This is a genomic window from Nocardiopsis synnemataformans (genome assembly GCF_965343085.1).
In the GTDB taxonomy this organism is placed as follows: domain Bacteria; phylum Actinomycetota; class Actinomycetes; order Streptosporangiales; family Streptosporangiaceae; genus Nocardiopsis; species Nocardiopsis alborubida.
Window position 1 is genome coordinate 1 of record NZ_CBDRFA010000010.1, and the last position, 56,136, is coordinate 56,136.

Consider the following 56,136-nt stretch of genomic DNA (forward strand, 5'->3'; position numbering starts at 1 on the left):
CGCACCGACCCCCGTGACGGGGGTCGGCGCGATTCCTGTGTGACGTGTGGTCCCGTGTGACCTGTGGCAACAGACCCGACCTGGATGGAGTAAGTGCGATGGCCGAGCGGCGACCCGTGGCGAAGCGGCTCCCGACCTTCCCGTGGGACCGGCTGGCGCCGTACAAGCACGGGGCCGCCGAGCACCCCGACGGTATCGTCGACCTGTCCGTCGGCACCCCCGTCGACCCGGTGCCCGCCCTCCTGCGCAAGGCCCTCGCCGACGCCGCCGACGCGCCCGGCTACCCCCAGACCTGGGGCACGCCCGCGCTGCGCGCCTCCGTCGCGGGCTGGCTGGAGCGCCGTCACGGCGTGCGCGTGGCGGAGGGCGCGGTCCTGCCCACCGTGGGCTCCAAGGAACTCGTGGCCTGGCTGCCCACGCTCCTGGGCCTGGGTGCGGGCGACACGGTCGTCCACCCCGAACTGGCCTACCCCACCTACGACATCGGCGCGCGCGTGGCCGGGGCCACCCCGGTGGCCTCCGACGGCCTGACCTCGCTCGGCCCCGCCCCCGTCGGACTGGTGTGGGTGAACTCGCCGAGCAACCCGACCGGCCGGGTCCTGGGCACCGCGCACCTGCGCAAGGTGGTGGAGTGGGCCCGCGAGCGCGGCGCGATCGTGGCCTCCGACGAGTGCTACCTCGACCTGGGCTGGGACGGCGCCGAACCGGTGTCCATCCTGCACCCGGACGTGTGCGGCGGCTCCCACGACAACCTGCTGGCCGTGCACTCGCTGTCCAAGCGCTCCAACCTGGCCGGGTACCGCGCGGCCTTCGTCACCGGGGACCCCGCGCTGGTCGAGGAGCTGCTGGCGGTGCGCAAGCACGCCGGGATGATCGTCCCCGCGCCCGTCCAGGCGGCCATGCGCGCCGCCCTGGACGACGACGCGCACGCCGCCGAGCAGAAGGAGCGCTACCGCTCCCGCCGCGCCAGGCTGCGCGAGGCCCTGGAGGGCGCGGGCTGGCGCATCGAGCACTCCGACGCCGGGCTGTACCTGTGGGCCAGCCACCCCGACCACGACGCCTGGGGCGCGGTGGCCCACCTCGCCGAGCGCGGTGTGCTGGTCGCCCCCGGGGACTTCTACGGCCAGGCGGGCGCCGGGCACGTGCGCGTGGCGTTCACCGCCACCGACGAGCGGGTCGAGGCCGCGGCCAAGCGCCTGGCCTGAGGCGGGGGCCGCCGTCCGGGCGGCCCCTCCGCCGGTCGTCCACAGGCGGACGGAGGCGGTGGCCGCCGAGTGCCGGAGCGTGGTCCCCTTGTCGTATCGGGGGCCCACCTCCCCTGGTGCCATGTGGCGTGCCCGCCCGTCCGGGAGCACGGGACCACCGGCGTGGGGCCGGTTCCCGAGCCGGTCAGCGAACCGGTACGGAAGCGGACCCGCGAACCGGTCCGGGCCACCGGATCACTCCAGTGCCCGGGCCGCTCCAAAGCCCGGGTCATTCCAGGACCAGGCCGCCCCCGGTGTCGCCCCCGCCGGCCGCCGCCCATTCCTCGGCGTCGTCCGTGCCGTCCGAGGCCCGCCACCGCTGGCCGTCGTAGGACACCGACGTCAGCCCGTACTCCTCGGCGTGGGCCACCGCCCACAGGGCCATCGACCAGCCCAGGTCGCCGGTCCGCGGCTCCTCGTCCCCGTCCAGCGGCAGGTCCGCCGGGTCGGTGCCGAACACCCGCTCCATCTCCTCCAGGGCGGCGTCGGTGTCCGCGTCCCCGGACCGCAGGTCCTCCAGGCCCTCGGCGCCGTACCAGCACGTCAGCGCGGCCCCCTGCGTGCCGGTGAAGACCTCGGCCATCCGCGTGGACAGGCGCTCGTGCTGGTCGTAGGCGTAGCCGTCGGCGCTGCGCTGCACCGCCTGGGCCGCCTCGTAGACCGGGATGGACCTCCAGCCCTCCACCTCCACCAGCTCCTCGTAGAACGAGCTGCTGGCGTACACCGGGTCGAGGATCTGCTCCGGGTCGCCCCACTCCTGCGAGGGCCGTTGCTGGAACAGCCCCAGGGAGTCCCGGTCGCCGTACTCCACGTTGTGGAACGCCGACTCCTGCCACACCGTCGCGAAGGCGATCGTCACGGCCTCCGGGGGCAGGTCCCGGCCGAACGCCACGCCTCCCACGGTGGCCGCGCTCGCGGCCTGCGCGCCCTCCATCGAGTACCGGCCGTCGGACAGCGTCAGGCGGCAGCCGGGCTCGGGCGGGGGAGTGGTGTCGATCGGCTCGAACGTGGTCAGCACGTAGTAGGCCCCGGCGACGAGCGTGCCGCAGACGAGGACCAGGGAGAGCAGGATCTTGACGAAGGCGGAGAGCCTCCGGCGCTTACTGGGCACGGGCGAACCAAGGGTCGGCGACAGGTGGGCGCGCCGCACCGGGAGGGGGCGTCGCGCGGGGGCGCACGCGGCGCCACGGCCGCATTGTAGCCGCCGCCACGGCGGGGGGCGGGCCGTGCGCGGAGGTGACGGCCGCCTCGGGGAGGGGGTGCCCCCGCACCCGGCGCGAGCGGCTAACGTGTGTGCACATGACCAGCTCGTACTCCAGCCCGCTGCCCGACCGGATCGACGAACTCTGGGAGAGCCGCGCCGAGCTCACGCCCGGCCACACCGAGGCCCGTGAGACCATCATCGGCGCGATCGACCAGATCGACGAGGGCAAGGCCCGCGTGGCCTTCGTCGACCCCTCCACCGACGAGGTCGTGGTCGACGAGCGCGCCAAGCGCTCCATCCTCCTCGGCTTCAAGGTCCTGGAGATGAAGGAGTCGCACGTCGGCGACTTCTACCACCACGACCGCATGCCGCTCAAGACCCGCTTCGACGGCGTCCGCGTCGTCGCCGGGGCGATCGCCCGCTGGGGCTCCTACCTCGCCCCCGGCGTCGTCCTGATGCCGTCCTTCACCAACATCGGCGCCCACGTCGGCTCCGGCACCATGGTCGACACCTGGGCCACGGTCGGCTCCTGCGCCCAGGTCGGCGAGAACGTCCACCTGTCCGGCGGCGTCGGCGTCGGCGGCGTCCTCGAACCGCCGCAGGCCTCCCCGGTGGTCATCGAGGACGACGCCTTCCTCGGCTCCCGCAGCATGGTCGTCGAGGGCGCACGCGTGCGCAAGGGCGCCAAGCTCGGCGCGGGCACCATCCTCACCTCCTCCACCCGCGTGTTCGACGCCGAGACCGGCGAGGAGCTCCCGCGCGGCGAGGCCCCGGCCTGGTCGGTGTGCGTCACCGCCAACCGCGCCAAGAGCTTCCCCGGCGGCGACTTCGGCATGCCGGTGCTGCTCGTGCTCAAGCGCCTGAAGGAGGGGCAGGAGCACGACAAGCTCGCGCTCAACGACCTGCTCCGCGAGCACGGCGTCAACGCCTGACCCGTCCGCACCTCCTCCGGGGCGTCCTTCCGCGCAGGGAGGGCGCCCCGGCCGTGTTCCCGGGGCGAGTTCGGGTTGAGCCCCCGGCTGCTCCAGACTGGGGGCGGCAGCTACCCCAGACCGGGGGCGCTGCTATGTCGGAGCGGGGATGCGGATCCCCCCGGCTCAACGGCTACCCAATCTCACCGAAACGGGGCGACACATGCTGGACCTGACCTCGGACGCCGCGGCCCTGACCGCAGCCCTCGTGGACATCCGATCCGAGAGCGGCGACGAGAAGGTCCTCGCCGACGCCGTCGAGGGCGCCCTGTCGGCCCTGCCCCACCTGCGCGTCAGCCGCGACGGCGACGCCGTCGTCGCCCGCACGGACCTGGGCCGTCCCCGCCGCGTCGTCATCGCCGGACACATCGACACCGTCCCCATCGTCGACAACGTGCCCTCCCGCGTCGTCGGCGACCGCCTCTACGGGTGCGGCACCTCGGACATGAAGGCCGGTGTCGCCGTCCAGCTCAAGCTGGCGGCCCTGGTCACCGAGCCTGTGCACGACGTCACCTACGTCTTCTACGACAACGAGGAGGTCGACGCCTCCCGCAACGGCCTGCTCCGCGTGGCCCGCGACCACCCCGAGTGGCTGGCGGGGGACTTCGCGGTCCTCATGGAGCCCACCGACGGCGTCATCGAGGGCGGCTGCCAGGGCACCATGCGCGTGGAGGTCACCACCCGGGGCAAGCGCGCCCACAGTGCCCGCTCGTGGATGGGTGTGAACGCCATCCACGGCGCCGGAGCCGTCCTGGACGTCCTGCGCGCCTACACCCCGCGCGAACCCGAGGTGGAGGGGCTGCGCTTCCACGAGGGCCTCAACGCCGTGGCCATCGAGGGCGGGGTCGCGGGCAACGTCATCCCCGACGCGTGCGTGGTCAGGGTCAACTACCGCTTCGCCCCCGACCTGTCCGTCGCCGACGCCGAGGCGCACCTGCGCGAGGTCTTCGACGGGTTCGAGGTCGCGGTGGTCGACGCCGCGGCCCCCGCCCGGCCCGGGTTGGACGAGCCCTCGGCCGCGGCGTTCGTCACCGCGGTGGGGGAGGGCAGCGCCCGCGCCAAGCTCGGCTGGACCGACGTCTCCCGCTTCTCCGAGCTGGGCGTGCCCGCCGTCAACTACGGCCCCGGCGACCCGACGCTCGCCCACACCAAGGACGAGTACGCCGAGATCCCCCGGATCCACGAGGCCAAGGAGCGCATGGTCGCCTGGTTGTCGGGCACCCGCTGAACCCCGCCGCGCCCCGGTCGGCGGGTCCGTGACCAGCCCGGACACCGGCCGGGGCGGCGAAAAGGCCGTTTGTGGCCACCCCGGTGAAACGTGTGATTCACGTGTGAGCCGGTCCCACGCGGATAGCTTTACGTCATGACGGAAGAAGAAGAGACCGTACGACGCGCAGGGCCCCTCACCTACCGGGGCGACTCCATCCCCAACACCACCACCGACCAGCGCCTCCTCGACCAGCGGGGCCCCACGGACTGGGTGCACACCGACCCGTGGCGGGTGCTGCGCATCCAGTCGGAGTTCGTGGAGGGCTTCGGCCTGCTCTCGGAGCTGCCCTCGGCGGTGAGCGTGTTCGGATCGGCCCGCCTGCGGCCCGGGAACCGCTACTACGACATCGGCGTCCAGATGGGCGCCAAGCTGGCGGAGGCCGGGTACGCCACCATCACCGGTGGCGGGCCGGGGATGATGGAGGCGGTCAACAAGGGCGCCCAGCAGGCGGGCGGGCTGTCCGTCGGGCTCGGCATCGAGCTGCCGTTCGAGCAGACGCTCAACGACTACGTCGACATCGGGGTGACCTTCCGGTACTTCTTCGTCCGCAAGACGATGTTCGTGAAGTACTCCCAGGCGTTCGTGGTCCTGCCCGGGGGCTTCGGCACCCTGGACGAGCTGTTCGAGGCGGCCACCCTCGTGCAGACCAACAAGGTCACCCGTTTCCCGATCGTGCTGGTCGGCACCGAGTTCTGGGGCGGGATGCGGGACTGGATCCGTTCCAGCCTCATGGAGAACCAGCTCATCAAGTCGCACGACATGGAGCTGGTCCAGGTGACCGACGACCTCGACGAGGTGGTCGACATCATCCGCAAGTCCCACCTGGACATCACCCGTCAGCACGAGCAGTCGGAGGAGCACCCCGGCCCGGAACAGTAGGGGCCCGCGGCCGGTGGACGGCAGCGGCGAACGGCAGGGGCGGTGGGGGAGCGGCGTGTGGCACGATCGTGTCCGTGCCTGTTCTCATCATGGTCCTCGTCGCCGCCGCCGCGCTCGCCGTCCTCGTGGGCGTCGTCTACATCGTGCTGGGCAAGGGTGGCCAGCTCGCCCGCTTCGAGGCCGACCACCCCCCGCTCGCCCTGCCCGAAGACCGGCCCGTCAAGGCGTTCGACCTGGGCCGCCTGATGCTGCCCCTGGCCATGTGGGGCTACCACGTGCGCGCCGTGGACGAGTTGCTGCTGCGCCTCACCGCCACGCTGCGCGAGCGCGAGGAGCACATCCAGGACCTGGAGTGGCGCCTGTCGCGCCTGGACCCCTCCTACGTTCCGGAGGGCACCGGACCGATCCCCGGGGCGCACCTGCCCGGTGACGCCTACGCCCCCGAGCAGAGCGCGCGCGGCCCCGCCGGGGCCGGGAGCACCGCGGTCGGGGGTTTCGGGAGCGGTGCCTTCCGGCCCGGGGCCGTGGCCGGACCGGCGGGCTCCACCGCCTGGAGTCCCGCACCCGCCGGGGCCACGGGGACCACCGCGCCCACCGAGGTCATCGAGGGCTCCGAGGTCGCGGAGAAGCCGGAGACCGAGGAGAAGCCGGAGAACGCGGAGAACGCCGCGCGTTCGGAGGGCTCCGGGAGCCCTGAGCCCGCCCGGAACCCCGAGCCCGACCGGAGTTCGGAGTCCACCCGGAGTTGCGAGCCCGACCGGAGTTCCGGGGGAGCGGAGGGTTCCGACGGGACCGGGACACCCGGGGACCCGACGGCCACCGGGGCCGGGCAGCGCCCCGAGGCGGCGGGAGGCTCCGGGGCCGCGGACGTCTCCGGCGGCTCCCCGTCCCCCGGTGACGAACACTGACCCCGCACCCAAACCTGTGACGCGGGCCACGTCCGGCGGTGCCTTCCTGACCTGGTGTTCGCCCTTCCCTATGCCGTGCATCACAGCCCCCGCGCGGTTATCGGGCGAAACCCGCGGGTTCCGGTGCTCTATCCTCGGTCGCTGTATCCGCGTTCCCCCCGCTCCGCCGGAGCGGGTGCATCACCGTTGAGGATGGCGAGGATGGACACAGCAGCCGAACTGGAGTCGGGAGCCGACGACCGGCGCGAAGGGCCCGCTTCCTCCGTGACAGCCGCCTCCCCCGTGCAACAGCTGTCCCTGTGGCCGCCGCCCAGGTCGACCCGGCACAGCGGCAGGCGCCGCCGCCAGTTCACCGTTCTGGGCGCGGTCGCGCTGGCCGTCCTCCTGGTCGGCGGAGGGGCCACGGCGTGGGCCCTGCTGGCCGACGGCGAGGAGGCACCGCAGGAGGCCGCGGCCCCGGCGGAGGAGTTCGTCGGCGCCTGGGCGGGCGAGATGGTCCAGGTGAACACCGAGGGCCAGCACGTCGCCGACTGGCACGCCGAGGTGCGGATCGAGGAGGGCGCCGAGCGCGGCAGCACCGCCTGGACGACCTTCACCTGCTCGGGGACGCTCGTGCTGTCCGCGGGTGACAACGACCGGCGCGTCTACGCCTACACCGAGACCGCCGACCCCGAGGACCGCTGCGTCGACGAGGCCGAGCTGACCCTGTCGCCCGTCGCGGACGGCGGACTGAGGGCGGAGTGGTCCTCGATCACCGACGAGGGCACCCGGATGACATCGACGGGTCCTCTGAGCTGATCCGGTCGTCCGGATCACCGTCCGATCCGGGCGCTGGTCCGACCGCCGGGAGGCGCTACCGTCCCGGAGTCGTCCGACCGCGGCCTCCGGGGAGGCGGGTTCCTGTTGGGGGCGAAACCCCAGTTCGGAGTTGTTGTTCAGGTGTCGCCGGACTTTCGGGTCCGGCCCGCCGCCCCGGGTGCGGGCCCGCGCGGAGCCCTGTGCGCTCACCAGGTTTCGGCCAGTACCGATATAACCTTACTGACCGACGTTTCCTCGTTGGTGGAAACCGCCGGAGGCGGTCCGGCCGCTGTCTGGCGCACACACGGGGGCCAACCTCCGAGATAATGGTCGAAGAGTGATTCACGTCCCCTAAGCCACACGGGCGCGAGTCACGCGGAACCGGCCCACGGCTCCGGAGCCGAGACGACCCAAGCGGATCGGCGCCGGTGCTGTGGGTCGGCCCCGGTCACCCGCGAGGAACACCTAGAAAGGGGAATGGCATGGCGGCGATGAAGCCGAGGACCAGCGACGGGCCGATGGAGGTCACCAAGGAGGGTCGCGGCATCATCATGCGGGTCCCGTTGGAGGGGGGCGGACGCCTGGTCGTCGAGCTGACGCCGGCCGAGGCGACCGAACTCCGGGACGCGCTCAAGGGTGTCGTCGGCTAGGTCCGACACCACGTTCTTCCCTCCCCCACCCGGGCAGGAACGCCCGACGACCCCCCGAGGTCGTAGACCCCCATGACAGCGAACGATTGTGAGCGGCCTGTGCCATTCGCCACGGAGATCCAGCCCCGTTCGGGGAGCCTCGCCGAATCCACCGCGGACCTGCTGGTCCTTCCCGTCCTCTCGGGAGACGGCGGACCCGCGGAGGTCGAAGGGGTCGCCGAGGGCGGCCTGACACAGGTGCTTCCGGCTCCGCTCACCGATCTGTTCGCGCACTACTCGCTCGCCGGGAAACCCGGTGAGCTGGCCCAGTTCCCGGTGCCCCGGGACCAGGGGCTGGTACGGCTGGCCCTTCTGGGGGTCGGTTCGGGTTCCCCCGACGACCTCCGGAAGGCCGGCGCAGCCCTGTCCCGGGCCGCCCGGGGAAGAGAACGGGTCGCCCTGGCCTGGCCGGGGGGCGGCGGCGACGCCGCCACCGCCTTCGCCGAGGGCGCCCTCCTGGCCTCCTACACCTTCAGCCTCAAGACCGCCGAACCCCCGGCGGACAGGTGCCCCGCCCCGGTGATCGAGGTGGTGGACCCGGGCGCCGGGGACCTCGCCGACGCACTGGAGCGCGGTACCCGGCTGGCCGCGGCCACCGCCCTGGCCCGCGACCTCATCAACACCCCGTCCCTGACCAAGGACCCCGAGTGGATGGCCGCCCGCGCGCGCGAGGTCGCCGCCGACTCCGGCCTCCAGGTGCGGGTCTGGGACGAGCGGGAGTTGGAGGACGGGGGCTTCGGAGCCATCCTCGGCGTCGGCCGGGGCTCCTCGCGCCCCCCGCGGCTGGTCCAGCTCTCCTACACCCCCGACGACCCCGCCGCGCACGTGGTGCTGGTCGGCAAGGGCATCACCTTCGACACCGGCGGCCTCTCGCTCAAGCCCAACGACAACATGTCGCTGATGAAGACCGACATGAGCGGTTCGGCGGTCGTGCTCGCCGTGCTGTCCGCCCTGTCGGCCGTGGGCGCCTCGGTGCGGGTGACCGGCCTGCTGGCGCTGGCCGAGAACGCCTTCGGCGGCGACGCCACCCGCATCGGCGACGTGCTCACCACCTACGGCGGCACGACCGTCGAGGTGCTCAACTCCGACGCCGAGGGCCGCCTGGTCCTGGCCGACGCCATGGGCTACGCGGTCGCCGAGCTGGCCCCGGACGTGCTCGTGGACGTGGCCACCCTCACCGGCGCGGCCAAGGTCGCGCTCGGTACGGGCATGGGCGCCCTGTACAGCACCGACGACGCGCTGGCCGCCGAGATCGAGACCGCCGGTCAGGCCTCCGGCGAGCCGCTGTGGCGCATGCCGCTGACCGAGGAGTACGTCGAGACCACCAAGTCCCGGGTGGCGGACCTGGCCAACATCGGGACCCGCCGCGACTTCGGCCCGGCGGGCGCCACCGACGCCGCGCTGTTCCTGCGCGAGTTCACCGGCGGCCTGCCCTGGGCCCACCTGGACATCGCGGGCCCCGGCCGGTCGACCAAGGAGAGCGGCCTGCTCAGCAAGGGCGGCACCGCCTTCGCCACGCGCACCCTGCTGCGCTGGCTCGCCGAGCGGTAGTCGAGCCGAGGAGACCCCGGCCGCACGGACGCGGCCGGGGTCGGCGTTCATACGGGCACTCCTTCGCTGCCGGTCCCTCCGGCTCGGCTGAGCGCGCTCGCGACGACCAGGGCCGCCAACCCCGCACCGGCGGCGAGCGCGAAGACACCCGGATACCCCGCCAACAGTTCCGCGGAGAGCACGGCCCCGGCGACGCCGAGCAGGGCGGACGTGCTCAGCGAGTCGAAGACCTGGAGCGCCGAGCTGTTGCCACCCTGCTCGTCGGGGGCGGACAGGGACAGCACCGTCGACGAGATCCGCGGGTACGCGATTCCCATGCCCGTCCCCATCAGGACGCACCCGAGGGCGACGCCCGCGAGGGGAAGCACCCCCCCGACGAGTCCCAGCACCGCGACCGGTCCACACAGGACGAGCACGGCCGCGGGCCACAGGGGGAACGGCCGGTCGCTCGCGCCCTTGTCGCGCCGCCCCTGCACCCAGGCCCCCAACGCCCAACCGAAGGCACCGACCGCCACGATGAGTCCGGAGAGGGTGGGCGAGTGGCCGAGGCCGTGCTGGAGGTGGAGGGCGAGGTAGACGTCGGTGACCGTGACGGTTCCGCCCAGGAGGCCGCGCAGGGCGACCCACCGGGGGATGCCCGCTCGCGCGCGGAGCGTGCCCCTCGGTGCCAGGCGGGCCGCCGCCACCACCAGCACGACCACGCTGAGTGCGGTGCCCACCAGGAGTTCCGGCAGTGGCCACTGCCCGGCGACGTGCAGTCCCACCACGGACGCCATGGCGGCGACGGACCAGAGCGCACGTCGGTCCAGAAGGCGTCCGGGGGCGGGGTCGGACGGGAGCCGCCGCGCGGGTCCGGCCAGCATGAGCAGGGACGCGGCCGCCCCCGCCAGGACCAGGGCGAACACCGCACGCCAGTGCAGCGCCTCGACCAGGACCCCGGTGAGCAGTGGCCCGGCGACCGAGGGCAGCAGCCACGCGGCGGTGAGCAGGCCGAACACGCGAGGCCGCAGCTCCTCGGGGACGCCGCGCGCGATGATCACGTACAGGACCACGGAGTCGATCCCCCCGCCGACGCCCTGGAGCATGCGGCCGAGCACGAAGACCCCGATGTCGGGGGCCGCGACGCACAGCCCGATGCCGACCAGGAAGGCCAGTCCCCCGAAGAACAGGGGCTGTGCGGGCCCGCGCCGGTCCGCCCAGCCTCCGCCGACGGTCATGCCGATCAGCCCGGTGGTCAGGGTGGCGGCGAAGGCCAGGGCGTACCACCGGTCGGCGGACAGGTCCCGGACGACCACGGGCAGGGCGGTGGTGACGGCGAAGGACTCGAAGGCGATACAGGTCATCAGCCCCAGCACACCGACCAGTAGGGACCGGGTCCCCGGTGCCCACAGGCGGACCCGGGAAGGCGACGGACGTGTCCCGGTCATGTGAGCGTCGCCTCGTCCCCGACCACCAGGGCGATCTTGCCCCGGCCGTGTCCGGTCTCCACGTCCCGGTGCGCGTCCGCCGCCCCGGAGAGGGGAAGCGTGCGGCGGACGGTGACGTGGAGCCTTCCCCCGGCGCACAGGTCGAGGAGCTCCCGCAGGCGCGCCGCCGACCGGTCGCTCCGGATCCACCGGCAGCCCAGGTCCTGGACGAGGCCCATGTCGACGATCGTGCCGACCCTGTCACGGTCGGAGACCAGGCGTACGGCGGTCCGGAGGTTGTCGTGGCCGGCGGTGTCGAAGGCCGCGTCGACGCCCTCGGGGGCGGCCTCCCGAACGCGGTCGAGTTGGCCGTCGCCGTACTCGACGGCGACGGCGCCCAGGGAGCGCACGTACTCCAGGTTGGCCGCGCTCGCGGTGCCGACCACCCGTGCGCCGCGCTCGACCGCCAGCTGGACGGCCATCGAACCCACCCCGCCCGCCGCGCCGTGGACCAGCAGGGTCTCCCCGCGCGCCACACGCAGGAGTTCGAGCGCGGTGTGCGCGGTCTGCCCCGAGGCGGACAGGGCACCGGCGACCGGCCAGGGGACCCCCGCGGGCTTGTGCGCGATCTGGTCCGCGGGCACGGCGACGTACTCGGCGTAGCAGCCGAGGACCCGGAACCCCGCCACCTCGTCGCCGGGGGCGAAGCCGTCAGCATCGGGGCCCACCTCCTCGACCACGCCCGCGAACTCGTTGCCGAGGATCTGGGGGAACCCGATCACGGCGCCCGGGGGTACCCACCCGCCCCGGATCGCGGCGTCGGTGGGCTGCACGCCCGCCGCACGGACGCGCACCAGCACCTCGCCGGGTCCCGCGGCCGGGCGGGGGAGGTCCCGCTCGGTGAGCAGGTCCGCGGGTCCGAAGCGGTCGATCGCGGCGGCTCTCATCGTGGTCATCGGATGGCCTCCCCGGCGCCCAGGAACGCTCCCTCCGGACCCGCGGGTTCCAACAGGAAGCTCCGGTGCTCCACCACGGCCTTCCGACCGAGGCGGTTCAGCGCGGACCGGAGCCGCCGGTGTCCCATCCAGCGCCACGGGCACCGGATATCCGCCCACACGGTGATCGTCGTCGTCACGTTCGCTCGCTCTCTCTTGCGCGATCGGTACGGCGCCCAGCAGGCTTCATCAAGTGGACTTGATGTCAAGTCGTCGACGGAGAGGTGGGGTGGGCGCCACAACTGGACCCCGATCTGCTGTGGCTCAAACCGGGCCAGGTCGCGGAGCGGGCGGGGGTCGCCGTGTCGGCGCTGCACTACTACGAGAGCCTCGGACTGATCCGCAGTCGGCGCACGGCCGGGAACCGCCGCGAGTACCGGCGGGACACGCTGCGGACCATCGCGTTCATCCGCACGGCCCAACGACTCGGCGTCTCGCTGAGCCGGATCAGGGAGGCCCTGGACCAGCTCCCGGAGGAAGGGCTGCCGACCAAGCGGGACTGGGCCCGGATCTCGCGGCAGTGGTACGACGAACTGACCGAGCGGATCGAGGAGCTCACCGCCCTGCGAGACCGGTTCTCCAACTGCATCGGCTGCGGATGCCTGTCGCTGACCGCGTGTCCCTACTCGAACCCGGACGACGTCCTGGGCCGGGAGGGGGCGGGCGCACGCCGCTTCCCGTGACGGTCAGGGAGCCGCCTCGGCGAGGAGGGGCCTCACCCCGGCAGGACGCGCTGGAACTCGTGGAGGCGCTCCACCGGGCGAAAGCCCAGGCGCAGGTTGACCCCGCGCATGGGGGCGTTCTCCGGGGCGTTCCAGGTGCGGACCTGGACCCGCTCGGGGAACTCCGCGGCCAGCACCTCCAGGTTGCGCAGCTTCAGCGCCGAGCCCAGGCGGTTGCCCCGGTGCTCGGGCGCCACCAGGGTGTCCTCCTGGTAGGCGGCGCCCTCCCCCTCGGGCAGGGCGATCTCGCTGTACCCGGCCAGGCCGCCGGTGGAGGCCCGGGCCGCGCAGACGAGCGTGCGGTACCGCTGGGCGCGGCGGCGGTCCTCCTGGTCACGGACGCGCGCGGGGTCCCAGAGCCCGCGCTCGAAGGCCATCTCCCCGAGCGGGACGTCGGCCTGCATCCGCGTGCGCAGCCGCGCGTAGTCGGCCAGCAGCTCCTCGGGGCACGCGTCCGTCCAGGTCAGCAGCTCGTAGCGGGATCCGAGGGAGAGCACGTCGGCGCCGACCTCCTCCCGGACCCGCGCGGACAACGGGAGTTCCAGGACGTAGTAGTCCTCCTCGTGGACCGTCCCGAATCCGCGCGCGAGCGCGAAGCGGACGCCGGGCCAGTCCTCGAAGGAGCGGTCCGGGGGCAGCTGGACCTCGCCCAGCACGGTCGTGCGCCCCTCGTCGGTCAGGACGCGCTCCGCGTGCTCCAGGAGGCGGCTCCCGTGGCCCCGGCGCCGCACCCCGACGGGCACGTTGACGTCCGCCTCGGCCAGGTGCAGGTTGTCCCGGTCGCCGAACTCCAGCAGGAGCGCGCCCACGACCCCGCCGTCCTCCCCGTGGGCCGCGTAGGCCAGGGCCCGCCGTTCGCCCCCGTGTCCGCAGAGCACCGCGCGCAGGGAGTCCGGGTGCGGGAGTGGGACCACTCCGGGGTCACGGTCGGCGAGCGCGGCCGCGCGCACGGCCGCGTACCAGGCGTCGAAGGCGGCGGGGTCCGTGCTGTCGATGCGGCTGATCACCGTCGGTCGGGTCCTTTCCGTGGAGGGCGCCCTACCGGATGGCGGCCAGCAGCCCCTCGCCCACCGGCATCAGCATGGGGATGAACTCCTCCCCCTCCCGCACCCGGCGGATCACCTCGCGCACGGCGGTCTCGCGGGGGTCGGGCACGCGCAGCGGGCCGTCCGGCTCGCTGGAGGCCACCATGGCGCCGTTGAACACCACCATCCCGCCCCGGCGCAGCAGGCGCAGCGCCTCGTCCATGTACAGGGGGTAGGACACCGTGTCGGCGTCCACGAACACCAGGTCGTACCCGCCGTCGGTCAGCCTCGGCAGTACCTCCAGGGCCGTCCCGCGGATCAGGCGGGCCCGGCCGGGGCCGAAACCCGCGCGGGAGTACGCCGAGCGCGCGTAGTCCTGGTAGGCGGCGTTGGTGTCCACCGTGGTCAGGATCCCGTCCGGGGTCATCCCCCGCAGCAGCCAGATTCCCGACACCCCGCACCCGGTGCCGATCTCCACCACGGAGCGGGCGCCGATGGAGGCGGCCAGGAAGCGCAGGGCCGTACCCGTCGCCGCGTCCACCGGCGGGGCCGACGACCGACCCCCCGCCTCGTAGGCGTCCGCCAGCGGCTCGTCCTCCATGGCGTCCTGCTCGAACCGGGACTGCTCGGCGCGGACCCAGGTGATCCGGGCCGCGGTCTCCTCCGGGCTGGCGATAACGGCCTCCCACAGCGTTCACGTGTCTGGTGGGGCTCTGACCAGGAGATGGTCACCCAACGTAGAATGTCGGTCGCGGCCAGGTCATGTCCCTGGCAAAAGACTAGCCTGAACCGGACCGAACTCCGAGCGTTGCGGCGGGAACTTAATCCACGTCTCCCGGCGTTGAAACGGGATGAACGTACGTTGATCGCCACGAAGCAAACTCCCCCCGACCAACCTGGCGGCGAATCGACGGGATGAAGGGAGCAGCGGTGCCAGAGTCCGGCCCTGCCGTGGAATTCGAGGCATGGGAACCCCCGAGCTGGGACGAGGTCGTGCGGACCCACTCTCCGCGCGTGTACCGGCTCGCCTACCGGCTGACCGGCAACAAGCACGACGCCGAGGACCTCACGCAGGAGGTCTTCATCCGGGTCTTCCGCTCGCTGGCCAACTACACGCCCGGCACCTTCGAGGGGTGGCTGCACCGCATCACCACCAACCTCTTCCTCGACATGGCCCGGCGCCGGGCCCGCATCCGCTTCGAGGGCCTGGCCGAGAACGCCGACGAGCGCCTGGAGGGCCGTGAGCCCTCTCCCGCGCAGCGCTACGACGACCGGCACTTCGACGCCGACATCCAGTCCGCCCTGGACGCGCTGCCCGCCGAGTTCCGCGCCCCGGTCGTCCTGTGCGACATCGAAGGACTCTCCTACGAGGAGATCGCGGCGACGCTCGACGTCAAGCTCGGCACCGTCCGCAGCCGGATCCACCGGGGCCGCGCCCAGCTGCGCCGGGCCCTGGAGCACCGGCGGTCCCTGGCCGCCGACAACGAGGCGCGCAGCGGCGGAAACGTCATCAACGGGGAGGCGGAGTGAGTATGAACCACCTCGGAGAGCGGCTCTCCGCGCTCATCGACGGCGAGCTCGGCCCGGTCGACCACGAGAGCGCCCTCATCCACCTGGCCAAGTGCGAGTCGTGCCGCTTCGAGGCCGACATGATGCGCCGCCTCAAGCGCCGCCTGCACGGCCTGTGCGAGCCCGAGCCCGACATGGACTTCATGGGGCGGCTCACCAGCCTGTCCCGCGACCACGGGCCCTCGGACCGGGGGCCCTCCGGGCCCTCCGTCGGCGGGAACGGCTTCGGCAGCAGCCCGCCCCTGGGCTCCTCCCGTCCCCTGGGGGGCTTCCCCGGCGGCGCCCTGGCCACCGCGCCCCCGGTCCCGGGGGGCACACCGCCCGCCACGGGCACCGGGGCACCCGCCACGGGCGGCCCGGACGCCTCCCGGCCGGAGCGCGCCGCGGGGTCCGAGCGCCGACGCCGCGGTGACCGCCTCGCGGACCTGTTCCCGACCTTTCCCGGCGGCCGCTACGCCGTCGCGGGCTTCGCCGTGGCCACGGCCCTGCTCGGCAGCGCGTTCGTGGCCGGGGGCGACACCGAGGAGACGCCCGTGGTCGAGCCCCGCCTGGCCGACTACGCGGTCGAGCACGCGCTGACCAGCCGCAACATCCCGGTGGTCGACGCACGGCCCACCGCCGCCGAAGCCCCCCACGGCCCCACCGAAACCACCCGGTGAGCGCGGAGGAACCCTCCTCCGCGAACTCCGCCCCGGTCACGATCCTCGTCGTGGCACTGCTGTGCGCCCTGCTGCTCACGGCCGCCGCGCACCCCCATCCCACCGCGGTCCCGGCCGAGGGAGGCGACGACGGGATGTCGGTGCTGCACCGCGCCGCCGCCGCGGAGGACGAGGTCGCCTACTCGGCCGTGCGCGAGATCACCGGACCGGAGGACGCCGAGGGCACGGAAGGCACGCAGGGAACGCAGGCCGCGGAGGGCCGTGCGCTGCGCGTGCGCGTGGTGAGCAGGCCCGGCGACGGCATCGCCCTGGCCCCCGTCGGCGACGAGGAGTCCGCCCTCGTGGTGGACGCCTCCTCGGCCCTGGAGTCGCTGGACGACCGCCTGCTCAGCATGCTCGGCGACACCTACGCCGTCTCGGACGCGGGCCCCACCCGCCTGGACGGCCGGGAGGCCCGCCTGGTGGAGGCCAGACGCGCCGACGACACCGTCGCCGGGCGGTTCTGGGTGGACACCGCCACCGGCCTGCTCCTGGGCAGGACCGTCTACGGGACCGACGGCGAGCAGGCGCTCGGCTTCCGTCTCACCGGGCTCGAACTGGGGGAGGAGGACTGGCCGGAGGAGGCGCTCGGCGACTCCCCCTGGAGCGACACCCTCACCGGGACCGAGCGCGCCGACCTGCGCGCGAAGGAGTGGCCCCTCCCTGAGTACCTGGCCTGGAACCTGCGGCTGGTCGACGCCCGGTCCACCGAGCACGGCGGGCACCGCGTCGTACACGCCGTCTACTCGGACGGTCTGTCCCAGGTGTCGGTTTTCACCCAACGTGGGAAGCTGGACAGCAAGCATTCCCCCACAGACCCGACCGGATACGCCGGAACCGGGACGGGGGGAAGCGGCGTCACACCACAACACGGCACGATCTTCGGCGGAGACGCGGGTCAGTACCAGAGCATGTGGCAGGCGAACGGCTTCGTCTACACGGTGCTCGCGGACGCCCCCGCGGGGCTGGCCTCGTCCGCCGTGACCGCGCTGCCCGGGCCGGGTTCGGGTTTCTGGGCCCGGGTGCACCGCGGTCTGTCCCGGCTGGGGTTCCTCTAGGACCCCGGCCGGTCCCGTGCCGTCCCACAGCCGAGCGACTTACGGAGCAGGTCTTGAGCGAGGAAAACGGCCGCCCGGAACACGGGGGAGAGCCCGGCCGGGCGACCCCGCCGCGCGGTGGAACACCCCCTGAGCGCGCCGCGCCCGGTCCGGCGAGCGCGCCGGACGGGGCACCCGCGGAGCGCCCCCGGTGGCCCGCCCGGGCCGCCGGAACGCCGCTGACACCCTCCAGGAACACCTCTGCGGACCAGGGGGGCGACCCCGCGCCCCCGCGTCACCCCGGGCCGGTTCCGCAGTCCGGACAGGGAGTCCCCGGCGCGCAGGCCGCCACCATCCAGCCTCCCGGTAGTGGAGACCCCATGAACCCCACCCCTGACCCCGGACCGGGCGAGCAGCCCGGCACCCCCCGACCCGACCGTGTGAGCGGAGGCTTCTCCGGTCCCGGCAATCCCTCCGGTCCCACCGCCTACACCAACTCCGGCAACCCCGCTGGCTCCGGTGATCCCTCTGGCCCCACCACCTACGGTAGTTCCGCCGCCCACCCCGGTTCCGGTGACCCCTCGGGCCCCACCACCTACACCAACTTCGCCAATCCCTCCGGTCCCGCCTACTCCGGTCCCGGCAGCCCCTCCGGTTACGCCGCCCCCTCGGGCCCCGGCAACCCCATGAACCCCGGTGCCTCCTCGGTTCCCGGACAGCACACCGGCCCCACAGGCCAGTCGGCCGCCCACGGTGGCTACGCGGCGGCATTCCAGGCGGGGCACGCCGCCCCCGCGAACCAGCCCGGCGCCCCCGGCCCGGGCTCCCCGGCGCCCGGTGTCACCGGGCCCCACGCGACCGGCCCCTACGCCGCCCCGCAACCCCCCGCGCCCAGGCGGCCACGGCGCGGCGTCCCGGTGTGGATGGTGCTGTCGGGCATGCTCGTCGTCGCGCTCATCGCCGGAGGCGCCGGCGGTGTCGCGGGCACCCTCCTCGGCGGCTCCTCCGGTGACGAGGCGGCGCAGGAGGAGGGCCCGGTCATGAACGAGCCGCCGCCCGAGGCCCCCCAGCGCGACCCCGACACCATCGCCGGTGTGGCCCAGCGGGTCAGCCCGAGCGTGGTGTTCATCCGCAGCGCCGACCCCAGCGTCCCGAGCAGCGGCTCCGGGTTCGTCATCGACGGGAACCACGTGGTGACCAACGACCACGTCTCCGCCGGTCTGGAGGCGGACGGCATCGTCGTGGAGTACAGCGACGGCAGCCTCTCCGACGCCTCCGTGGTCGGCTCCGACCCCAGCTCCGACCTCGCGGTGCTGTCGCTGGACGACCCGATCGACGTCGAACCGCTCCAGTTCGGCGACTCCGAGCAGGTCATCGTCGGCGACGAGGTGATCGCCATCGGCGCGCCCCTGGGCTTCTCCGGAACCGTCACACAGGGCATCATCAGCGCCGTCAACCGCCCGGTCAGCTCCGGCGAGGGCGAGAACGCCAGCCGTTTCTACGCACTCCAGACCGACGCCGCCATCAACCCGGGCAACTCCGGCGGCCCGCTGGTGGACCTGGAGGGCCGGGTCATCGGGGTCAACTCGATGATCGTCACCATGGGCTACATGGGGGAGCCCACGGGCAACATCGGCCTGGGCTTCGCGATCCCGTCGGCGGAGGTCGAACGCGTCGTCAACCGCCTCATCGAGTACGGCGAGACCAGCTACGCCGACATCGGGGCCGAGATCGACCTGGACAGCCCGGTCGCGGGCGCGGTCATCGCCGACGGCGGGAACGCGGTGGAGAGCGGCGGTCCGGCCGACGCGGCGGGGCTGGAGCCGGGCGACGTCATCCTCTCCCTGGACGGACGCCCGGTGAACTCGGGCCAGGAGCTGCTCGCCATGCTGCGCAGCCGCAGTCCGGGTGACGAGGTCGAGGTCGAGTACGACCGCGACGGCCAGCGCGAGACCGTCACGGTCACGCTGGGCTCGTCGGACTGACCGACCCGGCCTGACTACCCCGGACCGGCCGTCCCGGACACACGCGAGGCCCCCGAGCACGGAGCTCGGGGGCCTCGTTCTCACCCGGGGCCGCAGCTCCGGAAGAGGTGTCGTCCGGGTGCCCGCGCCGCGGGCGTCCGGACACGGGCCACGGCGAAGCGCGGACCCGAGGAGGTACCGCCTAGCGGCCCGCCGGGGAGATGCCCAGCTGCATACCGGCCAGCCCGCGGGGCTTGCCGACCAGGGTGTCGGCGATCGAGGTGATCACCCTGCTGGCCTCGGCCTCGGGCTCGGTCAGCACCAGGGGCTTGCCCTCGTCGCCGCCCTCGCGCAGCCGGGTGTCCAGCGGCACCTGGCCCAGCAGCGGGATGTCCGTGCCCAGCGTCCGGGTGAGGGCGTCGGCGACCGTGCGGCCGCCGCCCTCACCGAACAGGTGGACCGGCTCCCCGCCGTCCGGCGGCAGGTAGTACGACATGTTCTCGATCACGCCCGCGATCCGCTGGTGGGTCTGGGCCGTGATGGCGCCCGCGCGCTCGGCGACCTCGGCGGCGGCCTGCTGCGGGGTGGTCACCACGAGCAGCTCCGCGTTGGGCAGCAGCTGCGCGGTGGAGATGGCGATGTCACCGGTGCCCGGGGGCAGGTCCATCAGCAGCACGTCCAGGTCGCCCCAGAACACGTCCGACAGGAACTGCTGGAGGGCGCGGTGCAGCATCGGGCCCCGCCACACCACAGGCTGGTTGCCCTGCGTGAACATGCCGACCGAGATGACCTTGATGCCATGCGCTGTGGGCGGCAGGATCATGTCCTCGACCTTGGTCGGGTAGTCCGACGCGCCGAGCATGCGGGGCACCGAGTGGCCGTAGATGTCGGCGTCCACGACGCCGACCTTGTGGCCCTGGGCGGCCATGGCCGCGGCCAGGTTCACGGTGACGGAGGACTTGCCGACACCGCCCTTGCCGGAGGCGACGGCGAAGACACGGGTGAGCGAGTTCGGCTTGGCGAAGGGGATCTCCTTCTCCGCCTGGCCGCCGCGCAGCTTGGTCTGGAGTTCCTTGCGCTGCTCGTCGCTCATCACGTCGAGCTCGACGCGCACGGAGGTGACCCCGGCGACCTTGGTCACCGCAGCGGTCACGTCCTTCTCGATACGGCCCTTCATCGGGCATCCGGCCACCGTGAGGTAGATGCCGACGCTCACGGTACCGTCGTCGGCGATGTCGACGCTCTTGACCATGCCGAGATCGGTGATGGGGCGGTGGATCTCCGGGTCTTGCACCGTGGCCAGGGCTGTGTGCACCTGCTCGGTGGATGGTGTGGAGGACATGTGCTCAATCGTAGGTCAGCGGGATGGGACGGCGGCCTGCCGGATCGCTCCCGCGGGCCATCTCCTTCAACGAGGGGGCCGCGCCGGGCATTCCGTGTCCCCGTGGACCCACGCCGTGCGGCCGCCGCCACGGCGGCGCGCCAGGGGCCCGTGGAAGGACCGGGGGAGGGGCCACGGGGAAGGGTGTGAGGGATGTCGCGGGGAGGACGGGGTGCGGGGGGCGCCGTCCGACACCGTGCGCACCACCCTGTGCGTGCCGTGACCAGGCGATAACGGCGTGGCCTTAACGCTGGCAATACATGCCCGGATAGTAGTCTCGGCGCACGATGGGAAATGTGCCGCCACCGCCTGGTTCGTCCTGGCCCGCCGCGCCTGAGGGGCCGGAGGGGCGGGCTGCCGGAGCCTACACACAGGAGCAGACCTGGGCGGATCCTCCCGGAGGGGGGAGGCTGACGCCGCCCGGGGGCTACGCCGTGGCCGCCGCCGACCCGGACGTGTGGGCCTGGCCGCCGCCGAGGCCGGTGCGCAAAAACCACTTCGCCCGCGCGGAACTCCCCGAGGACGAGTCCTACCACAGGCTGGGCCGGACGTCCCGCTTCCGCTGGTGGTTCACGCCGCTCACCCTGGCCGTCCTCGCGGTCCTGGTCTTCTTCCTGTGGATGGCCATCATCCTGTCGGTGACGATCGTGGCGATCATCAACGGCAGCGGGCTGGCCCCGGACTCGGTCACCCTGAGCGTGATCGCCGAGATGGCCTTCGGACTCCTGGCGTCGGCGCTGTTCATCCCCATCGTCCTCTTCCTGGTCCGCGTCGTGCAGTGGCGCCGGATCGGTTCCCTGTTCTCCGTCGAGGGACGGATGCGCTGGGGCTGGCTGGTCCGCTGCACGGCGGTGGCGGTCGTCCCGGTCGCCCTGTGCGTCGTGGCCTTCCTGCCGCTGGCCGAACTCCTCCGGCCCGACCTGGTGCCCCGTGAGGCCTCCGGCGGAACCGAGGTGTTCGCCGCGGCGATGACCGTCATCGTGCTGCTGGTGCCGTTGCAGTCGGCGGCCGAGGAGCTGACCCTGCGCGGCATGCTCATGCAGCTGGTGGGCGCGCTCGGCGCCCGTCCCGGCGAACGGCGCGGCGGGTCGGCGGTCTCCCGGGTCCTGCGCTCCCCGAGCCTGGCCGTCCTGGCCAGCGGAACCCTGTTCGCGGCGCTGTACCTGGCCACGCACCCGGGCGACCCGTGGACCACCGCGGCGCTCGCGGTCATGGGGTTGGGGATGTCCTGGCTGACCTGGCGCACGGGCGGTCTGGAGGCGGCGATCAGCCTGCACGTGGTCAACAGCCTCGTGCAGTTCACGCTCTGCGTGTTCGAGGGCCGCATGGAGCAGATCGGCACGGGGGTCATGGTCGGCTCCGGCCTGCCCCTGGGAGTGGGCACACCGCTGGTGCTGGTGCTGACCCTGATCCAGGTGGGGCTGTACGCGCTGGCGGTGGTGTGGCTGGCGGGCCGCCGCGGGGTGCGGCGCAGGAGCGCGGCCCCGACGCGTTAGAGGTCGCGGACCCCGGACCGGGCGACCGGCTCGCCGAAGGGGGCCTCCGCGGTCCTGCGGACCGGGTCGCCGCTCTGCTCGGGGAACACCCACGCGCGGTAGGAGAAGAACCGGAAGAGCGTGCCCAGGCCCACCCCCACCACGTTGCCCGCGATGTTGCTCGCGAGCGGGCCGTCGAACCCCAGCACGTACACCGAGAAGCCCAGGCAGGCCAGCTGGAGGAGCATCCCGACGCCGTTCATCAGCAGGAACAGCGCGGTCTCGCGGCCGTAGCCGGTCCGGGCCCGGTCGCCGAAGGTCCAGAACCGGTTGCCGACGAACGCCACCGCGATCGAGCACAGCGTCCCGACCACCTGCCCGGTGAGCGGATCCGCCCCGGCCGCGCTCCACAGCAGGTTGGTCGTCCCCAGCTGCACCACGTAGGCCACGGCGCCCACGGAGCCGAACTTTCCCACCTCCCGGACGAGCTTGGCGATCCTGGGATGGCGGGAGAGGAAGTTGCGCACGGTCCGCGCCTCCGGTCCTGTGGTCGGGGTGGTCGGGCCCGCCTCCGCGCGGACCCGTCTCGGCCGGGCCGCCGACCGGGGGCGGCGGGGGCCCGGGACCGCCGCGTTCGCACGCCCTAGACTCTAGCCGGGGGTCGCACCAGGACCCCGGCCGCGGGTTCCGAGCCGATCCGGCCAGGTCCCGCCGCGCGGGACCGTCCCGTCACCGCGGTTGACGAGCAGCATGTGAGTTGAGGAACTGTGAGCGAGCGTAACCGCACCGTCCCGCGCGTGGGAATGGTGGGAGGGGGCCAACTCTCCCGGATGACCCACCAGGCGGGCATCGCCCTGGGGGTCGACTTCTCGGTACTGGCGGCCAGCCCCACCGACAGCGCCGCGCTGGTGTGCGGTGACGTCTCCCTGGGCGACGACCGCGGCCTCGACGACGTCCTGGCCTTCGCCAAGGCCCACGACGTCGTCACCTTCGACCACGAGCACGTGCCCGAGCCCGTCCTGCGCGCGGTCGAGGAGGCAGGGGGCCTGCTGCGCCCCGGCCGCGACGCGCTGCGCTTCGCCCAGGACAAACTGCGCATGCGCACCCGCATGGCCGAGCTGGACGCGCCCTCGCCGCGCTGGCGGGCCGTCACCACCCTGGAGCACGTCACCGCCTTCGGCGGGGAGACCGGGTGGCCGGTCGTGCTCAAGGCCGCCCGCGGCGGCTACGACGGCAAGGGCGTGTGGGTCGTCGGCGGCGCCGACGAGGCGCGCGGGGTCGTGGACCGCGCCGCCGCCGAGGAGGTGCCACTCCTGGTCGAGGAGAAGGTGGACTTCTCGCGCGAGCTCGCCGTGCAGGTCGCCCGCTCCCCGCACGGGCAGGTCGCGGTCTACCCGGTCGTGGAGACCGTGCAGCGCGGCGGCATCTGCCACGAGGTGATCGCCCCCGCCCCGGGCCTGTCCGAGGACAAGGCCACCCGCGCCCAGCAGCTGGCCATCGAGATCGCCCAGGCGCTGGACGTGACCGGGGTCCTGGCCGTGGAGCTGTTCGAGACCGCCGACGGCGTGGTCGTCAACGAACTGGCCATGCGCCCGCACAACTCCGGCCACTGGAGCATCGAGGGCGCGCGCACCTCCCAGTTCGAGCAGCACCTGAGGGCCGTGCTGAACCTGCCGCTGGGCTCGCCGCGCACCAACGCGCCCTACACCGTCATGGCCAACCTGCTGGGCGGCGAGGACCCCGAGGTCTACCGCCGCTACCTGCACGTGATGGCGAAGGACCCCGAGGTGAAGGTGCACTTCTACGGCAAGGACGTGCGTCCGGGCCGCAAGATCGGGCACGTCACCGTGATGGGTGAGGACTACCGGGACCTGCTGGCGCGCGCGCGAGACGCCGCCGCCTACCTGCGAGGAGAAGAACAGTGATCGACAGCGACAACGGACAGGACGCGAGGGGCCCCGTGGTGGGCATCGTGATGGGCTCGGACTCCGACTGGCCGGTGATGCGGGAGGCGGCCGAGGCCCTGCGCGAGTTCGACGTGCCCTTCGAGGCCGACGTGGTCTCGGCGCACCGCATGCCGCACGAGATGATCTCCTACGGCGCCGAGGCCGCCGGTCGGGGCCTGAAGGTGGTCATCGCCGGTGCGGGCGGGGCGGCCCACCTGCCGGGCATGCTGGCCTCGGTGACGACCCTGCCGGTGGTGGGCGTCCCGGTGCCGCTCAAGTACCTCGACGGCATGGACTCGCTGCTGTCCATCGTGCAGATGCCCGCCGGGGTGCCGGTGGCGACCGTGGCCGTGGGCGCGGCACGCAACGCGGGTCTGCTGGCGGTGCGGATCCTGGCGGCCAACGACCCCGTGCTCGCCGAGCGCATGGCCCGCTTCCAGGAGGAGCTGAAGGAGCAGGCCCACGCCAAGGGCGAGCGGCTGCGCCGCGAGGCGGAGAGCTGGGGCAGGCCCACCGGCTTCGGCCGCTAGCCCGTCGGCGCCTCCAGAACCCCGCCGACGCCCGAACGGCCCCGGTACCCGTCACGGGTGCCGGGGCCCTCGCGTGCCCGCTCAGTCCTCGGCGGGCAGGAGGACGCGCAGGCCCTCGACCGCCTGGTCCACGGTCGGCAGCGCCTCGGGGTCGATGAGGTACTGGATGAGGTAGCCGGTGACGAAGTTGTAGGCCATGGAGCCCAGACCGGCCTCGACGGCGGGGTCGACCTCCCCGGGTTCCAGGTCGAGCAGGAGCGCGGCCAGCCCCCTTCGGGCCTCCTGGAGGCCCTCGGCCAGGACGGCGCGGACACCGTCGTCGAACTGGGCCTGCGCGTAGGCCTGGACACTGGCGACGAGCAGGTCGCGCTCCTCGGGCAGGGCCCGGAAGAGCGCGTCGAGCAGGACGCGCAGCCTGTCGGGCGGGGCCTCGGCGCGCGAGGCGCTGATGGCGGTCTCGAAGGCGTCGCCCCACTCGCCGGTCGCCTCGATCACGGCCGTGTTCATGAGGTTGTCCTTAGACCCGAAGTGGTACCCGATGGAGGCCAGGTGCGCCCCGGACGCGGCGGCGATGTCGCGCGCCGTGGTCTTGCCGTAGCCCTTCTCCACCAGGCACTTCCTGGCGCCCGCCAGCAGGTCGTCGCGTTGGCTCATGTCCGTGATCCTAGCATTTGAACGCACGTACATATTGACACCTGATTTTGACGTACGTACGATCACGGCCATGAACCCTCAACGTGCCACCGCCCGTACGTGGGCCGGACTGGTCTGCCTGCTCATCCCGGCGCTGCTGGTGTCCATGGACATCTCGGTGCTCTTCGTCGCCGCGCCCGCCATCTCCGAGGCGCTCCAACCCACGTCCGCGCAGTGGCTGTGGATGATGGACGTCTACGGCTTCGTGCTGGCCGGACTCCTCGTCACCATGGGCGGCCTGGGCGACCGGATCGGCCGCAGGCGGCTGCTGCTCACCGGCGGGGTGCTCTTCGGCGCCGCGTCCGTGCTGCTGGCGCTGGCGCCCACGGCGGAGCTGTTCATCGCCGGGCGGGTCCTGCTGGGCGTGGCCGGGGCGACCCTGGCGCCCTCCACGCTCTCCCTGGTCCGCGACATGTTCACCGACCCCCGGCAGCGCGGTACGGCGGTCGGGGCCTGGACCATCGCCTTCACCGGCGGCGCGGTCGCCGGGCCGATCCTCGGCGGACTGCTCCTGGAGTTCTTCTGGTGGGGCTCGGTCTTCCTCGTCAACCTGCCGTTCATGGTCGTGCTGGTGGTGGCCGCGCCCCTGCTCGTCCCCGAGTCGCGCGACCCGGAGGCGTCCGGCTTCGACCTGCCGGGCGCGGTCCTCTCGCTCGCCGCCGTCCTCGGCCTGGTCCACGCGGTCAAACGCCTGGCCGAGCACGGGGCCGACCTCCACGCCCTCACCGCCCTGGCGGTCGGAGCGGCCCTCCTGGCGCTGTTCGTGCTCCGGCAGCGCCGCGCCACGCACCCGCTGATGGACGTCTCGCTCTTCGCCCGCCCCGCGTTCGCCGCCGCGGTCAGCGGCAACACCGTCGTGGCCTTCGCCGCCGGGGGGATGGGGCTCCTGACCTTCACCTTCCTCCAGACCGTGCACGGTCTGAGCCCGCTCCACGCGGCCCTGTGGGGGCTGCCGACGCTCCTGGGCACCGTTCTGGGGGCGACCCTGGCCGGCGCGGCCGCGCCCCGGGTCCGCCCCGGCGCGCTCATGGCGGTGGGGCTGGCGCTCGGCGCGGCGGGGTTCGCGGTCGTGGGCCTGGTGGACACCGACACACACCTGGTGGTGTTCCTCGGCGGCTACACCCTGCTGACCTCCGGAGTCGGCGTCGTCGCGACCCTGGCCAACACCCTGGTCCTGGCCACGGCACCCCGCGAGCGCGCCGGTGCCGCCGCGGGGATCTCCGAGACCAGCACCGAGTTCGGCGCCGCCCTGGGCATCGCGGTCCTGGGCACCGCGGCCGCCACCGTCTACCGCACGTCCGTGGCGGACGAGCTGCCCTCGGTGGACGGGGCCGCGGCCGAGACCGTCACGGGCGCCCTGGCCGCCGCCCCGGGGGCGCAGGACCCCGGGGCCCTGCTCGACGCGGCCTTCGCCGCCTACACGGCCGGGGTCAACACCGCCGCCCTCATCGGCGCGGGCGTCCTGGCCGCGGTCGCGCTCCTGGTCGCCGTCGCCCTGCGCAAGCTGCCCCCCGGGACCGGCGAGGAGTCCGGCGCACCGGCCCCGGCCGACGGCGCACCGGCCCGTCCGTGACCGGACCGCCGTCCTCACCGACCACGGCCCGCACCGGTGGCTGCCCGCACGGGTCGCGGACGACGCCGGGCCGGTGCGCCCGAGCCCCACGGGGCTGGGCGCACCGGCGCCCGTTCACCTCGGTGCGGTGTCGAGGTAGCTGGCGAAGCCCTCGGTCAGGGCGCACTCCCCGGCCGGGCGCTGCTCCAGGTGGCCGCCCTCCATGAGCTGGCTGACCGAGGCGTACTCCGCCTCTGGCGCCTCCACGACCCCCTCGGCGGGCACGAGCACCTGCTCGCCGCCGCCGGGCTGCTCGAAGTGCGGGGCGATCGGTCCCACCAGGGCGGTGAACTCCTCGGTCACCTCGTAGCAGTTGTAGTTGTGCTCGGGCCCGTCCGGCCAGGTGTTCAGCGAGTCCGGCGGTAGGGCGCGCTCTCCGTACCGCGCCCCCGCCGGGGCCAGGAACGTGCCCCGCGGGGACCCGAACCGGTCCAGCATCCACCCCTCGGGCAGGACCCGCAGCTCGGTCACCGGCTCGCCGTCCTCCACCACGAAGCCCATGTGGTCGGGGTAGTCCCAGCCCTCGGGTGTGGCCCAGCGGTCCAGGAACGCGACGGGGGTGAGACCGCCGAGCCGCTCGTACCCCTCCAGCAGCGCGCCGACCGGCCCGTCCTCGGGCAGGTCGGCGGGGCCCAGACGGCGGTCGCCGCACAGGTACCGCTCCAGGTCCTCCTCGCTCGGCGGCGGGTCGAGCACCGGACACCGTGCCTCCTGCGGTGCGAGGGGAGCCGACGGCGCGGGCGGCGCGGGCACCGCATGGGCGGGCTGGGCCGCCAGGAGCAGGGCCAGCGCTGTGCCGACCGTCACGGAAAGCTTCACGGGTGGGACTCCGTCCGTCCTCGGACACCCGGCACGGTGCCAGGCGCACTCAAGTAACTACGGAGTGCAGTCAACCATGGTCAGCGCGTCACGATCGGGGTTCCGGCCGAAAAGGCGGACGGCCGGACCCGCGCGGGTCCGGCCGTCGTGCGTGACGAGGGGGAGGGACTACTGGCGGCCCAGCGCCCGGTAGGTCCAGCCCGAGGCGCGCCAGTACGTGGGGTCGAGCGCGTTGCGCCCGTCCACGATGCGCTTGCGGGCCACCACCCCGGCCAGCTCCTCCGGGTTGGCCTCGCGGAACTCCGCCCACTCGGTGAGCAGCAGCACCACGTCGGCGCCGCGCGCCGCCGCCAGCATGGAGTCGGCGTAGTTCAGCTCCGGGTGCGCCTCGCGCGCCCGCTCCAGGGCCTGCGGGTCGTACACCGTCACCTGGGCGCCCAGGGAGGCGATGGTGGAGGCCACGTCCAGGGCGGGCGAGTCGCGGATGTCGTCGGAGTTGGGTTTGAACGCCGCGCCCAGAACGGTCACCGTGCGACCGGCGAAGCTCCCGCCGATCAGCTGGCGGGCGATGTCGATGGTGCGCGCGCGGCGGCGCTGGTTGATCGCGTCCACCTCGCGCAGGAAGGACAGCGCGGGCTCCACGCCCAGCTCGTCGGCGCGCGCCATGAACGCGCGGATGTCCTTGGGCAGGCAGCCGCCACCGAAGCCCAGGCCCGGCCCGAGGAACTTGCCGCCGATGCGGTCGTCGTAGGACAGCGCCTCGGCCAGCTGGATGACGTCGGCCCCGGCCACCTCCGACACCTCCGCCATGGCGTTGATGAAGGAGATCTTCGTGGCCAGGAAGGCGTTGGCCGACACCTTGACCAGCTCGGCGGTCTGGAGGTCGGTCAGCAGGAAGGGGACGCCGTCGTCGATCTGGCGCTGCCACAGGGCGCGCACGGCCTTCTCGACCCGGGGGGAGTCGGTGCCGATCACGATCCGGTTCGGGTGCAGGGTGTCCTCCACCCCGAAGCCCTCGCGCAGGAACTCCGGGCTCCACCCCAGCTCGGCCTCCTCGCCGGCGGGGGCCAGCGCGGACAGCCGCGCCGCCAGGGTCGCCGCGGTGCCCACGGGGACGGTGGAGCGGCCCACGACCACGGTGGGACGGGTCAGGTGCGGGGCCAGCTGGTCCACCGCTGCGTTGACGTAGCGCAGGTCGGCCGCGCCGGAGTCGTCGCGCTGCGGCGTGCCCACGCAGATCAGGTGCAGGTCGGCGAACTCCGCGGCCTCGATGAAGGAGGTCGTGAAGTGCAGGCGGCCGGTCCCCAGGTTCGCGGTGAGCAGCTCCTTGAGCCCGGGCTCGAAGAAGGGGACCCTGCCGGAGCGGAGCATGTCGATCTTGGCCTCGTCGACGTCGAGTCCCAGGACCTCGAACCCCATCTCGGCCAGGCAGGCCGCGGTGGTGGCACCCAGGTACCCGGTACCGATGACGGAGACGCGCATACGGTCCGCTTCGACCACTGGTGGTGTCCTTCCTCGCTTTCGTCCGCTCCCGTTTCGCTGGTTGTGCCCGCTGGAGGCGGTCAACACCCTGCTTGAGGGCAGAAAACGGACATTGTTCAGCCTACGGGTGTGCCCGGGGCGCGATGCATCACCTTACGCGCCGGGGCGTGGCGCACGACCGAACGCCGCGTGAACAGTCAGGCGCTCAGGTTACCGGTGGGTGCTGAGTATTGGCCACAGGGGCGCTTTCAGCGTCGGCGACCGAATCTCGGCCCGCGCCCGCCCCCGTCCAGGGGGGTCCACCCGCCGTTCTCACCGCGGCGGAAGGGCGTGGTCGTCCTGTCCGGGTCGTCCTCGAAGCCGCCGGGGTCGCCGCCCAGGCCGCCGTCGAACCCGGTGCCGGGGTCGTCAGCGAGGTGTGCCGGGGCCGGAACGTCGGGGACCGCGTCCGGGACCGTGTCGCCGACCGCCCCGCGCCGGTACTCCTCCCGGCTGGCGCGGGCCACGACCCGGCCGCCGGAGGGCGAGGCCCCCTCGCCCGCGGCACGCCACCGGACGGGCATCGCGGCGGAGAACAGCAGCAGAGTCCCCAGCGGCAGCGCCACGGCCAGGCCCGCGCCCGAGGGGTAGAGGAAGCTGTCCTCGTTCAACCAGGAGAGCGCCGCCTCCATGGACGAGGGGTGCGCGACCGGCCACAGGCTCAGCACGGTGAGCAGCGCCCCGCTGGCCCCGGCCACCAGCGGCGACAGCCGGGATGCCACCAGGTAGGCGCACACGGCTCCCAGCAGCCCCAGCACCACCGCCGACGACACCGTCGCCACGGTCACCTCACCCTCGGCGAACCGGGGGAGCAGGCCGGACGACCAGGCCGCGGCGACCCACAGCACAGGGGCCAGGGCGACGCCGCCGAGCAGGCCTACCAGGTGGTGCAGCACGGTGAATCCTTCCCTCGCGTCACCCGCAGACGTTCTCCTGAGCGGTCGAGACCGAGCCGGACTCCTCTCCGGCCGAGGGCTCCTCCTCCGGGGTGGCGTCCGCGGTCTGCGGGGCCTCGAACGCCGTGTAGTCGAATCCGATCACGATCTGGAGCTCACCGTCCAGGGCGGTGTCCTCGACCGTCTGGGAGCCCGGCATCATCCCGGCCACGTACTCGGCCGCGGCCGCGTCGCCCGGTCCGTGGCGCACCTGGGTGGTGGCGACGTCGAGGCTGCTCCAGTTCCGCGCCGGGGAGGTCACCTGGAACCCGGCCGCGGCCAGGTCGGCGTCCAGCCGCGCGCCCAGGCCGGCGGTGCCGATCCCGTTGAACACCTGGACCCGGATGTCGCCGGGTTGGAGCCCGGACCCGGCCTGCGCCTCCTCCTCGGGGGACTCGTCGACGGGCCGGTCGGCACGGACCGCGGCGAACAGGTCGCGGGCGGCGGGCTCGTCCCACAGCACGGCGACGTCGCCGCGCGGAGTCCAGTACTCCATGTCGGCGATGGGTACCTGCGTGAAGGTGACCTCGCCCATGTCCAGGTCGCGCATCTGGTACGCGAGCTCGTTGATGGTGCTGGTGTCCAGCCCCTGGTCCACGGTCACCGACGACAGGGCGCTGTCCAGGAAGTCGGTCAGTTTGGCCGGATCGGAGAGCGTCTCGGTGCTCATCGCCTGGTCGAGCATGGCGGACAGGACCTGCTGCTGGCGCTCGATCCGGTCCAGGTCGCCGCGCGAGGTGGCGCGGGTGCGGGAGAAGGCCAGGGCCTCGGTCCCGTCCACCCGGTGCGTGCCCGCCTCCATGTCCAGTTGGGCCTTGGGGTCGTGGATCGCCTCGGGCAAGCACACCTCGATGCCGCCCAGGGCGTCCACCACGTCCACGAAGCCGTTGAAGTCCACCTCGACGTAGTGGTCGATGCGCACGTCGGTCACCGACTCCACGGTCCGCACGGCCAGCTGCGGGCCGCCGTGGGCGTAGGCGGCGTTGATCTTGTCGGGGCCCTGGCCGGGGATGTCCACCCACAGGTCCCGGGGGATGCCGACGACGGTGAGCTGGTCGCGGTCGTGGTTGAGCCGCACCATCATCATGCTGTCGGAGCGCTGGCCCGGGGTGGAGCCCACGCTCAGGTCCTCCTGGGCCTCCGCGCTCATCTCGTCCCGGTTGTCGGAGCCGATCACCAGGAAGGTCAGGCCGCCGGTCTGCTCGGGACGGTCCTCCTCGGACAGGCCGCCGAACACGTCGAACCGGTTCAGGGCCCCCGACATCCACCCGGTGAGCGCCCACGAGGTGCCCGAGGCGAGCAGGACCAGCGCCGACAGCGCGCTCATCACCAGCAGGCCGGTGCGGCGCCGACGGGTGGCGGCGCTGGGCACGGTCACCCGGCCTGACCTGGGGGAGCGCTCGGGCGGGAGGGGCTGCGAGCGCTGGCGGCGGAACTCCTCCGGGGGCCCGTGCCGTCCCGCCCTGTCATCGCTCATCGGCGTCCCCGTCCCAACCGGTCAACGGTGTCCTTATCTCTAGGTTGTCACCCGATTCGCCGAAGCGCGCGAGATGTCGACCCCCGGCGTGTTGTCCTCCTCTTTGCCTGTCCGTCTCCTTGTTGTGACGCCGTGAACCGCGCGGGGGTTCGGTGCGAACGGTGCCGTCCTGAGCCGTATCCGGTACCACCACGTGACCGAAATCGCGGTCCGGTGCGGTGACAGATCGGCACCAGCATCCTGGTGATCGTCACCTGCGGCGGTGTCGGCGTCTGGACGCTCATCGACCTGATCATGATCATCGTCGGCTCGTTCGAGGACGCCGGGGGCAGGCCCGTCAAGAACCAGGGCTGAGGCACCGCGGCCCGGCCCGGCGGGCTCGCGCCGGGCCGGGGCCGCAGCGGGCGTGCAGTACCGTTGACGCGCGTACGACACGCTCCTACGCAGTCCCGACACGTCTTGACCCTGGGAAGTGCCCGTGTCCTGGCCGCCTGTCTCCGTCGTCATGCCCGTACTCAACGAAGAGCGCCACCTCGCCGCCGCGGTGGAGCACGTCCTCGCCCAGGACTACCCGGGCGAACTGGAGGTCGTGCTCGGGGTCGGACCCTCCTCGGACCGCACCCGCGAGGTCGCCGACGGGATCGCCGCCGCCGACCCGCGCGTCAAGGTGGTGGACAACCCCACGGGGAGGACCCCCTCCGGGCTCAACGCCGCCATCGGAGCCTCCTCGAACGACATCGTCGCCCGCATCGACGGGCACGCGATGATGCCCTCGGACTACCTGCGGGTGGCCGTGGAGACGCTCCGCGAGACCGGCGCCGACAACGTCGGCGGGATCATGGCCGCCGAGGGCACGACCCCCTGGGAGAGGGCGGTCGCCGCCGCCATGACCTCCAAGGTGGGCGTGGGCAACGCGCGCTTCCACACCGGCGGCGAGGGCGGTCCGGCAGACACCGTGTACCTGGGCGTCTTCCGGCGTTCGGCGCTGGAGCGGGTCGGCGGCTACGACGAGGCGTTCCTGCGGGCCCAGGACTGGGAGATGAACCACCGCATCCGCACCACCGGCGGCACGGTGTGGTTCCAGCCGCGCATGCGGGTCTCCTACCGCCCCCGGCGCAACGCGCGCCTGCTCGCCAAGCAGTACTTCCACTACGGCCGCTGGCGCAGGGTGGTCTCCCGCCAGCACAAGGGCACCATCAACCTGCGCTACCTGGCCCCGCCCGTCGCCCTGGCCGGTGTGGTCGTCGGTCTGGTCGGCGGCTTCTTCCTCTGGCCGCTGTTCCTGGTCCCGGCCGCCTACCTGGCGCTGGTCACCGCCGCGTCGGTGCCGCTCGGCCGCGGCCTGCCCGCCGCCAGCCTGCCGATGATCCCGTTCGCGCTGGCCACCATGCACATGTCGTGGGGCGCCGGGTTCATCACCAGCCCGCCCGGACTCGGCTCGGACTCGCGCACGGCGCAGGCCGCCCGGGCCTGAGGCGCCCTCACCCCGGCCGTTTCCGGCCCCGGCCCTCCCTCGTGCCGGAGAGGGCCTTCTGCTAAGCAGTGGGAAGAGGGACAGGGAACGGAAAGTGGGCGTCATGGACGACTTGCGCGGTGACCAGGCCGTGTGGCGGTTCGACGGTGAGACGGTCGCGATCAGGTACGAGACCCAGGGCTGGTCCAGGGATCCACTGCTCACACGGATCGGCCAGCTCGAACTCCCGGTCGCCGCGATCGCCGAGGTCGACTTCCAGCCCGGCGCGGGCCGCAGGAAGGGATGGGTGCTGCAACTGCGCCTGCACGAGCGGACCGACCCCTACGCGGCGGTCGGCGCGATGCTCAAGGAGAAGTCCCAGCCCTTCCGGCTCACCGGCCAGGCCAGCGGCGAACTGGTCGCCGAGTACCTGGCCGACCAGATCCGGTTCGCCGCCGGACAGCACACCGATCCGCCCGCGCCCGACACGGCCACACGCCTGGTGCCCCGGCTTCCCCTGCACATCCAGACCGCTGAGGGCACCGCGACCATGGACGGCGACGGCGTGCGCCTGACCTGGTCCGGCGCCGAGGCGAGCGGGCGCAAGCGCAAGGCTCAGCGCCGGGAGTACGGCATCAGCGAGATCACCGGCGCCGAATGGGTGCCCTCCGACGGCTGGGAGTGGGGCTACCTGCGGGTGACCACCGGGAGAAGCGCCAGCGAGGGCTCCGGCAAACCCAAGCAGGACCTCGACGTCCTTCTCGCCTACGTGGGGGCCCAGCGGTACGACACCTTGCTCATGGCCGCCACCATCACCGCCCACGTGTGGGCGCGGGGGAGGCCGGGCCCCGGCGACGGTGGGAAGCGCGACGCGGCCAGCAGGCTCCGGGACCCGCGATGGTGGCTGGACACGGCGGCGAGGTCGGTGGACCAGCTCAGGGCCCTGCCGGTCGGCTCCGGCACGAAGGACACCGGACGGGGACCGGACCCGGAGGCCGCGGCCGCCCCGGGTGAGGCGGCCGGAGGTGCCGACACCGAGTGGATCTTCCGGCAGATCGAGAGTCTGGGCGAGCTGCACGCCAGGGGCCTGCTCACCGACGAGGAGTTCTCCGCCAAGAAGGCCGAACTCCTCGGCCGGATCTGAGGCGTCGGCCCGGCCCCGTGCCCCGCCGGTGTGGTCCTGTCGGCGGGGTCGGCGGGGTGCGGTCCGGCTCAGGGCCTGCCGGAAGCGCCGCCCTTGAGCGCGGACACCGTCCCGGGGACGTCGTCCACCACGACCGCGTCCATCCCCGCCTCGGCGAACCGCGCCGCGTCCACGGGGTCCGGGCACCAGGAGACGACCTCGATCCCCGCCCGGTGCGCCAGGTCCACGGTGTACTCCACCGACCGGCGATCGGGTCGGGGCGCGTCGCCGGACAGACCGAACGAGCGCGCGTCGATCGCCACCACCGGGCACCCCATCCCGGCGGCGCCCGCCACGGCCTGGTCCAGCGGGTTGCGCACGAACGGCATCCACGCCGTGGGCACCGACGGAACCTCCTCGCGGACGGCGAGCAGGACGCCCGGGTCGAAGGAGCAGACGAACATCCGGCGACGTCCGGCCTCCCCGCGCAGGTACGGCAGGAGAAGCGAGACCGTCCGGCGCGAGGGCGCGTCGACCGCGTCCTCCATCACCGACTTGACGTCCACGTCCAGGCCCACCCCGGCCGGGATCGCGGACAGGCCCTCCTCCAGGCCGATCAGCCCGGCCTCGGCGCACTCGCGCGCGGTCAGCTCCACGATCGCGCGACCGTCGTCCAGGGCGGCGTTGTGGTGGAGGACCAGCGCGTCGTCGGCGGTGCGGCGCACGTCGATCTCGATCCAGTGCGCCCCGGCCCGCGCCGCCGCGGCGTAGGACTCCGCCGTGTTCTCCCGGGCGCCGTCCACCACGCCGCGCCCCGCGCCGCGGTGCCCGACCACCTCGGTCGCCTCGAAGACCCGGTTCACGCGTCCGCCCCCGACAGGGCGGCCCGCTCGCGTTCGCGGCGCAGTAGCGTCTCGGCGATCTCCACGTCGCCCGGGTTCGTCACCTTGATGTTCGCCTCCTCGCCCGGCACGATCCGCACCTCCTCCTCCGGCAGGTACCGCAGCACCACGCCGCAGTCGTCGGTGGCCACCAGGTCCGGGTCGGCCGCGGCCAGCTCGTAGGCGCGGCGGACCACACCGAGCCGGAAGCCCTGCGGAGTCTGCATCCTGCGCAGCTCCGCGCGCGGGGGGACCTGCGCGATCACCTCGCCGCCGGAGCGGCCGGGCGCCACCCGCACCACGGTGTCGGCGCTGGGCACCGCGACCCCGACCGCGCCCGCCTCCTCCAGCGCGGCCACGCACGCGCTGATGGTGGCCGGGCTCACGAGCGGGCGCGCGGCGTCGTGCAGCAGTGCCAGGTCGGTGTCGGCTGCGCCGACCATCGCGGCCAGGGCGGCGAGGGAGGTGCCGGTGCGGGTCGCGCCGCCGGGGAGGACGGCGGTGACCTTGGTGAACCCGGCCGCGTCGACGATCTCCCGGACCCGGTCCAGGTACTCCTCGACCATGAGCACGACGATCTCGTCGACGTCCGGGCACGCCTCGAAGGCGGCGATCGCGTGCTCCAGGATGGGCCGACCCTCCAGGGGCAGTAGCTGCTTGGGCGCGGGCGCGCCCATCCGCGCGCCCACCCCTCCGGCCAGAACCGCCGCGATCACGCGCGGACGCATGGCTCCACCTCTTCCGTCGTCCACGGCCGCCGTCCACAGCGGCCGGATGCCCCTGGTGCGCCCGGTCGCGTTCGGGTTTCCTGGATGTACGGGGGGTTCCCGGGACCCGCCGACACCGTGCTGCCCAACGGCAACGCGCTGCCCAACGGCAACGCGCTGCCCAACGGCAACGCGCTGCCCGACGACAACCGTGCCGCTCACCGACACCGTGCTGCCCGCGGTCCCGCGGCCCGGCGCGGCCCGGTGCGCTCCCGGCCGAGGCTAGCCGACAGCCCGCCGCACCGCGCCTTCGCCCGGCGCCCCGCCCCGCCCGCCCCGTCCCGGCACACCCCGAACAGCCTTTCCCCGTGCGGAGACCACCCTGCCCAACCCCCCAGCGCCTCCGCCCCACCCCGCCCCACAACACCACTTCTGTCGGGTTCGGCACCCGGTCCGGCGCCCCCGTCCGACGGCCCCTCCGCCCGGTGCGACGCCCGGTCCCACAAGGCACTCCGCCCTCCGCACGCCGCTCCCGGCGTCCCTGGGCGAAGGCACAAAACACGCATTGGTGACAGGTGGGGTGGCACAGCCCGTCGTTCGCGGCGGTAACCTATGGACGCCTGTATGGCGTGCCCGGCGCCGACCTCCTCCCAGAAGCGGTCGTTGAACCGGGCGCGGTCCGTGACATCCCCCGGTCGCCCGGACACGCTCCCCCGTTTCGGTACGCCGTACGGGGTGGACCGCGTATGTCGGCCGGTGCGCACAGGCGAATTACGAGCACGCCCGTCCGGTCTCAGCGTGGACCGGACGAGACATCAACCCTTGGAGGTGGCGGTGGCGTCAAGGGCGCTGGCCGTCTGGGAGCACCGGAAGGTCGTCGGCCTCCTGGTCCGGCGCGACCTGAAGGTCAAGTACCAGCAGTCCGTACTGGGGTACGCGTGGACGATGTTGGAGCCGCTGGCTCTGACGGGGGTCTACTTCGTCGTCTTCGGCCTCATCCTCAACGCGCAACGGGGTATGCCGGAGGGGGCCCCTGGCGGCTTCCTGCTGTTCCTCGTGGCGGGGATCCTGCCGTGGAACACCTTCGGGGCGATCCTGTCCGAGGCGCCCCGCGCGATGATCACGCACGCCAAGCTGATCACCACCATGAAGGTGCCGCGGGAGATCTTCCCCATCGCCACGGTCGGCACGAAGCTGGCCGAGTACCTGCTCACCTGGCCCGTGCTGATCCTCTTCGTGATCTTCCTCGGCGGCAGGCCCTCGTGGGAGGGCGTGCTGCTGTGGCTGCCGCTGGCCGTCGTGCTCCAGTTCGCCTTCGGGCTGGGCCTCACCCTCTTCCTGTCCGCGGTCAACGTGCTGCTGCGCGACGTCGAGCGCCTGGTGCGCATCGCCTCCCGCATCCTGTTCTACGGCTCGGCGATCCTCTTCCCGGCCGCGATGGTGCTCGACTCCGCCGCGGTCCCCGAGTGGGCGAAGACACTCTTCCAGCTCAACCCGCTGCTGGGTATCTTCGAGATGCACCGTGCCGTGTGGTTCGCCGGGTTCGAGAGCCTCACCCCGAGCACGCTCGCGTTGACCTCGTCGGTGGTCGGTTCGATTCTCATGCTGATCATCGGATACTGGACGTTCCGCCGTCTGGAGATGTCCGTCCTGAAGGAGCTGTGATGGCGCACACGACCTACGGCGCCGGGACCACCACCGGGCCGGTCATCGAGGCCAAGGGCCTCGGCGTCAAGTTCGCCGTGAACCGCCGGCGCAAGCGCAGCCTGCGCGAGATGTTCATCCACGGCACCAAGCGCGACCCCAACGCCGAGGGCGACGAGTTCTGGCCGCTGCGCGACGTCACGTTCGACATCGGGCGCGGCGAGTGCGTGGGCATCGTGGGCAAGAACGGCACCGGCAAGTCGACCCTGCTCAAGCTGATCGCCGGGGTGCTCATCCCCGACGAGGGCGAGGTGCACGTCCACGGCAAGGTCGCCCCCCTGCTGGAGCTGCGCGCCGGGTTCAACGACAACCTGACCGGCCGCGAGAACGTGTACCTGGTCGGCTCCCTGCACGGGATGACCGAGAAGCAGATCGACGAACGCTTCGACGAGATCGTCGACTTCGCCGAGATCAAGTCCAAGTTCGTGGACACCCCGGTGCGCCACTACTCCAGCGGCATGAAGGTGCGGCTCGGCTTCGCGCTGATCTCCCAGCTGGAGCACCCGATCATGCTGGTCGACGAGGTGCTCGCGGTCGGCGACAAGGCCTTCAAGCGCAAGTGCTACGAGGCCATCGACCGCATGCTGGCCAACCAGCGCACGATGGTCCTGGTGTCGCACAACGAGAAGGACCTGCGCCGGTTCTGCAACCGCGGGCTCTACGTCAAGGGCGGCGGGCTCGCCCTGGACACCGACATCGACGCCGCGCTCGCCGCCTACAACGACGACACCCAGGCGGAGATCGACGAGCGCAAGAAGCGCGACGAGGACAAGAAGAAGCGCGCCGAGGAGAAGGCCAGGAAGGCCGCCGAGGCCGACAACGGCGGCGGAGCGGACGGCGACGGCGGCCAGGCCGCCTGAGAACCGTCCGGATCCGCCCGGCCCTCCCGCCGAGCGCACTGACGCACTGACGCGCACCACCGGAGTCCTGTCCGGCGGTGCGCGTCTCGCGTGTCACCACATGTCCGGACAGGGCCCCGCGCCCCCGGCCGCGCCACGGCGATCCGCGCGTGTGTCAGTGATTGAATCGTTACACGGAGTGAGGAACGGTGTCTCTCAGCAGAGCTGGGAGGGGACACGTCCATGGCCCACAGCGGCACCGTGGCGCGGCTGGCCGCGCGGATGCTGGAACGCAGACACGTCACCCGCGCCGGGGTGGCCCGGATCAGCGTCCTGGGGGCCGTCGGCGCGGCGGTCTGGTTCTCCCGGGCCGACACGGTCGGCGGCCTGGCGGGCTCGGCCTTCCTCGGCGCGGTCCTGTTCTGCGACGCGGTCCGCGAGCGCATGCGGGCCGACCGGCGCGACGCCCTCACCCTGTGGCTCGTGGCGATGCTGTCGCAGCTGCGCGAGTACGCGGTCTACCTCGGCCTGGCGGCGGGCGCCGTGGCCGCCGGGACCGGCGGGGCCTGGGGGTGGGCCGCGGGCGCGCTGGTCGCCCTGGCCCTGCGCGACTCGCTCCTGGCGTCCGGATCCGCTCCGGCCGACCCGGGGCAGGGGTCGGGCCGAAGGAGACCCCCGCCGTCCGCCCAGCGGCCCGCTGGCGGCCTCCTGGGGGGTCTGGCGCCCCGCCCGCCCCAGGAATCCCGCACCAGCGACCCCGGACTGACCGCGCGGCTGTTCGGCGCCACTGTGGTGGACGGCACAACGGGCGGCTCGCGTCCGACCCGTGCCCCCGCCGGAGCCTCCGCGAACGGAACGGCCGTGAACGGGCCCGCGGTGAACGGAATCCGCGCGAACGGGGCTGAGGTGAACGGGGCTGAGGTGAACGGGGCCGTCAGACGCGGGGCCCCCTTGTACGGAAGCTCTGAGGAAGGGACCTCACCGAACGGCGTCTCTCCGAACGGGACCTCCCCGAACGGGGCCTCTGCCGGGGACCGCGCCGACGGCCGGACCGATGACCGGACCGACGACCGCGCCACAGACGGCCGCGTCGACCGTCCCGTCCCCTCGCCGCTGCGCCGGATCACGGACTTCCCCCAACCCGTGCGCTTCCTGGCCATCGCGGTGACAGCCACGCTCTGGGACGCGCGCGTCGCCTTCGTCACCCTCGTCGTCGGCTGCGTCGTCGCGGCCACCGCCCAACTCGCCGATCCCGCCCGGAGCCGACGGTGAACGTGAGCGCCGCGCACGGGGGCCCGGACCGGGACCAGTACGACCCGATCCGTCCCGACCTGCGGTTTCTTCGTGATGACAGTCACATGGCGCTCCTGCTCGGCCGGATCGCCCCCGGGGGAGCGCCGCCGCTGCTCACCGCGCTCACCGGGCTCCTGGTCGTCGGAACGCTCCTCGCGGCAGGCCACGGACGGCTGGCAGGCATTACCCTGTTCGCACCGGTCGCTGCCCTGCTACTGTCCGGACTGGCCTCGGGCCATCCCCACGACGGACGGTTCGACTGGCTCGTGCCACCCGTCCTGCGCGTCACCGAGTACGGATACCTGGCGGTCCTGGGGCTGGCGTCCGGTGTACCGGGTCCCCTGGTGTTCGTACTCTTGGTGGCGGTCGCCTGTCACCACGGCGACGACGTGGCCCGTCCCGCGGTCGGCTCGGCCCGTCCCGAAGGGGTGCGCGCCGCGGCCCTCGGCTGGGACGGCCGCATGCTCGTCATCGCGGTCGGAGGAGCGCTGCACGCGCTCGCCCCCGCCTACGGCATACTCGCCGGATACCTGGCGGTGCTGCTCGTCCGCGAGGCCGTGCGCACCTGGAGCGCGACACCGGTGGCCGACGTGCGCGCCAGCGCCGCCCCCGGCGACGGCGGCACGGGCCAGGGGGATCCGCGGATCCCCCGACCAGGCCACGCAGACGGGGGCCAACCGGCCGCCGGAACGAACGGGGAGGCGTGAGAGCCCTCCCCGACTAAGGAGGAACACGCCCTCATGCTCGGAATGGTTCTCGCCGCAGGCGCGGGGCGCCGTCTACGCCCCTACACCGACACCCTGCCCAAGGCCCTGGTGCCCGTCGACGGTGAGACGACCATCATGGACATCTCGCTGCGCAACCTGGCGGCGGCCGGGCTGACCGACGTCGTCGTCGTGGTCGGCTACCGCGCGGAGGCGGTCGAGGCGCGCAAGGAGGCCCTGGAGGAGCGCCACGGCGTCAAGCTCACCCTCAGCCACAACGACAAGGCCGAGGAGTGGAACAACGCCTACTCCCTGTGGACCGCGCGCGAGTTCTTCTCCGAGGGCGTCCTCCTCGTCAACGGCGACACGGTTCACCCCGTGAGCGTCGAGGAAACGCTACTCGCCGCACGGGGACCGGAACTCCTCCTCGCGGTGGACAGCGTCAAAAGCCTCGCTGACGAGGAGATGAAGGTGACCCTCGACGAGGAGGGCCACCTGCGCACGATCACCAAGCTCATGGACCCGGCCACCGCCGCGGGCGAGTACATCGGCGCCACCCTCATCGAGGGCTCCCTGGACGCCCGTCTCGCCGACGCCCTCAAGACCACCTGGGAGCGCGACCCGCAGCTGTACTACGAGGACGGCTACCAGGAGCTGGTCAACCGCGGCGAGAAGGTCGCCGTGGCGCCGATCGGCGAGGTGGACTGGGTCGAGGTCGACAACCACGACGACCTGGCCAAGGCGAGGGAGATCGCATGCCGCTACTAGCCCGCATGCTCCCCTCCCCGCTGGCGATCGACGTGCGCCGGGGAGCCGTCGCCTCCCTCGGGACGCTGCTCGCCGACCGCAGGATCGCCACCGAGGGCCGCATCGCCGTGGCCGTCGGCCCGGGCCAGGGGGCGCAGATCGCCTCCGAGCTGGACCTGCCCAACTGCGAGGTCTTCCACGTCGAGGAGGGCACCGTCGACGCGGCGACCGAGCTGGGCAAGAGGCTCCGCTCGGGCGCCTACGAGGCGGTCGCCGGGATCGGCGGCGGCAAGACCATCGACGTGACCAAGTTCGCCGCCACCATGGCGGGGATCCCCATGGTGGCCGTGGCCACCAACCTCGCGCACGACGGCATCGCCTCGCCGGTCAGCTCGCTGGAGCACGAGGGCGGCAAGCCCTCCATCGGCGTGACCATGCCCATCGCCGTGGTCATCGACGTCGACTACGTCCGGGCGGCCCCCTCGCACCTGGTGCGCTCGGGCATCGGCGACGTGGTCAGCAACATCTCCGCCATCGAGGACTGGGAGCTGGCGGGCCGGGTCAACGGCGAGCCGGTGGACGGGATGGCCGTCACCTTCGCCAGGGTCGCGGCCGAGGCGGTCCTGCACCGCCCGGACTCGGTGGAGTCCGAGGCCTTCCTCACGGTGCTCGCCGAGGGCCTGGTGCTCTCGGGGATGGCCATGTCGGTGGCCGGGTCCAGCCGCCCCGCCAGCGGCGCGTGCCACGAGATCCTGCACGCGGTCACCCAGCTCCACCCGGGCACCAGCAACCACGGCGAGCTCGCCGGGCTGGGCGCGCTGTACGCGTCCTTCCTGCGGGTGCGGCACCTGGACTGGTCGGAGGCGCGGATGGGCGAGATCCGCGACTGCCTGATCCGCCACGAGCTGCCCGTCGTGCCCTCCGACGTCGGACTCGACGAGGCGGAGTTCGCACGGGCGGTGGTCCACGCCCCGGACACCCGTCCGGGCCGGTTCACCATCCTGGAGCACCTGAACCTCTCCGAGGACGAGATCGGACGGAGCGTCAAGGACTATGTCGAAGCCGTCGGTCGCTGAGGTCCGCGCGGGCGGCCAGCCCGTCGGCATCAAGGAGAGGACGAACGAGGAGCACTGGGCGGGCCGCCTCTACATGCGCGACCTGTCCCCGTACCTGACCACGTTCTTCGTCCGGCTCGGCGTCCCCCCGAACCCGATCACCTACCTGATGATGGCCTTCGGCGTGCTCGCCGGGGTCGTGGTCGCCTTCGGCGGCCTGTGGTCGGCGATCGTGGCGGCGCTGTTCGTGCAGGTGTACCTGCTGCTGGACTGCTCCGACGGAGAGGTGGCCCGCTACACCGGCCGCACCAGCGTGGCCGGGATCTACCTGGACCGGATCGGCCACTACGTGTCCGAGATCGCACTCCTCATCGGACTGGGCGTGCGTGCCCAGGGCGAGTGGGAGCCGGGCGGCTGGGTGATCCTGGGCATGGCCGCGGCGATCGGCGTGGCGCTCATCAAGGCCGAGACCGACAACGTGGTGGTGGCGCGCGCCAAGGCGGGCCTGCCGGAGAAGGTCTCGGACGAGGCGATGCGTCCGCGCTCGTCCGGGCTGAGCCTGGCCCGCCGCCTGGCCTCGGCGCTGAAGGTGCACCGCCTCATCCAGGCCGTGGAGCTGTCCCTGATCGTCGTGGTGGCGGCCGTGGTGGACGCCTTCCTCGGCGACCTGACGGCCACCCGGATCCTGGTGGCGGCGTGCGCGGCGGTGGGCGTGCTGATGAGCTTCGCGCACTTCGTGAGCGTGCTCGCCTCGCGTCGCCTCGAATAGCACGGACAGTTCGGGCGTCCCCGCCCCGAACCGGGGCGGAGCGACACGAACAACGCTCCGGTGACGTTGACGTCACGAACGGGGCCGTGCAGGTTACCCTGTCCACGGTCCCGTCCACCTTCCCTTTATTCTTTCGTTAGTCTGTTTCTGCGAGTGTTGGTCATGTGTCAACCTTCCAGAAACACGTCATCCACTGAACGGTCGCAGCCATGGCCACACCCGTGATTCCGTCCTCGCCGAGCCCGGAGAAGCCTGAGATGACGGTCTCCCCAGCGCCCAGAGCCGAACGGAGCCGCCCCCAGGTGTCCGCGCCCACCCTGTCCTGCGTCCTGCTGACGATGGGCAACCGTCCCGCCGAGCTGCGCCGTGCCATCACCAGCGTGTTCGAGCAGGAGGACGCGGACGTCGAGGTCGTGGTCGTCGGCAACGGCGCGGACCTGCCGGAGCTGCCCGAGGGCGTCACGCGGGTGCGCCTGCCGGAGAACGTGGGCATCCCCGAGGGACGCAACCACGGTGTGCGCGCGACCAGCGGCGACATCGTCCTCTTCCTGGACGACGACGGCTGGTACCGGTCCACGGACCTGGCCCGCCACGTGCGCGAGCGCTTCGCCGCCGACCCGTCGCTGGGCGCGCTGTCCTTCCGTATCGCCGACCCCGACGGCGGCCCCGACCAGCGCCGCCACGTGCCGCGCCTGCGTGTGGGCGACTCCCGGAAGTCGAGCGTGGTGACCACGTTCCTGGGCGGGGCGTGCGCGATCCGGCGCACCGCCTTCGAGGCCGGGGGCGGCCTGCCGGGCGACTTCTTCTACGCGCACGAGGAGACCGACCTCGCCTGGCGGATCATGGACGCGGGCTACGGGATCGAGTACGACGCCGACGCGGTGATGTACCACCCGGCGGTGGCGCCGACCCGGCACGAGGACTTCTACCGGCTCAACGCCCGCAACCGGGTGTGGCTGGCCCGCCGCAACCTGCCCTGGCCCCTCGCCGCGGCCTACCTCGGCACCTGGGTCGGGCTGACCGTGCTGCGCGAGCGCGACCGCGGCGCGCTGCGCTCGTGGTTCGCGGGCTTCCGGGAGGGCTGGCGCGAGGAGGCCGGTCCGCGCACCCCGATCAGCTGGTCGACCGCGTGGAGGATGACCCGCGCCGGACGCCCGCCGATCATCTGACCTCCCGCCCGGCCCCGGCGACGGGCCGGGCGCCGCCCCCGGGACACCGGTACGCCGGTCCCGCCCGTGAGCCAGCCCGGGACGCCGGTGGAACGGGGCAGGATTCTGGTGACACCACAGCGGCTCCCGGATTCGAAGGCGGGGCGACAGCCATGTCCGAGCAGCCTCTGGTCCAGGCGTCCGAGCACCCGATCGTTCCGCGCCCGGTCCCCAACCCGGCCGCCCTGCGCGAGGCCGTGGCGCGTATCACCCCCTCCCGGCTCAGGGAGTTCGACCGTCGGCTCGTGGAGGCCAGCACCAGCGCCCAGACGGGGCAGACGCTGGGGCCCCTGTGGCTGTTCTGCCGTTCGTGGGCCCAGTTCGTGGAGATCCACAGACATCCCGACGTGGCACGCAGGCACGAGGAGCTGCTGGCCATGGTGGAACAGGGCCATCCGGACACGCGGGAGGCGGCCTCGGAGATCTCCCGCATCCTGGCCTGGGCCGACGCGGGGCTCGACGAGTGAGCGCGTGGTCCTGGTGCTTCGAGCCCTCCGACCTGGCTGAGGGGCTGCCGGTCGGCGCGGTGGCGTAGATCGAACGGCTGGCGTCGGAGCTGGCGGCCATGGGAGCCGAAGCCGACCAGGTGGGACATCCGCAGGACCGTTCGGGAGGGCTACGTGAGTTCCCCCTGGGAAACGGCGTCGGGTCCTTCTCGTTCCTGGTGGCGCACCATCTACGGGAGATCGTGATCGTGCGGGTCACACTGTGGCCGCACAAGGCGTGACGGAGGGGCCGGCGCGGTAGCCGGTCCGGCCACAGCAGAGCACAGCACGGCAGAGCCCTCGCGCGACCGCGCGAGGGCTCTGCCGTGTTCGGGTGGTGGCCGCGGTCTCGTTCCGGCGTCCGAAAACTGTTGCCGCTTGACAATAGTTGCCTCTGTCGGCATTGTTTACGGTTGGGAAGCCCGCCCCCGGGGCGCTGGCTGCCCCGGACAGGGCGGGGACGCCGAGGTTCCACCCACACGTGGTGCCGGGCCGACCGTCTGATCCGCACCAGTGGCTCAGGCCGTACGGAAGTTCGTCTGGTCGGAGCTGTCGGAGTGTTCTTCGGCGCGGCTCGCCGCCTCGCGGAAGGACACGAGCCCTTCCATGAGCATCACCCGCTTCCGCGGGGGCATGCGGGCGATGACCTCGTGGAGCTCCGCCTCCCTGCGGGCTCTCAGGTCGCGCAGGAAGGACCGGCCGCTCTCGCTCAGCCAGAGCCTCAGCTCACGACGGCTGTTGGGACTCGGCGTCCGGGTCACGAAGCCGACCGCCTGGAGGCGGTCGCACAGCCGGCTCACGGACGGAGGGGTGGAACCCAGGCGCTCGGTCACAGTACGCAGGTTCACGCCGTCCTCCTCCTCAAGGATGAAGAGGACCTTGAGCTGCGGAGGAGAGACCGGTGAGGAGGCGACCTCACGGCCGCGCCCCCAGAGCACTTCCATGAGTTCGGTGACGGTGGATGCCGCACGGGCTGCCTCGGCTGTCGGTTCCTGTGATTCAGGACTCACTTTCCACTCTCACACATCGCGTCTGTGAGCCGTACCCGTCCGCGAGTCGGAAACCGGGTATCTCTACGACCATAACGGAACGCCCCGTTCCGTGCCCGCCGACCGTACCCGTGCCGGTGCGCGGGGTACTTCTCCAATCGGCACAGAAAACGCAGGTCGAGCCAGTGAACATATTCGAGACCGTAGCGCGGTCCCTTCGTGAGGCCCAGCCGCACGGGCTCATGGCGGTCCTCCGTGAGGCTCTCGCTGAGGACTACGCGGCGGCGTCCGCCGAACTCTTCCTCGCCGACTACGGACTCAAGGTACTCTGCCACGTCCCCGATCCGCCCGACGAGTGCGCGGGGGAGCACTCCGTCTTCAACAGTGTCGTGGGCAGGGTCTTCGGCGCGCAGGAGACCTTCGTCGAGGACAGCTTCGGGTCCGAGGCCGTGACCGTCCACCTTCCGGTGAGCGCCCGCGGCGACCGGCTGGGCGTGCTCACCGTCGAGTTGAAGGCGGACGGCTACTCCGCCGAGGTGCTCGCCCAGCTGGAGCAGGTCGCCGACGTGCTCGGGCACGAGCTCCTCGTCGCCGAGCGCGACACCGACGTCTACCGGGCGCTGCGCCGCAGGGACCGCCTCACCCTGGCCGCCGAGGTCCAGTGGGACCTGCTGCCGGGCCGGGGCTTCGAGTGCCCCGAGTACAGTATCGGCGCCCAGCTGGAGCCGGCCTACTCCATACGGGGTGACAACTTCGACTGGTCGGCCGCGCCGGACCAGCTCATCCTGGGCATCACCAACGGCATGGGCGAGGGCATCGACGCCTCGCTCCTGACCAGCCTGGCGGTCAACGCCCTGCGCAACGCCCGCCGCGGCGGGATCCCGCTCGCCGACCAGGTGGCCCTCGCCGACAAGGCCGTCTACTCCCACTACCGGGGAGAGCGCTACCTGGACGTCCTCCTGCTCGGCTTCGACCTGGCCACCGGCGAGGTGCAGGCGGTCGACGCCGGCTCGCCCCTCCTCTACCGCCTGCGCGGCGACCGGGTCGAACAGCTGCCCTTCGAGGCCCAGCTGCCCATGGGCATGGCGGAGGACACCGTGTACACCGCGGAGAGCTTCAGGGTCGAGCCCGGCGACCGGCTGGTGTTCGTCAGCGACGGGGTGTTCGACGCCCGGGGCGCCTCCGAGGAGGAGACCTTCGGCAGCCGGGCCCTGTCCCGGGCCATCCTGGCCACCAGGCTGGTGCCCAGCGCCTCCGTCCCCCAGGAGGTCCTGCGCCACCTGGCCGAGTACCGGGGCGAGCACGAGTCCGTCGACGACGCGCTGGTGGTCTGCCTGGACTGGAGGGGACGGACAGAACAGGCGTAGGCGCGGTGCCGCGCCCACGGTCCGGTGCGCACCGTGTCCCATTTCCACCCGTCCTCCGTCTGGTAGACAATTGCCACGCGGCAACAACGTAGGACCTACCCCTTACAGCGACATGCAGTGACCACGAGGAGATGTATGACTGACGGAGCATCCGACCACTCCGGGTCGGGCGCGCGGATCGTGTCCGCCTTCCTCCGGCGCCGCAGGGAGCAGATCGCCCAGCGGTGGGCCGACCTCCCCCTCTTCCAGACGGTGTTCACCGTCACCCGGGACGAGGCCGTCGAGGCCTGTCACGCGGTCGTCGACTCCCTCGCGGTGGTCGCCGACAGCGGACGCGTCGACGACCTGGAGGCCCCGGGCTTCCACCCCGTCCGCGAACAGCTCGTCGCGATGACCGCCTCGCGGACGAGGTCGGGCCTGTCCATCGCCCAGGTCGACCGCGAGGTCGGCGTCCTGGGCGAGACCGCGATGGAGCTGCTGGTCGCGGAGGCCCCCGGGACCGGCTCCGAGGAGCTGTGCGAGATCCGCCTCCAGCTCGCCACGCTGTTCGCCACCCTGCGGGTCATGGTCGTCGAGAGCATGCTCCAGGAGAACCAGGAGATCATCCAGCGCCAGCGCCAGCAGCTCCTGGAGATGGCGACCCCGGTCGTCAAGCTCTGGGACCGCCTCGTCGCCGTGCCGCTCATCGGCATGCTCGACAGCGCACGCAGCCAGGTGGTGATGGAGAACCTCCTGGAGGCCATCGTCGAGCACAAGGCCACCATCGCCATCCTGGACATCACCGGTGTGTCGACGGTGGACTCGCTCGTGGCGCAGCACCTCATGAAGACCGTCGCCTCGGCGCGGCTCATGGGCGCGGAGTGCGTGATCTCCGGCATCCGCCCCGCCATCGCCCAGACCATCGTCCAGCTCGGCCTGGACCTGGGCCCGGTCACCACGCGGGCCAGTCTGGCCGACGCGCTGGAGTGGGCGCTGGAGCGCCGCCAGCACAACGCGCCGTCCATGCAGGGTTCCTGAGAGCTGATCGGACAGGTACGTGACTAGTCCTCCCACCATCCCCGTCCTCGACCTCGGCGGGCTGCTGCTCGTGAGCATCCAGGGCGAACTCCCCGACGAGGCCGCGGTCGACCTCCAAAACGACGTGACCGCCGCGGTGGCCGACACCGGTTCGCGCGGGCTCATCATCGACATCAGCTCGCTCGACATGGTCGACTCCTTCCTCGCGCGCGTCCTCGCCGAGGTGGCGGCCTCCTCCCGGCTCCTCGCGGCCAGGACCGTCCTGGTCGGCATGCGTCCGGCGGTGGCCATCACCCTGGTCGAACTGGGCCTGACCCTGCCGGGTATGGACACCGCCCGTACGGTCACCGAGGCGGCGGCCAGCTTCGGGGTCACCATCGAGCGGAAGGAACGGCCGGAACGGGGCGCGACGTGAGCCAGGCCTCCGCGGAGCCGATCCGCGTGCCCATCCGCAGGGACACCGACCTGACGGCGGTCCGCCAACAGGTGCGCGCCCTGGCACAGCAGACCGGATTCGGCCTGGTCCAACAGACCAAGCTCGTGACCGCGGCCAGTGAGCTGGCCCGCAACACACTCCTGCACGGCGGGGGCGGATCCACCGAGATCCGCGTCGTCCACGGCCGGACCGGGCAGGGCGTGTGCGTGTCCTTCGTCGACTCCGGGCCGGGGATCCCCGACGTGGACACGGCCCTGACCGACGGCTACTCCACCGCGGGCGGCCTGGGCATGGGCCTGAGCGGCTCCAAACGCCTCGTGCAGGAGTTCGAGATCCAGAACCTCCCCGAGGGAGGGACCAGGGTCACCATCACCTCCTGGGCCGATCCCTACGGGCGCGGAGCCCGATGACCAGGGTCTGGGACCTGGCGGTCACCGACGCCACGCGCGTGCCCGACGCGGCCAGGACCGCACGGAGCGCCGCGCGCGGCGTCGGCCTGGACGGGGCCGCGGCGGATGCCGCGGCCCTCACCGCGTCCGAACTGGCGACCAACATGTGCAGGTACGCGGGCGGGGGTCGCTTCGTGGCGGAGGAGGCCCGGGCCCCCTGGGGGGAGGCCCGGGGCCTGCAGATCCTCGCGCTGGACCACGGTCCCGGCATCCCCGACGTCCCGCGCGCCATGGAGGACGGCTTCTCCACCGCGGCGGACTCCCTGGGTGCGGGGCTCGGCGCCTGCGCGCGCGCCGCCGACTTCTTCGAGGTCCAGAGCGCCCCCGGAAGGGGGACCGTCGCGGTGGCCCGGTTCGCCCGGCCCGCCGACCGCGCCCTGTTCGGCGCACGCGCGGCCATGGGAGGGATGCACCTGCCCCTGGGCGGAGACAGGTTCTCCGGCGACGCCCTGGCCTTCCACGGCGGCGGAGGCCTGCGCACGGTCATGCTCGCGGACGGGCTCGGGCACGGTGAGGCCGCCGCGGAGGCCGCCGACGCGGCCACGCGCTTCGTGACCGGGAGCAGGGGCGGGGCCCCCGACGCGCTGCTGCGCGGACTGCACGAGGCGCTGCGCCGCACGCGCGGCGCGGCCGTCGCGATCGCCGCGGTGGACGAGTCCCGGGGCCGCCTCACCTTCTGCGGGGTCGGCAACATCGGCGCGCGCCTGTACCGGGACGGGCGTTGGGAGACGCTGCTCTCCCAACCCGGGATCGTGGGGGCCTTCTCCCTGCGAACACCGGCCCCGGCACTGCGCGCGTGGTCGCCGGGCGACATGCTCGTCCTGCACAGCGACGGGCTGCCGGGGCGCTGGAAGCCCGAGGGCACCGAACGGCTGCGCGGCCACGACGCGGCGGTCGCGGCCGGAGCGGTGTTCCGGGACTCGGGCAGCGCGGCCCGTCCGCTGCGCGACGACACCAGCGTCGCCGTGGTCACGCACACCGTACGCCCTGACGGGGGAGGACGATGACGCAACCGCTGCTCGACCTGCGGGTCCGCGGCGCGGTCGACGCGGCGCTGGCCCGTGCGGCCATGGCGCGCGTGCTCGGTGCCGCGCGCGCCGGGGACGAGGCCGAACTGGAGTTCCTGGACGGCGCCTCCTCGTGGGCGCTGCGCGCGGCCGGACCCGGCGTTCCGGCCGCGCTGGCGGTGGAGTTGTCCGAGGACGGGCTCGCCCTGCGCGCCACCGTCCGCGACGGCTCGGGGGAGAGCCGGTGGGAGTCCGAGCTGTCCCTCTCCGAGCCCCTCGACGCGGGGGCCGCGGCGGCCGGGGCTCCGGAGGGAGCCGACGCCGAACTCCTGGCGGCGGAGCTGCTGCGCGTCTCCGAGCGCGCGGGGAGGGCGGCCGCCGTCGCGGCCGAGCGCGCACGCGAGCTGGAATGGCACCAGCGCGAGCTGGAGGAGACCAACCAGGGCGTGCTCGCCCTGCACGCCGAGCTCGCCGAGGCCAGCGACGAGCAGCAGAGGCTCCTGGCGGCCGAGCGGTCGGCCCGGGACCAGGCGGAGGCCGCCCGCAACAGGCTCACGTTCCTCTCCACGGCCAGCGCGAGGCTCATGACCTCCCTGAACCAGTCGGAGATCTTCGCCCGCCTCCATGACCTGCTCGTACCCGGGCACGCGGACGCCGTCGAGGTGTGGCTCACCGGTGAGGACGGCGGCCTGTGCGCCTCCGACGGGCGTGAGACGGCCGTGCCGGGCACGGTGCTCCTGGCCGCGGCCCGGCGGCGGCCCACGGACGCCCTGGCCGAGGAGGGGCAGCTGGCCCTCCCGCTGCTCACGGGCTCGGGGCTGCTCGGGGTGCTGCTGCTGCGCCGCGCCGGCCCCCCGGACGCCGACGACGAGGTCCTGCTGGTCGAGCTCGCGGGGCGGGTGGCGGCGTCGCTGGACAACGCGCGCCGCTTCGAGCGCGAGCGCGACACGGCGGCCACCCTCCAGCGCGCCATGCTCACCGAGCTGCCCGAGACTCCGGGCATGGAGCTGACGGCCCGCTACCTGCCCGCCACGCGCGGGATGAACGTGGGCGGCGACTGGTACGACGTCTTCTCGCGGGGCGACGGCGAGTTCATCGGCGTGATCGGCGACGTCACCGGACACGGCATCCACGCCGCGGTGATGATGGGCCAGCTGCGCACGGCCCTGCGCGCGTACGCGTTGGAGGAGCGCAGCCCGGCCGTGCTGTTGGAGCGCCTGCACCGGCTGCTGGGCCACCTCGAACCGGACCTGTTCGCGACCGCCGTCATCGTGCGCTTCCGGCCGGGGGACCCCGAGGTGGTGATGGCCGGAGCCGGGCACCCGCCGCCGTTGTGGCGGGACGGCGAGGGCACGGCCCAGGCGGTGCGGCTCCCGTCCGGCGGCATGCTCGGCCTGCCGGTGGAGCTGTCCTACACCGACCACACCGTCGAGCTGCCGCCGGGCGCCGCGCTGCTGCTGTACAGCGACGGCCTGATCGAGCGGCGCGGTGAGTCCATCGACGACGGGATCGCGCGCCTGGTGGAGGGCTTCGGCGGGCCACCGTACTGGCGGGGCGGCCCGGACCAGGCAGCCGACGACCTGCTGGACGCCATGGTCAAGTACCAGGACTGCGACGACGACGTCTGCCTGCTGGTCTTCCTCGCCGCCGAGCGGGACACCCCGCGGGCGGACGGGTAGCGGCCCGGTCCCGCACACGCCGAGGGCCGGGCACCTCTTCGGTGCCCGGCCCCTTCGGGCGCGTCAGGCCGCGGATCAGACCTCGGTGACGGTCTCGTCGTACTCCAGGCGCGGCAGGCGGTCGAACCACGCGTCCGGGCCCGGCCTGCCGATGTTCATGACCACCAGGGGCCGCAGCGTGGAGTCCTCGCCGAAGAACTCGCGGCGCACGCCCTCGGCGTCGAAGCCGGTCATCGGTCCGGCCGCCAGGCCGGCGGCGCGCACGCCCAGGAGCAGGTAGCCGATCTGGAGGAAGGCGTTCTGCAGGGCCATGCTCTCGCGGGCCTCGACGGGCATCCCGGAGAAGTTGTCCCGGGCGTCGGGCGCGACGGGGAAGGTCTTCGGGAAGTGCTCGTGGAAGTCGGAGTCCGCGGACAGGATCAGGGTGAGCGGCGCCGTCGAGGTCTTGGGGGCGTTGTTGCCCGCCATGTGCGGCACGAGGCGCTCACGGGCCGAGGCCGAGCGCACCACGGTGACCCGCAGCGGCTGGTTGTTCATGGCGGTCGGCCCGTACTTGACCAGGTCGTGGATCGCGCGGACCTGCTCCTCGGTCACCGGCTCGTCGGTGAAGCTGTTCGCGGTACGCGCGTCCCGGAAGAGCAGGTCCTGGGCCGCCTTGTCGAGAACCAGGGCGTCAGTCATGTGTTTCCTCGTCGTGCTCGTGGGGTGGCGGGGGGCCGTGCGGAGTCGGCTCCGACAGGGACCACAACACTTGTTGACGAGGAAGATATTTCTTGGAGAGTTAGAAGTGGGGTCAATCACGCACGGGAGTGCGCTGGCGACTCCGCGGGGGCGGCACGACGGGCAGAGGTTCGCCGGAGGCCTCGTCCGCCCACGCCTCCAGGCGCTTGACGAACAGGCGCGCCTGGACCGGCCAGTGGAAGGAGGTCCGCGCGATCCGGTGCCCGGTGCTCGCCAGGTTCCGGCGCAGCTCCTCGTCCCGGCGCAGCCGCAGCACCGACTCCGCCGCGGCCGACACGTCCCCGAACGGCACCACCAGGCCCGACGGGCCCTCGGGGCGGCCGGTCACCAGCTCCTGCGCCATCGGGTTGGGCGTGGTCACCACCGGAAGGCCGTGCGCCATGTACTCCACGACCTTGGTCGGCATCGAGTGCCGGTAGTTGGGCGTGTCGTGCAGCAGGCTCAGCCCCGCCATGGCGCCCGCGCAGATCCGCAGCGCACGGTCGTTGGGCACGAACCCGTACCAGTTGAGGACGTCCTCCTGCTGGGCCTCGCGCAGCAGCGGCCGCACCCCGGCGTCGGCGCCGCCGATCACCTCCAGGCGCACACCGTGCGGGCGCAGCATGCGCCCCAGCTCCACCAGTTCGCGCGCGCCGCGCGCCTCGGACACCTGGCCCAGGTACACGATCCGGTCGTCGCCCGGTTCGCGCGCCGGGAACTCCGGCACGTCGGTGGTGTTGGGCACCACCGGGTGCTCCAGGCGGAACCGGGAGCGGTACCCCTCCTCGGCCAGCAGCAGCCGCATCCGCCGCTCCGCGTGCCGCTCGAAGGAGCGCACCACCGCGCCCAGCGGGCGCCGCAGCGCCCGGGGCACCCACGCCTTGGTGAGCAGGGCCGCGGCCGTGTCCTCGTGCACGTCCCACACCGTCACCGGGCGCCTGGGCGGCAGGGCCAGCAGGAGTTCGGGGTCGTGGAAGAGCAGCAGGTCGGCCATGGGCGCCTGCTCGGCGAGCACCGCGCGGGCGGCGCGCAGCGAGGCGAGCCGTTCGCGCCCCGAGGCGCGCGGCACGTCCACCGAGCGCAGTTCCGACCACGGGGTCACCCCGCACTCGCGGAACGGCGCCACATAGGTCACGGTGTGTCCGGCGTCCAGCAGGGCGCGGATCTGCCGGTGCAGGATCCGTGCGTCCTCCGGATGGTGCACCACCGTGGCCACGAGCGCGTGCATCGAGTTCACCAGACCTCTCGAAAAATGCCCCAGCCTTGAGACTGGGAAGGAACCCGGGCAAGCAACCCCGGCTTTCCGTGTTCTGGCTTACACATATCTTTCCCTGGTGTAAGTTCTGCTTCATGCGGACGGCGTACAAGTGCCGGGCCTACCCGGACCCCGAGCAAGCGGCCCAGTTGGGCCGCACGTTCGGCTGCGTGCGCCTGGTGTGGAACAAGACCCTCGCCGACCGCCACACCGCCTATCACCAGCGGGGTGAGAAGACCTCGTACCAGCAGACCGACGCGGCGCTGACCCAGTGGAAGAAGACCGAAGACCTGGCGTTCCTGTCCGAGGTGTCCTCGGTCCCGTTGCAGCAGACCCTGCGCCACCAACACAGCGCGTTCGCGAACTTCTTCGCCGGGCATGCCAAGTACCCGCGATTCAAGTCCCGCAATGGGAGACAGTCGGCGCACTACACCCGCAGCGCGTTTCGCATACGCGACGGCCAACTCTTTCTGGCCAAGCAGGAAGCGCCGCTTCACCTGGCCTGGTCCTTCGACGACGTCGGCCTCGCCTTGCTGAACCCGACCACGGTCATCGTCTCCCGTGAGGCGGACGGGCGCTGGTACGTCGCCTTCGCCGTGGAGACCACCGATCCCGAACCCGCCCCGCACACCGGACACGAGATCGGCCTCGACCTGGGTGTGAAGGACTTCGCGGTCACCTCCGACGGGGAGAAGATCGCCAACCCCCGCCACCTGGAGCGCAAAGCCAGGAACCTGGCCCGCTACCAGCGGCGCATGGCCCGCAAGCGGCGCGGGTCGGCCAACCGGCGCAAGGCCAAGGCCAAGGTCGCCGCCGCCCACCGCAAGGTCCGCCACGCCCGGAACGATTTCCTGCACAAGACCACCACACGGCTGGTCCGCGACCATGGCCTGGTCGCGATCGAGGACCTCAACGTCGCGGGCATGGTCACCAACCGGCGTCTCGCGCGCGCCATCTCCGACTGCGGGTGGGGCGAGTTCCGCCGCCAGCTGGAGTACAAGTGCGAGCGGGCCGGTCGCACCCTGGTGGTGATCGACCGGTGGTTTCCCTCCAGCAAGACCTGCTCGACGTGCGGGTACCTGCTGGCCACGCTTTCCCTGGGCACCCGGCACTGGACGTGCCCTGCCTGCCGCACCCGACACGATCGGGACGTCAACGCGGCCAAGAACACCCTTGCGGCTGGTCGAGTCGCAGCCAGGGAGAACCCTGGTGATGCCCGTGGAGCTGGTGTCAGACGGCAAGGGTCCTCCCTTCCGCAGTCGGCGACGAAGCGGGAAACCGCTGTCGTGAGGCAGTCCGCGTCAGCGGAACCGTCCTGAAGGGGCGGTTGGACTTCCCCGCCTTCAGGCGGGGGAGAAAGACAACTACCTGTGTCGCCGTCTGAGCTCTTGTGCGTTCAGTGAAGCCTCGTCCGCCCCTCCCGGGGCGGTGTCAGCTCTTCGCCACGGTATTCAGCGGGGGAGACGCGCCGAGGAAAGCCCGGTGGCCGCACGGGGTGCAGCGGGTGAACCTTCGGTCAGGGGAAGGTGAACGCCGAAAGGCACGCCGATGGACGGGGGTGTGCGTCCGGATCGGCGTGCCTGGCGGGCGGGGTTCCTCAGGTCACAGGACCTGGAAGCCCTCGCGCGTGACGTGGCGCCGCACCTGCGAGGGGACCGCGGGGTCCGTCTCGGGGTCGGGGCGGCGCAGCACGCCCCGGGTGTCCAGGAGCAGCCGCGCGTACTCCTCCAGCCGCTTGGGCCGGTACTCGGCGTGGTCGGTGAGCAGGATGGTCAGGTCGGCCTCGGCCAGGGCGCGGTCCAGGTCGGTGGACCTGGGCACGTCCACGTCGTCGACCTGCCAGGACTCCACGTGCGGGTCGTGGTAGGTCAGCGTGGCGCCCTTGGCTGCCAGCTTGCGCGCGACCGGTCGGGCCGGGGACTCGCGCTGGTCGGCGATGTCGGCCTTGTAGGTGACGCCCAGCAGCAGCACCTTGGAGCGCGACAGCGCCAGGCCGGAGTCGTTGAGCAGCTCCTGCGCCCGCTGGATGACGTAGGAGGGCATGCGGCCGTTGATCTCCTGGGCCAGCTCCACGAACCGGAACGGGTAGCCGAGGGTCTTGACCTTGTACGACAGGTAGTTCGGGTCGATGGGGATGCAGTGGCCGCCCACGCCCGGGCCCGGGTAGAAGGCCTGGAAGCCGAACGGCTTGGTGGCCGCCGCGGCGATGGAGTCCCACAGGTCCACGCCCAGCTCCTGGCAGAAGATGGCCATCTCGTTGACCAGGGCGATGTTGACGTGGCGGTAGGTGTTCTCCAGCAGCTTGGCCATCTCCGCCTCGCGGGTGCCGCGCGCCCGCACCACCGTGTTCACGAAGGCGCCGTAGAAGTCCGCCGCGGCCTCCCCGCACTCCGGCGTCAGGCCGCCGACCACCTTGGGCGTGTTGGCCACGCCGAAGGTCGGGTTGCCCGGGTCGATGCGCTCGGGCGAGAAGGCCAGGTGGAAGTCGGCGCCCGCGACCAGGCCGGACTTCTCCAGCAGCGGGCGGACGACCTCCTCGGTGGTGCCGGGGTAGGTGGTCGACTCCAGGATCACCAGGGTGCCGGGCTGCAACTGGGCGGCGATCGTCTCGGCCGCGGACGTGACCGCGCCCAGGTCGGGGCCGCCCTCGGCCGACAGCGGCGTGGGCACGCAGATCACGATGGTGCGCGTGGCGGCCAGGCAGGCCGGGTCGGTGGTCGCGGTGAAACCGCGGTCCAGCATCCCGCGGACGTCCTCCGCGGAGAGGTCGTCCACGTGCGACACGGCGTTGTTGAGCCCGGCGACGACGCGGTCGCTCACGTCCAGACCGGTGACCTTCAGGCCAGCGGACACGGCTTCGGCCGCCAGCGGCAGGCCGACGTAGCCGAGGCCGAGAACGACGAGGTCGCTGACCGCACCGGCGGACTGCT

General features: G+C 72.8%; 53 protein-coding genes and 1 pseudogene (1 of these 54 only partly in view). 36 read left to right on the plus strand and 18 right to left on the minus strand.

From position 1 onward, the window contains the following. The first annotated feature begins 98 nt into the window (after nt 1-98). Nucleotides 99-1,205, plus strand: a complete 1,107-nt coding sequence (dapC, locus tag ACSIH6_RS07655) for a succinyldiaminopimelate transaminase (protein ID WP_435107525.1) — start codon at nt 99-101, stop codon at nt 1,203-1,205. 268 nt (nt 1,206-1,473) lie between these two features. On the opposite strand, the gene ACSIH6_RS07660 is transcribed toward dapC, so the two are convergent. Then, nucleotides 1,474-2,355, minus strand: a complete 882-nt coding sequence (locus ACSIH6_RS07660) for a hypothetical protein (protein WP_435107526.1) — start codon at nt 2,353-2,355, stop codon at nt 1,474-1,476. A 188-nt stretch (nt 2,356-2,543) separates the two neighbouring features. On the opposite strand from ACSIH6_RS07660, the gene ACSIH6_RS07665 reads away from it, so the two are divergent. The 7 genes and pseudogenes from ACSIH6_RS07665 (at nt 2,544) to ACSIH6_RS07695 (ending at nt 9,514) form a co-directional block, all read left to right on the plus strand. Next, a complete protein-coding gene (locus tag ACSIH6_RS07665) occupies nt 2,544-3,380 on the plus strand; it encodes a 2,3,4,5-tetrahydropyridine-2,6-dicarboxylate N-succinyltransferase (RefSeq protein ID WP_061082171.1) in 837 nt (278 codons plus the stop codon). Nucleotides 3,381-3,582: 202 nt separating this feature from the next. After that, complete coding sequence (gene dapE, locus ACSIH6_RS07670; RefSeq protein ID WP_435107527.1) at nt 3,583-4,647, plus strand: succinyl-diaminopimelate desuccinylase; 1,065 nt, start codon at nt 3,583-3,585, stop codon at nt 4,645-4,647. Between the two features lie 135 nt (nt 4,648-4,782). Next, entirely contained in the window at nt 4,783-5,568 is a 786-nt protein-coding gene (locus ACSIH6_RS07675; RefSeq protein ID WP_082768505.1) for an LOG family protein, read from the plus strand. 74 nt (nt 5,569-5,642) lie between these two features. Then, nucleotides 5,643-5,999 (plus strand): annotated as a pseudogene (locus tag ACSIH6_RS07680) (hypothetical protein); the annotation flags it as partial. Between the two features lie 678 nt (nt 6,000-6,677). Beyond that, nucleotides 6,678-7,274: a hypothetical protein gene (locus ACSIH6_RS07685; RefSeq protein ID WP_435107528.1), complete on the plus strand. Its 597-nt coding sequence runs from the start codon at nt 6,678-6,680 to the stop codon at nt 7,272-7,274. 482 nt (nt 7,275-7,756) lie between these two features. Further along, complete coding sequence (locus ACSIH6_RS07690) at nt 7,757-7,924, plus strand: DUF3117 domain-containing protein (RefSeq protein ID WP_013154899.1); 168 nt, start codon at nt 7,757-7,759, stop codon at nt 7,922-7,924. A gap of 99 nt (nt 7,925-8,023) precedes the next feature. After that, the gene (locus tag ACSIH6_RS07695; protein ID WP_435107529.1) at nt 8,024-9,514 is read left to right on the plus strand and encodes a leucyl aminopeptidase; all 1,491 of its coding nucleotides are present in this window, start codon (nt 8,024-8,026) and stop codon (nt 9,512-9,514) included. A 47-nt stretch (nt 9,515-9,561) separates the two neighbouring features. On the opposite strand, the gene ACSIH6_RS07700 is transcribed toward ACSIH6_RS07695, so the two are convergent. Both ACSIH6_RS07700 and ACSIH6_RS07705 read right to left on the minus strand, forming a co-directional pair. After that, nucleotides 9,562-10,857, minus strand: a complete 1,296-nt coding sequence (locus ACSIH6_RS07700; RefSeq protein WP_435107530.1) for an MFS transporter — start codon at nt 10,855-10,857, stop codon at nt 9,562-9,564. An 80-nt stretch (nt 10,858-10,937) separates the two neighbouring features. Next, a complete protein-coding gene (locus ACSIH6_RS07705) occupies nt 10,938-11,876 on the minus strand; it encodes an NADP-dependent oxidoreductase (RefSeq protein ID WP_435107531.1) in 939 nt (312 codons plus the stop codon). Nucleotides 11,877-12,157: 281 nt separating this feature from the next. Between ACSIH6_RS07705 and soxR the strand changes: the two genes are divergently transcribed. After that, a complete protein-coding gene (gene soxR, locus ACSIH6_RS07710; protein WP_435107625.1) occupies nt 12,158-12,598 on the plus strand; it encodes a redox-sensitive transcriptional activator SoxR in 441 nt (146 codons plus the stop codon). Between the two features lie 32 nt (nt 12,599-12,630). Here soxR and ACSIH6_RS07715 read toward each other — a convergent pair whose 3' ends face one another. Beyond that, the gene (locus tag ACSIH6_RS07715) at nt 12,631-13,644 is read right to left on the minus strand and encodes a GNAT family N-acetyltransferase (RefSeq protein ID WP_435107532.1); all 1,014 of its coding nucleotides are present in this window, start codon (nt 13,642-13,644) and stop codon (nt 12,631-12,633) included. A gap of 31 nt (nt 13,645-13,675) precedes the next feature. Beyond that, nucleotides 13,676-14,263, minus strand: a complete 588-nt coding sequence (locus ACSIH6_RS07720; RefSeq protein WP_435107533.1) for an O-methyltransferase — start codon at nt 14,261-14,263, stop codon at nt 13,676-13,678. Between the two features lie 314 nt (nt 14,264-14,577). Between ACSIH6_RS07720 and sigE the strand changes: the two genes are divergently transcribed. The 4 genes from sigE to ACSIH6_RS07740 all read left to right on the plus strand — a co-directional run bounded on the left by sigE (nt 14,578) and on the right by ACSIH6_RS07740 (nt 18,951). After that, nucleotides 14,578-15,192 carry an RNA polymerase sigma factor SigE gene (gene sigE / locus ACSIH6_RS07725; RefSeq protein WP_165435966.1) on the plus strand — a complete coding sequence of 205 codons (615 nt, stop codon included), beginning with the start codon at nt 14,578-14,580 and terminating at the stop codon, nt 15,190-15,192. A gap of 2 nt (nt 15,193-15,194) precedes the next feature. Then, nucleotides 15,195-15,890 carry an anti-sigma factor family protein gene (locus tag ACSIH6_RS07730; RefSeq protein WP_435107534.1) on the plus strand — a complete coding sequence of 232 codons (696 nt, stop codon included), beginning with the start codon at nt 15,195-15,197 and terminating at the stop codon, nt 15,888-15,890. Then, nucleotides 15,887-16,987, plus strand: coding sequence for a transcriptional regulator (locus ACSIH6_RS07735; RefSeq protein ID WP_435107535.1), 1,101 nt, complete (start codon nt 15,887-15,889; stop codon nt 16,985-16,987). Before ACSIH6_RS07730 ends, ACSIH6_RS07735 begins: the two co-directional genes overlap by 4 nt. Nucleotides 16,988-17,889: 902 nt before the next feature. Next, nucleotides 17,890-18,951 carry a S1C family serine protease gene (locus ACSIH6_RS07740; protein ID WP_435107626.1) on the plus strand — a complete coding sequence of 354 codons (1,062 nt, stop codon included), beginning with the start codon at nt 17,890-17,892 and terminating at the stop codon, nt 18,949-18,951. 181 nt (nt 18,952-19,132) lie between these two features. Here the strand turns inward: ACSIH6_RS07740 and ACSIH6_RS07745 are convergent, their stop codons facing one another. Next, complete coding sequence (locus tag ACSIH6_RS07745; RefSeq protein WP_435107536.1) at nt 19,133-20,272, minus strand: Mrp/NBP35 family ATP-binding protein; 1,140 nt, start codon at nt 20,270-20,272, stop codon at nt 19,133-19,135. A gap of 473 nt (nt 20,273-20,745) precedes the next feature. Here ACSIH6_RS07745 and ACSIH6_RS07750 point away from each other — a divergent pair, with 473 nt between their 5' ends. Then, entirely contained in the window at nt 20,746-21,807 is a 1,062-nt protein-coding gene (locus ACSIH6_RS07750; protein ID WP_435107537.1) for a CPBP family intramembrane glutamic endopeptidase, read from the plus strand. On the opposite strand, the gene ACSIH6_RS07755 is transcribed toward ACSIH6_RS07750, so the two are convergent. After that, nucleotides 21,804-22,313: a GtrA family protein gene (locus tag ACSIH6_RS07755; protein ID WP_435107538.1), complete on the minus strand. Its 510-nt coding sequence runs from the start codon at nt 22,311-22,313 to the stop codon at nt 21,804-21,806. The two genes, ACSIH6_RS07750 and ACSIH6_RS07755, sit on opposite strands and share 4 nt — an antisense overlap. Before the next feature lie 240 nt (nt 22,314-22,553). Here ACSIH6_RS07755 and ACSIH6_RS07760 point away from each other — a divergent pair, with 240 nt between their 5' ends. Both ACSIH6_RS07760 and purE read left to right on the plus strand, forming a co-directional pair. Continuing rightward, nucleotides 22,554-23,711 (plus strand): 5-(carboxyamino)imidazole ribonucleotide synthase, encoded by a 1,158-nt coding sequence (locus tag ACSIH6_RS07760; protein ID WP_435107539.1) that lies wholly within the window; start codon nt 22,554-22,556, stop codon nt 23,709-23,711. Continuing rightward, nucleotides 23,708-24,262 (plus strand): 5-(carboxyamino)imidazole ribonucleotide mutase, encoded by a 555-nt coding sequence (purE, locus tag ACSIH6_RS07765; protein WP_435107540.1) that lies wholly within the window; start codon nt 23,708-23,710, stop codon nt 24,260-24,262. Before ACSIH6_RS07760 ends, purE begins: the two co-directional genes overlap by 4 nt. A gap of 81 nt (nt 24,263-24,343) precedes the next feature. On the opposite strand, the gene ACSIH6_RS07770 is transcribed toward purE, so the two are convergent. After that, nucleotides 24,344-24,916 carry a TetR/AcrR family transcriptional regulator gene (locus ACSIH6_RS07770; RefSeq protein WP_435107541.1) on the minus strand — a complete coding sequence of 191 codons (573 nt, stop codon included), beginning with the start codon at nt 24,914-24,916 and terminating at the stop codon, nt 24,344-24,346. 70 nt (nt 24,917-24,986) lie between these two features. On the opposite strand from ACSIH6_RS07770, the gene ACSIH6_RS07775 reads away from it, so the two are divergent. Beyond that, nucleotides 24,987-26,528, plus strand: coding sequence for an MFS transporter (locus ACSIH6_RS07775; RefSeq protein ID WP_435107542.1), 1,542 nt, complete (start codon nt 24,987-24,989; stop codon nt 26,526-26,528). Nucleotides 26,529-26,642: 114 nt separating this feature from the next. On the opposite strand, the gene ACSIH6_RS07780 is transcribed toward ACSIH6_RS07775, so the two are convergent. From ACSIH6_RS07780 to ACSIH6_RS07795, 4 genes are all read right to left on the minus strand, one after another. Further along, nucleotides 26,643-27,386, minus strand: a complete 744-nt coding sequence (locus tag ACSIH6_RS07780) for a TNT domain-containing protein (protein ID WP_435107543.1) — start codon at nt 27,384-27,386, stop codon at nt 26,643-26,645. Between the two features lie 168 nt (nt 27,387-27,554). Beyond that, the gene (locus ACSIH6_RS07785; RefSeq protein ID WP_435107544.1) at nt 27,555-28,886 is read right to left on the minus strand and encodes a UDP-glucose dehydrogenase family protein; all 1,332 of its coding nucleotides are present in this window, start codon (nt 28,884-28,886) and stop codon (nt 27,555-27,557) included. 230 nt (nt 28,887-29,116) lie between these two features. Further along, nucleotides 29,117-29,803: a YIP1 family protein gene (locus ACSIH6_RS07790; protein ID WP_435107545.1), complete on the minus strand. Its 687-nt coding sequence runs from the start codon at nt 29,801-29,803 to the stop codon at nt 29,117-29,119. Between the two features lie 19 nt (nt 29,804-29,822). Beyond that, nucleotides 29,823-31,319, minus strand: coding sequence for an LCP family protein (locus ACSIH6_RS07795; protein ID WP_435107546.1), 1,497 nt, complete (start codon nt 31,317-31,319; stop codon nt 29,823-29,825). 478 nt (nt 31,320-31,797) lie between these two features. On the opposite strand from ACSIH6_RS07795, the gene ACSIH6_RS07800 reads away from it, so the two are divergent. Both ACSIH6_RS07800 and ACSIH6_RS07805 read left to right on the plus strand, forming a co-directional pair. Continuing rightward, on the plus strand, nt 31,798-32,793 hold the full coding sequence (locus ACSIH6_RS07800; protein ID WP_435107547.1) for a glycosyltransferase family 2 protein: 996 nt from the start codon (nt 31,798-31,800) through the stop codon (nt 32,791-32,793). A 103-nt stretch (nt 32,794-32,896) separates the two neighbouring features. Further along, complete coding sequence (locus tag ACSIH6_RS07805; protein WP_435107548.1) at nt 32,897-33,916, plus strand: DUF4429 domain-containing protein; 1,020 nt, start codon at nt 32,897-32,899, stop codon at nt 33,914-33,916. A 68-nt stretch (nt 33,917-33,984) separates the two neighbouring features. On the opposite strand, the gene ACSIH6_RS07810 is transcribed toward ACSIH6_RS07805, so the two are convergent. Together ACSIH6_RS07810 and ACSIH6_RS07815 are read right to left on the minus strand one after the other, a co-directional pair. Beyond that, complete coding sequence (locus ACSIH6_RS07810) at nt 33,985-34,758, minus strand: glycerophosphodiester phosphodiesterase (protein WP_435107549.1); 774 nt, start codon at nt 34,756-34,758, stop codon at nt 33,985-33,987. Further along, a complete protein-coding gene (locus ACSIH6_RS07815) occupies nt 34,755-35,504 on the minus strand; it encodes an IspD/TarI family cytidylyltransferase (RefSeq protein WP_435107550.1) in 750 nt (249 codons plus the stop codon). Before ACSIH6_RS07815 ends, ACSIH6_RS07810 begins: the two co-directional genes overlap by 4 nt. A gap of 801 nt (nt 35,505-36,305) precedes the next feature. Here ACSIH6_RS07815 and ACSIH6_RS07820 point away from each other — a divergent pair. The 10 genes from ACSIH6_RS07820 (at nt 36,306) to ACSIH6_RS07865 (ending at nt 44,529) form a co-directional block, all read left to right on the plus strand. Next, a complete protein-coding gene (locus ACSIH6_RS07820; protein ID WP_435107551.1) occupies nt 36,306-37,148 on the plus strand; it encodes an ABC transporter permease in 843 nt (280 codons plus the stop codon). Beyond that, nucleotides 37,148-38,047, plus strand: coding sequence for an ABC transporter ATP-binding protein (locus ACSIH6_RS07825; protein WP_435107552.1), 900 nt, complete (start codon nt 37,148-37,150; stop codon nt 38,045-38,047). The genes ACSIH6_RS07820 and ACSIH6_RS07825 overlap by 1 nt, the downstream gene beginning before the upstream one ends. Before the next feature lie 222 nt (nt 38,048-38,269). Beyond that, the gene (locus ACSIH6_RS07830; RefSeq protein ID WP_435107553.1) at nt 38,270-39,298 is read left to right on the plus strand and encodes a hypothetical protein; all 1,029 of its coding nucleotides are present in this window, start codon (nt 38,270-38,272) and stop codon (nt 39,296-39,298) included. After that, complete coding sequence (locus ACSIH6_RS07835) at nt 39,295-40,026, plus strand: DUF5941 domain-containing protein (protein WP_435107554.1); 732 nt, start codon at nt 39,295-39,297, stop codon at nt 40,024-40,026. Before ACSIH6_RS07830 ends, ACSIH6_RS07835 begins: the two co-directional genes overlap by 4 nt. Before the next feature lie 33 nt (nt 40,027-40,059). Further along, entirely contained in the window at nt 40,060-40,791 is a 732-nt protein-coding gene (locus tag ACSIH6_RS07840; protein ID WP_435107555.1) for a phosphocholine cytidylyltransferase family protein, read from the plus strand. A 5-nt stretch (nt 40,792-40,796) separates the two neighbouring features. After that, nucleotides 40,797-41,846 carry an iron-containing alcohol dehydrogenase family protein gene (locus ACSIH6_RS07845; protein ID WP_435107627.1) on the plus strand — a complete coding sequence of 350 codons (1,050 nt, stop codon included), beginning with the start codon at nt 40,797-40,799 and terminating at the stop codon, nt 41,844-41,846. Then, nucleotides 41,824-42,594: a CDP-alcohol phosphatidyltransferase family protein gene (locus ACSIH6_RS07850; protein ID WP_435107556.1), complete on the plus strand. Its 771-nt coding sequence runs from the start codon at nt 41,824-41,826 to the stop codon at nt 42,592-42,594. Before ACSIH6_RS07845 ends, ACSIH6_RS07850 begins: the two co-directional genes overlap by 23 nt. A 257-nt stretch (nt 42,595-42,851) precedes the next feature. Next, nucleotides 42,852-43,763 carry a glycosyltransferase family 2 protein gene (locus tag ACSIH6_RS07855; RefSeq protein WP_435107557.1) on the plus strand — a complete coding sequence of 304 codons (912 nt, stop codon included), beginning with the start codon at nt 42,852-42,854 and terminating at the stop codon, nt 43,761-43,763. Nucleotides 43,764-43,915: 152 nt separating this feature from the next. Further along, complete coding sequence (locus tag ACSIH6_RS07860; RefSeq protein ID WP_435107558.1) at nt 43,916-44,269, plus strand: DUF6247 family protein; 354 nt, start codon at nt 43,916-43,918, stop codon at nt 44,267-44,269. A gap of 98 nt (nt 44,270-44,367) precedes the next feature. Then, nucleotides 44,368-44,529 (plus strand): hypothetical protein, encoded by a 162-nt coding sequence (locus tag ACSIH6_RS07865; RefSeq protein WP_435107559.1) that lies wholly within the window; start codon nt 44,368-44,370, stop codon nt 44,527-44,529. A 276-nt stretch (nt 44,530-44,805) separates the two neighbouring features. On the opposite strand, the gene ACSIH6_RS07870 is transcribed toward ACSIH6_RS07865, so the two are convergent. Then, a complete protein-coding gene (locus ACSIH6_RS07870; RefSeq protein ID WP_435107560.1) occupies nt 44,806-45,231 on the minus strand; it encodes a MarR family transcriptional regulator in 426 nt (141 codons plus the stop codon). A 287-nt stretch (nt 45,232-45,518) separates the two neighbouring features. Between ACSIH6_RS07870 and ACSIH6_RS07875 the strand changes: the two genes are divergently transcribed. The 6 genes from ACSIH6_RS07875 (at nt 45,519) to ACSIH6_RS07900 (ending at nt 51,231) form a co-directional block, all read left to right on the plus strand. Next, entirely contained in the window at nt 45,519-46,643 is a 1,125-nt protein-coding gene (locus ACSIH6_RS07875) for a PP2C family protein-serine/threonine phosphatase (protein WP_435107561.1), read from the plus strand. A gap of 135 nt (nt 46,644-46,778) precedes the next feature. Continuing rightward, on the plus strand, nt 46,779-47,660 hold the full coding sequence (locus ACSIH6_RS07880) for an STAS domain-containing protein (RefSeq protein ID WP_435107562.1): 882 nt from the start codon (nt 46,779-46,781) through the stop codon (nt 47,658-47,660). Nucleotides 47,661-47,679: 19 nt separating this feature from the next. After that, on the plus strand, nt 47,680-48,075 hold the full coding sequence (locus ACSIH6_RS07885; RefSeq protein WP_248771947.1) for an STAS domain-containing protein: 396 nt from the start codon (nt 47,680-47,682) through the stop codon (nt 48,073-48,075). After that, nucleotides 48,072-48,506, plus strand: coding sequence for an anti-sigma regulatory factor (locus tag ACSIH6_RS07890; RefSeq protein ID WP_435107563.1), 435 nt, complete (start codon nt 48,072-48,074; stop codon nt 48,504-48,506). Before ACSIH6_RS07885 ends, ACSIH6_RS07890 begins: the two co-directional genes overlap by 4 nt. Continuing rightward, the gene (locus ACSIH6_RS07895) at nt 48,503-49,552 is read left to right on the plus strand and encodes a SpoIIE family protein phosphatase (RefSeq protein WP_435107564.1); all 1,050 of its coding nucleotides are present in this window, start codon (nt 48,503-48,505) and stop codon (nt 49,550-49,552) included. The genes ACSIH6_RS07890 and ACSIH6_RS07895 overlap by 4 nt, the downstream gene beginning before the upstream one ends. After that, the gene (locus ACSIH6_RS07900; protein ID WP_435107565.1) at nt 49,549-51,231 is read left to right on the plus strand and encodes a PP2C family protein-serine/threonine phosphatase; all 1,683 of its coding nucleotides are present in this window, start codon (nt 49,549-49,551) and stop codon (nt 51,229-51,231) included. Before ACSIH6_RS07895 ends, ACSIH6_RS07900 begins: the two co-directional genes overlap by 4 nt. Before the next feature lie 75 nt (nt 51,232-51,306). Here the strand turns inward: ACSIH6_RS07900 and ACSIH6_RS07905 are convergent, their stop codons facing one another. Then, the gene (locus tag ACSIH6_RS07905) at nt 51,307-51,912 is read right to left on the minus strand and encodes a malonic semialdehyde reductase (protein ID WP_435107566.1); all 606 of its coding nucleotides are present in this window, start codon (nt 51,910-51,912) and stop codon (nt 51,307-51,309) included. A 112-nt stretch (nt 51,913-52,024) separates the two neighbouring features. Continuing rightward, the gene (locus ACSIH6_RS07910; protein ID WP_435107628.1) at nt 52,025-53,179 is read right to left on the minus strand and encodes a glycosyltransferase family 4 protein; all 1,155 of its coding nucleotides are present in this window, start codon (nt 53,177-53,179) and stop codon (nt 52,025-52,027) included. Nucleotides 53,180-53,301: 122 nt separating this feature from the next. On the opposite strand from ACSIH6_RS07910, the gene ACSIH6_RS07915 reads away from it, so the two are divergent. Next, complete coding sequence (locus tag ACSIH6_RS07915) at nt 53,302-54,525, plus strand: RNA-guided endonuclease InsQ/TnpB family protein (protein ID WP_435107567.1); 1,224 nt, start codon at nt 53,302-53,304, stop codon at nt 54,523-54,525. Between the two features lie 283 nt (nt 54,526-54,808). Here ACSIH6_RS07915 and ACSIH6_RS07920 read toward each other — a convergent pair whose 3' ends face one another. Beyond that, nucleotides 54,809-56,136, minus strand: the 3' portion of a protein-coding gene (locus ACSIH6_RS07920) for a nucleotide sugar dehydrogenase (protein ID WP_435107568.1). It continues 37 nt past the right edge of the window; the window shows 1,328 of its 1,365 coding nt (coding positions 38-1,365); its start codon lies off the right edge, out of view; the stop codon is at nt 54,809-54,811.

Bases quoted from the DNA above. Each gene is read 5' to 3' on its own strand.
- dapC (WP_435107525.1), top strand. From the start codon at position 99: ATGGCCGAGCGGCGACCCGTGGCGAAGCGGCTCCCGACCTTCCCGTGG.
- ACSIH6_RS07665 (WP_061082171.1), top strand. From the start codon at position 2,544: ATGACCAGCTCGTACTCCAGCCCGCTGCCCGACCGGATCGACGAACTC.
- dapE (WP_435107527.1), top strand. From the start codon at position 3,583: ATGCTGGACCTGACCTCGGACGCCGCGGCCCTGACCGCAGCCCTCGTG.
- ACSIH6_RS07675 (WP_082768505.1), top strand. From the start codon at position 4,783: ATGACGGAAGAAGAAGAGACCGTACGACGCGCAGGGCCCCTCACCTAC.
- ACSIH6_RS07685 (WP_435107528.1), top strand. From the start codon at position 6,678: ATGGACACAGCAGCCGAACTGGAGTCGGGAGCCGACGACCGGCGCGAA.
- ACSIH6_RS07690 (WP_013154899.1), top strand. From the start codon at position 7,757: ATGGCGGCGATGAAGCCGAGGACCAGCGACGGGCCGATGGAGGTCACC.
- ACSIH6_RS07700 (WP_435107530.1), bottom strand. From the start codon at position 10,857: ATGACCTGTATCGCCTTCGAGTCCTTCGCCGTCACCACCGCCCTGCCC.
- ACSIH6_RS07705 (WP_435107531.1), bottom strand. From the start codon at position 11,876: ATGACCACGATGAGAGCCGCCGCGATCGACCGCTTCGGACCCGCGGAC.
- ACSIH6_RS07720 (WP_435107533.1), bottom strand. From the start codon at position 14,263: ATGGAGGACGAGCCGCTGGCGGACGCCTACGAGGCGGGGGGTCGGTCG.
- sigE (WP_165435966.1), top strand. From the start codon at position 14,578: ATGAAGGGAGCAGCGGTGCCAGAGTCCGGCCCTGCCGTGGAATTCGAG.
- ACSIH6_RS07730 (WP_435107534.1), top strand. From the start codon at position 15,195: ATGAACCACCTCGGAGAGCGGCTCTCCGCGCTCATCGACGGCGAGCTC.
- ACSIH6_RS07740 (WP_435107626.1), top strand. From the start codon at position 17,890: ATGGTGCTGTCGGGCATGCTCGTCGTCGCGCTCATCGCCGGAGGCGCC.
- ACSIH6_RS07745 (WP_435107536.1), bottom strand. From the start codon at position 20,272: ATGTCCTCCACACCATCCACCGAGCAGGTGCACACAGCCCTGGCCACG.
- ACSIH6_RS07770 (WP_435107541.1), bottom strand. From the start codon at position 24,916: ATGAGCCAACGCGACGACCTGCTGGCGGGCGCCAGGAAGTGCCTGGTG.
- ACSIH6_RS07775 (WP_435107542.1), top strand. From the start codon at position 24,987: ATGAACCCTCAACGTGCCACCGCCCGTACGTGGGCCGGACTGGTCTGC.
- ACSIH6_RS07795 (WP_435107546.1), bottom strand. From the start codon at position 31,319: ATGAGCGATGACAGGGCGGGACGGCACGGGCCCCCGGAGGAGTTCCGC.
- ACSIH6_RS07805 (WP_435107548.1), top strand. From the start codon at position 32,897: ATGGACGACTTGCGCGGTGACCAGGCCGTGTGGCGGTTCGACGGTGAG.
- ACSIH6_RS07815 (WP_435107550.1), bottom strand. From the start codon at position 35,504: ATGCGTCCGCGCGTGATCGCGGCGGTTCTGGCCGGAGGGGTGGGCGCG.
- ACSIH6_RS07825 (WP_435107552.1), top strand. From the start codon at position 37,148: ATGGCGCACACGACCTACGGCGCCGGGACCACCACCGGGCCGGTCATC.
- ACSIH6_RS07830 (WP_435107553.1), top strand. From the start codon at position 38,270: ATGGCCCACAGCGGCACCGTGGCGCGGCTGGCCGCGCGGATGCTGGAA.
- ACSIH6_RS07840 (WP_435107555.1), top strand. From the start codon at position 40,060: ATGCTCGGAATGGTTCTCGCCGCAGGCGCGGGGCGCCGTCTACGCCCC.
- ACSIH6_RS07845 (WP_435107627.1), top strand. From the start codon at position 40,797: ATGCTCCCCTCCCCGCTGGCGATCGACGTGCGCCGGGGAGCCGTCGCC.
- ACSIH6_RS07850 (WP_435107556.1), top strand. From the start codon at position 41,824: ATGTCGAAGCCGTCGGTCGCTGAGGTCCGCGCGGGCGGCCAGCCCGTC.
- ACSIH6_RS07855 (WP_435107557.1), top strand. From the start codon at position 42,852: ATGACGGTCTCCCCAGCGCCCAGAGCCGAACGGAGCCGCCCCCAGGTG.
- ACSIH6_RS07860 (WP_435107558.1), top strand. From the start codon at position 43,916: ATGTCCGAGCAGCCTCTGGTCCAGGCGTCCGAGCACCCGATCGTTCCG.
- ACSIH6_RS07865 (WP_435107559.1), top strand. From the start codon at position 44,368: ATGGGAGCCGAAGCCGACCAGGTGGGACATCCGCAGGACCGTTCGGGA.
- ACSIH6_RS07870 (WP_435107560.1), bottom strand. From the start codon at position 45,231: ATGGAAGTGCTCTGGGGGCGCGGCCGTGAGGTCGCCTCCTCACCGGTC.
- ACSIH6_RS07875 (WP_435107561.1), top strand. From the start codon at position 45,519: ATGGCGGTCCTCCGTGAGGCTCTCGCTGAGGACTACGCGGCGGCGTCC.
- ACSIH6_RS07880 (WP_435107562.1), top strand. From the start codon at position 46,779: ATGACTGACGGAGCATCCGACCACTCCGGGTCGGGCGCGCGGATCGTG.
- ACSIH6_RS07895 (WP_435107564.1), top strand. From the start codon at position 48,503: ATGACCAGGGTCTGGGACCTGGCGGTCACCGACGCCACGCGCGTGCCC.
- ACSIH6_RS07900 (WP_435107565.1), top strand. From the start codon at position 49,549: ATGACGCAACCGCTGCTCGACCTGCGGGTCCGCGGCGCGGTCGACGCG.
- ACSIH6_RS07905 (WP_435107566.1), bottom strand. From the start codon at position 51,912: ATGACTGACGCCCTGGTTCTCGACAAGGCGGCCCAGGACCTGCTCTTC.
- ACSIH6_RS07910 (WP_435107628.1), bottom strand. From the start codon at position 53,179: ATGCACGCGCTCGTGGCCACGGTGGTGCACCATCCGGAGGACGCACGG.
- ACSIH6_RS07915 (WP_435107567.1), top strand. From the start codon at position 53,302: ATGCGGACGGCGTACAAGTGCCGGGCCTACCCGGACCCCGAGCAAGCG.